General features: G+C 32.8%; 47 protein-coding genes (1 of these 47 running past the window's edge). 41 read left to right on the top strand and 6 right to left on the bottom strand.

The genetic code is table 11. From position 1 onward, the window contains the following. The 31 genes from ACODH8_RS00235 to ACODH8_RS00085 all read left to right on the top strand — a co-directional run. On the top strand, window positions 1-2,044 hold the 3' portion of the coding sequence (locus ACODH8_RS00235; protein ID WP_332464861.1) for a hypothetical protein. Its footprint begins 455 nt before the window's first position; the window shows 2,044 of its 2,499 coding nt (coding positions 456-2,499); the start codon falls outside the window, past its left edge; it ends in the stop codon at window positions 2,042-2,044. Beyond that, entirely contained in the window at window positions 2,041-4,137 is a 2,097-nt protein-coding gene (locus ACODH8_RS00230; RefSeq protein ID WP_332464860.1) for a DUF5054 domain-containing protein, read from the top strand. The genes ACODH8_RS00235 and ACODH8_RS00230 overlap by 4 nt, the downstream gene beginning before the upstream one ends. A gap of 160 nt (window positions 4,138-4,297) precedes the next feature. Beyond that, the gene (locus ACODH8_RS00225) at window positions 4,298-5,191 is read left to right on the top strand and encodes a DMT family transporter (protein WP_332464859.1); all 894 of its coding nucleotides are present in this window, start codon (window positions 4,298-4,300) and stop codon (window positions 5,189-5,191) included. 110 nt (window positions 5,192-5,301) lie between these two features. After that, entirely contained in the window at window positions 5,302-6,729 is a 1,428-nt protein-coding gene (gndA, locus tag ACODH8_RS00220; RefSeq protein WP_332464858.1) for an NADP-dependent phosphogluconate dehydrogenase, read from the top strand. A 225-nt stretch (window positions 6,730-6,954) separates the two neighbouring features. Then, entirely contained in the window at window positions 6,955-8,673 is a 1,719-nt protein-coding gene (locus ACODH8_RS00215) for an ABC transporter ATP-binding protein (RefSeq protein WP_332464857.1), read from the top strand. 2 nt (window positions 8,674-8,675) lie between these two features. Further along, window positions 8,676-10,460 carry an ABC transporter ATP-binding protein gene (locus ACODH8_RS00210; protein WP_332464856.1) on the top strand — a complete coding sequence of 595 codons (1,785 nt, stop codon included), beginning with the start codon at window positions 8,676-8,678 and terminating at the stop codon, window positions 10,458-10,460. 242 nt (window positions 10,461-10,702) lie between these two features. Continuing rightward, window positions 10,703-11,392, top strand: coding sequence for a response regulator transcription factor (locus ACODH8_RS00205; protein ID WP_332464855.1), 690 nt, complete (start codon window positions 10,703-10,705; stop codon window positions 11,390-11,392). Between the two features lies 1 nt (window position 11,393). Next, on the top strand, window positions 11,394-12,926 hold the full coding sequence (locus ACODH8_RS00200; RefSeq protein ID WP_332464854.1) for a HAMP domain-containing histidine kinase: 1,533 nt from the start codon (window positions 11,394-11,396) through the stop codon (window positions 12,924-12,926). A gap of 149 nt (window positions 12,927-13,075) precedes the next feature. Then, window positions 13,076-13,393: a putative DNA-binding protein gene (locus ACODH8_RS00195; protein ID WP_420503752.1), complete on the top strand. Its 318-nt coding sequence runs from the start codon at window positions 13,076-13,078 to the stop codon at window positions 13,391-13,393. Window positions 13,394-13,405: 12 nt separating this feature from the next. After that, on the top strand, window positions 13,406-14,842 hold the full coding sequence (ffh, locus tag ACODH8_RS00190) for a signal recognition particle protein (RefSeq protein WP_332464852.1): 1,437 nt from the start codon (window positions 13,406-13,408) through the stop codon (window positions 14,840-14,842). A 149-nt stretch (window positions 14,843-14,991) separates the two neighbouring features. Further along, the gene (locus tag ACODH8_RS00185; protein ID WP_420517457.1) at window positions 14,992-16,446 is read left to right on the top strand and encodes an amidase; all 1,455 of its coding nucleotides are present in this window, start codon (window positions 14,992-14,994) and stop codon (window positions 16,444-16,446) included. A 20-nt stretch (window positions 16,447-16,466) separates the two neighbouring features. Continuing rightward, complete coding sequence (locus tag ACODH8_RS00180; RefSeq protein ID WP_420517377.1) at window positions 16,467-17,744, top strand: polysaccharide deacetylase family protein; 1,278 nt, start codon at window positions 16,467-16,469, stop codon at window positions 17,742-17,744. Between the two features lie 208 nt (window positions 17,745-17,952). Then, window positions 17,953-19,638, top strand: a complete 1,686-nt coding sequence (gene kdpA / locus ACODH8_RS00175; protein ID WP_420517375.1) for a potassium-transporting ATPase subunit KdpA — start codon at window positions 17,953-17,955, stop codon at window positions 19,636-19,638. 12 nt (window positions 19,639-19,650) lie between these two features. Beyond that, a complete protein-coding gene (gene kdpB / locus ACODH8_RS00170; RefSeq protein WP_332464849.1) occupies window positions 19,651-21,693 on the top strand; it encodes a potassium-transporting ATPase subunit KdpB in 2,043 nt (680 codons plus the stop codon). A 14-nt stretch (window positions 21,694-21,707) separates the two neighbouring features. Beyond that, on the top strand, window positions 21,708-22,244 hold the full coding sequence (locus ACODH8_RS00165; protein ID WP_332464848.1) for a potassium-transporting ATPase subunit C: 537 nt from the start codon (window positions 21,708-21,710) through the stop codon (window positions 22,242-22,244). A 13-nt stretch (window positions 22,245-22,257) separates the two neighbouring features. Beyond that, on the top strand, window positions 22,258-24,918 hold the full coding sequence (locus tag ACODH8_RS00160; RefSeq protein ID WP_332464847.1) for a DUF4118 domain-containing protein: 2,661 nt from the start codon (window positions 22,258-22,260) through the stop codon (window positions 24,916-24,918). Window positions 24,919-24,923: 5 nt separating this feature from the next. Next, entirely contained in the window at window positions 24,924-25,607 is a 684-nt protein-coding gene (locus ACODH8_RS00155) for a response regulator transcription factor (RefSeq protein ID WP_332464846.1), read from the top strand. A gap of 173 nt (window positions 25,608-25,780) precedes the next feature. Beyond that, window positions 25,781-26,818, top strand: coding sequence for a hypothetical protein (locus tag ACODH8_RS00150; RefSeq protein WP_332464845.1), 1,038 nt, complete (start codon window positions 25,781-25,783; stop codon window positions 26,816-26,818). Beyond that, the gene (locus ACODH8_RS00145; protein WP_420517372.1) at window positions 26,818-27,993 is read left to right on the top strand and encodes a hypothetical protein; all 1,176 of its coding nucleotides are present in this window, start codon (window positions 26,818-26,820) and stop codon (window positions 27,991-27,993) included. The genes ACODH8_RS00150 and ACODH8_RS00145 overlap by 1 nt, the downstream gene beginning before the upstream one ends. Window positions 27,994-28,008: 15 nt before the next feature. After that, window positions 28,009-28,890, top strand: a complete 882-nt coding sequence (locus tag ACODH8_RS00140; protein WP_332464843.1) for an ABC transporter ATP-binding protein — start codon at window positions 28,009-28,011, stop codon at window positions 28,888-28,890. Window positions 28,891-28,977: 87 nt separating this feature from the next. After that, window positions 28,978-29,253: a 30S ribosomal protein S16 gene (gene rpsP / locus ACODH8_RS00135; RefSeq protein ID WP_332464842.1), complete on the top strand. Its 276-nt coding sequence runs from the start codon at window positions 28,978-28,980 to the stop codon at window positions 29,251-29,253. Between the two features lie 13 nt (window positions 29,254-29,266). After that, on the top strand, window positions 29,267-29,521 hold the full coding sequence (locus ACODH8_RS00130) for a KH domain-containing protein (protein ID WP_332464841.1): 255 nt from the start codon (window positions 29,267-29,269) through the stop codon (window positions 29,519-29,521). Window positions 29,522-29,626: 105 nt separating this feature from the next. Then, entirely contained in the window at window positions 29,627-30,079 is a 453-nt protein-coding gene (locus ACODH8_RS00125) for a hypothetical protein (protein WP_332464840.1), read from the top strand. Between the two features lie 113 nt (window positions 30,080-30,192). Then, entirely contained in the window at window positions 30,193-31,050 is an 858-nt protein-coding gene (locus tag ACODH8_RS00120; RefSeq protein WP_332464839.1) for an S-adenosyl-l-methionine hydroxide adenosyltransferase family protein, read from the top strand. Window positions 31,051-31,062: 12 nt separating this feature from the next. Beyond that, complete coding sequence (locus tag ACODH8_RS00115; RefSeq protein ID WP_332464838.1) at window positions 31,063-31,614, top strand: ECF-type riboflavin transporter substrate-binding protein; 552 nt, start codon at window positions 31,063-31,065, stop codon at window positions 31,612-31,614. Window positions 31,615-31,670: 56 nt separating this feature from the next. Continuing rightward, window positions 31,671-33,377 carry an ABC transporter ATP-binding protein gene (locus tag ACODH8_RS00110; protein ID WP_332464837.1) on the top strand — a complete coding sequence of 569 codons (1,707 nt, stop codon included), beginning with the start codon at window positions 31,671-31,673 and terminating at the stop codon, window positions 33,375-33,377. After that, window positions 33,374-34,207: an energy-coupling factor transporter transmembrane component T gene (locus ACODH8_RS00105; RefSeq protein ID WP_332464836.1), complete on the top strand. Its 834-nt coding sequence runs from the start codon at window positions 33,374-33,376 to the stop codon at window positions 34,205-34,207. Before ACODH8_RS00110 ends, ACODH8_RS00105 begins: the two co-directional genes overlap by 4 nt. Before the next feature lie 76 nt (window positions 34,208-34,283). Beyond that, window positions 34,284-34,805: a ribosome maturation factor RimM gene (rimM, locus tag ACODH8_RS00100; protein ID WP_332464835.1), complete on the top strand. Its 522-nt coding sequence runs from the start codon at window positions 34,284-34,286 to the stop codon at window positions 34,803-34,805. Continuing rightward, window positions 34,805-35,545, top strand: coding sequence for a tRNA (guanosine(37)-N1)-methyltransferase TrmD (gene trmD, locus ACODH8_RS00095; RefSeq protein WP_332464834.1), 741 nt, complete (start codon window positions 34,805-34,807; stop codon window positions 35,543-35,545). Before rimM ends, trmD begins: the two co-directional genes overlap by 1 nt. A gap of 126 nt (window positions 35,546-35,671) precedes the next feature. After that, complete coding sequence (rplS, locus tag ACODH8_RS00090) at window positions 35,672-36,019, top strand: 50S ribosomal protein L19 (RefSeq protein ID WP_086342970.1); 348 nt, start codon at window positions 35,672-35,674, stop codon at window positions 36,017-36,019. A 129-nt stretch (window positions 36,020-36,148) separates the two neighbouring features. Then, a complete protein-coding gene (locus tag ACODH8_RS00085) occupies window positions 36,149-38,929 on the top strand; it encodes a DUF4062 domain-containing protein (protein WP_332464833.1) in 2,781 nt (926 codons plus the stop codon). A gap of 3 nt (window positions 38,930-38,932) precedes the next feature. Here the strand turns inward: ACODH8_RS00085 and ACODH8_RS00080 are convergent, their stop codons facing one another. Next, a complete protein-coding gene (locus ACODH8_RS00080; protein WP_332464832.1) occupies window positions 38,933-40,303 on the bottom strand; it encodes a PLP-dependent aminotransferase family protein in 1,371 nt (456 codons plus the stop codon). A gap of 165 nt (window positions 40,304-40,468) precedes the next feature. On the opposite strand from ACODH8_RS00080, the gene ACODH8_RS00075 reads away from it, so the two are divergent. Both ACODH8_RS00075 and ACODH8_RS00070 read left to right on the top strand, forming a co-directional pair. Next, complete coding sequence (locus ACODH8_RS00075) at window positions 40,469-40,972, top strand: Lrp/AsnC family transcriptional regulator (protein ID WP_332464831.1); 504 nt, start codon at window positions 40,469-40,471, stop codon at window positions 40,970-40,972. Then, window positions 40,969-42,120 carry an aminotransferase class I/II-fold pyridoxal phosphate-dependent enzyme gene (locus tag ACODH8_RS00070; protein ID WP_332464830.1) on the top strand — a complete coding sequence of 384 codons (1,152 nt, stop codon included), beginning with the start codon at window positions 40,969-40,971 and terminating at the stop codon, window positions 42,118-42,120. Before ACODH8_RS00075 ends, ACODH8_RS00070 begins: the two co-directional genes overlap by 4 nt. 317 nt (window positions 42,121-42,437) lie before the next feature. Here ACODH8_RS00070 and ACODH8_RS00065 read toward each other — a convergent pair whose 3' ends face one another. Continuing rightward, complete coding sequence (locus ACODH8_RS00065; protein WP_332464829.1) at window positions 42,438-43,988, bottom strand: ABC-F family ATP-binding cassette domain-containing protein; 1,551 nt, start codon at window positions 43,986-43,988, stop codon at window positions 42,438-42,440. 510 nt (window positions 43,989-44,498) lie between these two features. On the opposite strand from ACODH8_RS00065, the gene ACODH8_RS00060 reads away from it, so the two are divergent. The 3 genes from ACODH8_RS00060 to nagE all read left to right on the top strand — a co-directional run bounded on the left by ACODH8_RS00060 (window position 44,499) and on the right by nagE (window position 48,735). Beyond that, entirely contained in the window at window positions 44,499-45,731 is a 1,233-nt protein-coding gene (locus ACODH8_RS00060; protein WP_332464828.1) for an RtcB family protein, read from the top strand. A gap of 215 nt (window positions 45,732-45,946) precedes the next feature. After that, entirely contained in the window at window positions 45,947-46,804 is an 858-nt protein-coding gene (locus tag ACODH8_RS00055) for a PRD domain-containing protein (RefSeq protein WP_332464827.1), read from the top strand. Then, on the top strand, window positions 46,804-48,735 hold the full coding sequence (nagE, locus tag ACODH8_RS00050) for an N-acetylglucosamine-specific PTS transporter subunit IIBC (protein WP_420517371.1): 1,932 nt from the start codon (window positions 46,804-46,806) through the stop codon (window positions 48,733-48,735). Before ACODH8_RS00055 ends, nagE begins: the two co-directional genes overlap by 1 nt. A gap of 46 nt (window positions 48,736-48,781) precedes the next feature. On the opposite strand, the gene fabI is transcribed toward nagE, so the two are convergent. The 4 genes from fabI to ACODH8_RS00030 form a co-directional block, all read right to left on the bottom strand. Further along, a complete protein-coding gene (fabI, locus tag ACODH8_RS00045; protein ID WP_332464825.1) occupies window positions 48,782-49,540 on the bottom strand; it encodes an enoyl-ACP reductase FabI in 759 nt (252 codons plus the stop codon). Between the two features lie 158 nt (window positions 49,541-49,698). Further along, window positions 49,699-50,655 carry a LacI family DNA-binding transcriptional regulator gene (locus ACODH8_RS00040; RefSeq protein WP_420517369.1) on the bottom strand — a complete coding sequence of 319 codons (957 nt, stop codon included), beginning with the start codon at window positions 50,653-50,655 and terminating at the stop codon, window positions 49,699-49,701. Between the two features lie 17 nt (window positions 50,656-50,672). After that, a complete protein-coding gene (locus ACODH8_RS00035) occupies window positions 50,673-50,975 on the bottom strand; it encodes a hypothetical protein (RefSeq protein WP_420517368.1) in 303 nt (100 codons plus the stop codon). A 151-nt stretch (window positions 50,976-51,126) separates the two neighbouring features. Then, window positions 51,127-52,305 (bottom strand): FtsW/RodA/SpoVE family cell cycle protein, encoded by a 1,179-nt coding sequence (locus ACODH8_RS00030; RefSeq protein ID WP_332464822.1) that lies wholly within the window; start codon window positions 52,303-52,305, stop codon window positions 51,127-51,129. 213 nt (window positions 52,306-52,518) lie between these two features. On the opposite strand from ACODH8_RS00030, the gene ACODH8_RS00025 reads away from it, so the two are divergent. From ACODH8_RS00025 to ACODH8_RS00005, 5 genes are all read left to right on the top strand, one after another. Continuing rightward, window positions 52,519-53,367, top strand: a complete 849-nt coding sequence (locus ACODH8_RS00025) for a bifunctional 5,10-methylenetetrahydrofolate dehydrogenase/5,10-methenyltetrahydrofolate cyclohydrolase (protein WP_420517367.1) — start codon at window positions 52,519-52,521, stop codon at window positions 53,365-53,367. 21 nt (window positions 53,368-53,388) lie between these two features. Beyond that, complete coding sequence (locus ACODH8_RS00020; RefSeq protein ID WP_420517365.1) at window positions 53,389-54,552, top strand: MFS transporter; 1,164 nt, start codon at window positions 53,389-53,391, stop codon at window positions 54,550-54,552. Between the two features lie 153 nt (window positions 54,553-54,705). Beyond that, window positions 54,706-55,803, top strand: coding sequence for a Glu/Leu/Phe/Val dehydrogenase dimerization domain-containing protein (locus ACODH8_RS00015; RefSeq protein ID WP_420517364.1), 1,098 nt, complete (start codon window positions 54,706-54,708; stop codon window positions 55,801-55,803). 355 nt (window positions 55,804-56,158) lie between these two features. After that, complete coding sequence (locus tag ACODH8_RS00010; RefSeq protein WP_332464818.1) at window positions 56,159-56,377, top strand: hypothetical protein; 219 nt, start codon at window positions 56,159-56,161, stop codon at window positions 56,375-56,377. Window positions 56,378-56,481: 104 nt separating this feature from the next. Continuing rightward, complete coding sequence (locus tag ACODH8_RS00005; RefSeq protein ID WP_332464817.1) at window positions 56,482-57,489, top strand: S41 family peptidase; 1,008 nt, start codon at window positions 56,482-56,484, stop codon at window positions 57,487-57,489. The last annotated feature ends 182 nt before the right edge of the window (window positions 57,490-57,671 follow it).

Below are 57,671 nucleotides of genomic sequence, written 5' to 3'. Positions count from 1 at the left end.
CTCTTGTTTACATACACATCACGGAATGTTCCCATTATTCAAAAAACAAATGCCGTTTTACTGGGAAGGGCAAACTGGAGAGAAAGTTTTAGTTTGGAATGGCGATCATTATCAAATTGGAAATGACTTTTTATTCTCACCAAATACGGACCAAAGTAAACAATACGGTATAGAAGGGTTTACAGAAAAAGATTGGGAAGCCCAATTTGAAGTGACAAAAGAAAAAGTATTTGGATTCTTCGATTTATTAGAAGAAGAAAATTATGAGTTTGATTTTTGCCCAGTGATGATTAGTGGGCTTGTTACTGATAACTCACCAACAAGTCCAAGAATGATGGAAGGGATTCATCGTTTTAATGAAAAATTTGGAGATGAGATTAAAGTTGAGTTAATCACTTTAAACGATTTCTTTAAAGAATTACGAGGAAAAGATTTAGATATTCCAACCTATAAAGGCGACTGGGCTGATTGGTGGGCTGACGGGGTTTCTTCAACACCAGCTGGAGTGAAACTTTACCGTGATGCTCAAAGAAAATACCGTTTAGTTAATAAATTAGATGAAAATGGCACTTTAGCAGATACCCAACAATTAAAAGAAGCTGAAGATCAATTAGCAATGTACGCAGAACACACATGGGGCTTCCACTCATCTGTTTCTGAACCTTGGGATTCATTTGTTAACTTACTGGATTCAAGAAAATTCTCTTATGCCGTTAATGGCAATCGTTTAGTGTCTAATCATTTAGATGATATTTTAGAAACTTACGGAGAAGAAGCTAACCAATTAGACCGTGAGAGTTACTATAAGATTATTAACCCTCATAACGAAGCTGTAAACATGTTATCAAGTGTTTATATTCAGCACTGGCAAACAGTAGATGATTCTTATTTTTACTTGTCACTAAATGATTTTGTAGAAGTGGTTGATAGCCAAACTGGTAAAGTTTTAGAGACTCAAGTATCAAATAGTTCACGTGGTAAAAAAGTGTCATTTATGATGAACTTGTCTGCTAAGGAAGAAAGAATTGTTAGATTAAGACGCAAAAAAAATGAGCCTAAGATGGATACGAAGTACTATAATCATGCTCACATTGGGACAGAAAGAGTTGCAGATATTGCGCCATATAAAGGCTTTACTCATGATATTTCAATTTACCGTTTAAAAACTGACTTTTTAGATGTCAGAATAGATCCAGCAAAAGGCGTGTCATCTATTATCGATGTAACAACTGGTGCTCAGTTAATTCATCCTGATTCTTTAAGAGCAGCCTTTTCAGGAGTTTATGAAGTTACTTCTGCAGCTAAAACCAATCCTTATTCGGTTAGAAGTTTAATGGGAAGAAATAGGAAATCACCAGCTACTAATCGTTTTGAATCTAAATTAGTAGATTTAAAATTAATCGAAGATGGTCCGTTATACGCTACTTTAGAATTATGTTATGAATTAGAAGGAACGAAGATGTATGATGTTCGTCTAATGATTTATAAAGAATTAAGTCAAATTGATGTGTCGATTAGACTACAAAAAATTGGTTCATGGGACCCTGAGAACCTTTATATTTCTTTACCATTTACCTATAACAATCCAGATGAAACAACAACTTATTTTGAAAAATCAGGAACTATTTTTAGACCAGGAATTGATCAATTACCAGGAAGCAATACGAATTTCTATTCACTAGATAACGGAGCTTTGTTTAAAAATGAAGCAAATGGTTTATTTGTGGCAATGAAAGACACGCCTTTAGTGACTTTAGGTGCTTTAGAAAGTCAATTGATAGAGTTGTGTGACGAGCGAAGCGAAGAAAAAAATAAAGAAGTTCTTTATTCTTGGGCAATGAATAACTTCTGGGAAACTAACTTTAAAGTTGATTTATCAGGCTTCTACGAATTAGATTATAGTGTCTATGTCTTTAACGAATCTAATCAAGACGTGAAAGAACTTGTTAATGAAACAAGAAATAAAATTGAAGGACTGATAGCAATTCCTTACAATCCAAGTGAAGAGGAACGTCAAAACTTTAAAGAGGATGAAAAACGATGAAAAAGAAACTACATGTTGTTTACAAAACACATTTAGATATCGGTTTTACTGATTTAGCTGAAAATGTTATTACCCAGTATTTAGAAGATTTTATTCCAAGAGCTATGGATTTAGGTGAGCAATTACCGGATAAATTTACATGGACAACAGGTTCTTGGTTAATTGATTTTTATTTGAATCACGAGTCTGTTTCTGAAGCAAATAAAAGCAGAATGAGAGCTTGTATTGAGCAAGGAACCATTCGTTGGCATGGATTACCATATACTATTCATACAGAATTAATGGATGGGGAGCTAACAAGACACGCTTTATCTGTCTCTAAAAAGTTAGATCAAGAATTTAATAAAGAAACCATTGCGTCTAAAATGACAGATATTCCGGGACACACGATCAGCTTAGTTCCATACTTACAAGAAGCAGGAATTGAGTATTTGCATATTGGAGTGAATGCTAGTTCGGCAATTCCTAAAGTACCTAAAATATTCTTGTGGAAGGCAAAAGATGGTTCAGAAGTAATCGTTCATTATGCTATGGATTATGGAGAAGTTTTTGATAATAAGGACTGGCCAGATGCTCTTTATTTTGCTCATAGTCATGACAATATGGGACCACCAGCTGATGCTGAAGAAGTGGAAGAACTGTTTGAAACCTTAGCGCTAGAATATCCAGATTATGAGATTATTCCTTCATCTTTAGATGCTTTTGCTAGAGGAATCTTACCATTTAAAGAAACTCTTCCAGTCATTGAAGAAGAAATTGCAGATACTTGGATTCATGGAATTGCAGCGGATCCTAAGAAAATATCAGAATTTAAAACGTTGTTACGACTTAGAAATAAGTGGTTAAAAGATAATCGTATTAGTCGTGATTCTAAAGAATATCGTCAGTTTTCAGATAACTTATTATTAGTGGCAGAACATACATGGGGAGCTAATGGTAATGTGTATTTACCAGAATACCGTCATTTTGCTTTAGAGGACTTTGAAACTGCTAGAAAACGTGATTTAGTAACGTTTAATCATGATCGTGGTACGATGGATTTTGCCGATTTAATGTCTTATATTAGTACAGACATTGATTGGAAAGGGATGGAAGATAAAAGAAGATACAGTGTATACGAAGCCTCTTGGCAAGAACAAAGAGAGTATGTCAATGATGCAATCGATAGTTTACCAGAAGATTTAAAACAGGAAGCTAGAGAAGCCTTAATAAAAGAGGCTATTAAAGAAATAGCGACTAATGAAACAAAAGTGATTCCAGGGAGACGATACGACTTTAAAGATATCACGTTATCTTTTAGCCAAACAGGCGGAATTGATTACTTAAGCATAGGGGATCAACAAGTCATTATTCCTGGTAGAGAGTTTGGTGGACTAAGTTACGAACGATTTGACTTTAATGATTACAGTAAGTTCTTTAGTCAATATAGTCGTTTAACAAGATGGACAACAGGTTGGGCAATGGGAGATTTTGGAAGACGTGGTATTGAAGCGTGTCCTGAGATTAGATACGAAAAAATCAAACCATTCATGGAAAATTCTCAAATCGACGTAACAGATACGCAAGTGATTTTCACACTCGATGTTACTTATCAGCCTCACGAAATTCGTCAGTGGGGTTTACCTAAGAAAAATCGTCTCGTTTATGTTCTTGATTTGATAGAAGGAAAACTTGATTTAACTTATGATTGGGAAGGGAAACAAGCCAATCGTATGCCTGAAAGCTACTGGTTAGAAACAAGTATCCAAGTGGCTAATCCAAGTCGTTGGCAGATGGAGAAATTAGATTTATTAGTGGATCCACTTGATGTGATTCAAAATGGCAATCGTAATCTCCATGCTCTAACTGAGGGTGGGATGGTTTATCGAGGATATGAAGGACAGTATCAGTTACAGTCATTTGATGCACCGTTAATGTCATTAGGAAGACGTTCTTTATTAAAATTTGATAATCAGCTACCAGATTTAGGTAAAGGATTGTTCGTCAATTTATTTAACAATGTTTGGGGAACAAACTTTGCAGCGTGGTATGAAGGGGATATGTCGTATCATGTTCGTTTCAATTGGAAAATGAATCCATTTAAAACAAATTAATAGTGTAAGAAGCCGTAAAACAATTGTTAAGGTAAGAAATTGTTTAAGGCTTCTTTTTTTATAGGTAAGTAATTTAGTTTTTCTGATTTATTTGATTAAATTTTGTGGAATTTTAGACGGTAGCTCGCTATAATAAATGCTATTAGTTAGGGGGATGTAAATGGAAAAGATGGAGAACAAAGGAAAAGGCATCATGCTTGCTATTACTGGTGCAATCTTTTGGGGTGGCTCAGGAGTGGCTGCTGAATATATCATGCAAACAAAACATATTTCAACAAGTTGGTTAGTAAGTGTCAGGATGTTATTTGCTGGCCTTATTATTTTGAGTTATTTAACCTTTAAAGATGGTAAAAAAGTCTTTGATTTACTTCAAGAAAGAAAAAATCGCTTAGGTATTTTAATTTTTAGTTTATTTGGAGTTATTTTATTACAATTTTCTTTTTTTAATGCAATTCAATATAGTAATGCAGCAACAGCTACTATCTTACAATATTTGTCACCTATTTTTATTGTGATTTATTTTATTTTTGAATCTAAAAAAATACCTAGTAAGTTGAGTGTTTTTAGTATCTTACTTTCATTAGTGGGAACAGCTTTACTTGTTACTAAAGGAGACATATCTTCTTTATCAATATCACCAAAAGGTTTATTCTGGGGATTATCAGCTGGTATTGTAGGTGCCGTTTATATTATTCAACCTAGAAAAATGATGGCTGAGTTTGGTACCATGGCAGTTACTGGTTGGGGTATGTTTTTAGGTGGGTTATTATTTCAATTGTATAATCCTATTTGGAAAAATGTTCCCGAATTAGATGGCGTAAGTTTTGCTCTCATTGGTTACATTGTTTTCTTTGGAACAGTATGTTCTTATCTATGTTTGCTTCATAGTACGAAATTTATACCAGCTCAATTTTCGAGTTTACTTACTTCATTTGAACCATTAAGTTCAGCGCTGTTTTCTAGTCTGTTCTTAGGGTCAGTTATCCTACCAATAGAAATATTAAGTATGTGTATCATTATTTTTGCGGTATTTTTATTGTCTAGAAACGACTAAAACTGAATAAAGGTAAAATTTATTTTAATTTTTTACTAAATAGGCTATAATGGAGAAGATTAAAAACTGTCAGTCATTTAATGGTAGTTTGATTATTAGGAGGTATTTTCATGTCAAAACAACAAATTGGTGTTGTCGGAATGGCCGTAATGGGTAAAAACTTAGCATTAAATATTGAAAGTCGAGGGTATTCAGTTTCTATCTTTAATAGAACTGCCTCTAAAACAGAAGAAGTAGCCAAAGAACATGCTGATAAAAAGCTAGTTCCTACTTATACAATTGAAGAATTTGTCGACTCATTAGAAAAGCCTCGTCGTATTATGTTAATGGTACAAGCAGGTAAAGCAACAGATTTAACAATCCAAAGCTTATTACCACATTTAGATAAAGGTGATATTTTAATTGATGGCGGTAACACATTCTTCCAAGATACAATTCGTCGTAATGAAGAATTAGCTAACTCAGGCATTAACTTCATTGGTACAGGTGTTTCTGGCGGAGAAGAAGGAGCGCTTAAAGGGCCTTCAATGATGCCTGGTGGTCAAGAAGAAGCTTACGAGTTAGTAAGACCTATTTTTGAGCAAATTGCAGCAAAAGCCAAAGACGGTGAACCATGTGTGACTTACATCGGACCAAATGGTGCAGGACATTACGTGAAAATGGTGCATAACGGAATTGAATACGGTGATATGCAGTTAATCGCTGAAAGTTATGATATCTTAACTCGTGTATTAGGATTATCAGTGGCAGAAGTTGCTGAAATCTTTACGGAATGGAACCAAGGAGAATTAGATAGCTACTTAATGGAAATTACTGCTGATTTATTAACAAGAAAAGATGACTTAGGAACTGGTAAACCAATTGTTGACGTTATCTTAGATGCAGCAGGAAACAAAGGAACTGGTAAATGGACAAGCCAAAATGCCTTAGATTTAGGGACACCATTACCACTTATTACAGAATCAGTATTTGCTCGTTATATCTCAGCGCTTAAAGAAGAACGTGTTGAAGCAAGTAAAATTATTCCATCACCTCAAACAGCTCCATTTACAGGAGATAAACAAGAAGTGATTGAAAAAATTCGTCAAGCGTTATACTTCAGTAAAATCATGAGTTACGCACAAGGATTTGCTCAGTACAGAATGGCAAGTGAAGAGTACGGTTGGGATCTTCAATACGGAGAAATTGCCAAAATTTTCCGTGAAGGTTGTATTATCAGAGCTCGTTTCTTACAAGAGATTACAGATGCTTATGATCGTAACCCAGAACTTAAAAATTTATTATTAGATGAGTATTTCTTAGATATTACAGCGAAATACCAACAATCAGTAAGAGATATTGTATCATTAGCAGTTCAATCAGGTGTACCATCACCAACATTCTCATCAGCAATTGCTTATTTTGACTCATATCGTACAGCTGATTTACCAGCAAATATTATTCAAGGACAACGTGATTACTTTGGTGCTCACACTTACTTACGTAAAGACCGTGAAGGAGTATTCCATTACGACTGGTACGGAGAAGAAAATAAATAAGAATTAAAGCAGGCCTTTTGGGTCTGTTTTTTTTGTTATTTCAACTGTTAGTTGATTGTATATCATTTTTTATCTTGTTAGAATGTGATAAGAGTCATTTGATTCATTTTTGAATGAAAGACAATATGTCACTTTTTTATGGAAAATGGGGTTTTATTAGTTGCAAAAGAACATCTATTCGTATAAAATTAAATTCTGACTTATTTTTAGAAAGAGGGGTAATGTATGGCATTATTAATACAAAAAGTTAAAGGACACGCATCATTAGTATTTGTCTCGTTTTTAATGACTTGTTTGATGGTTGTCTCTCAATTGTGGCAACCCAAATTACTGCAGAAAGTAATGACAGCTATTATGAATGAAGACAATCAAGAATTGAAGAACGTGGGGATTTTACTGATTGCTGTTGCTGTTGTAGGACTGATAGCAGGTATTTTAAATACAATTTTAGCAGCAAAAGTCTCACAGGAAGTGGCGTCTGAAATTCGTGCAGATGGTTTTAAAAAGATTCAAACCTTCTCTTTTGCGGACATTGAAAAATTTTCAAGCAGTAATTTAGTGGTTCGTTTGACGAATGACGTAAACCAAATTCAGATGATTGTCATGATGACACTTCAAACAATCTTAAGAATACCTATTCTATTTATTGGAAGTTTTATTTTAGCGATGCTAACACTTCCTAAATTATGGTGGGTTATTATTCTTTTAGTTGTTTTAGTTTTATTAACAGTTATGTCTTTATTTGGCCTTATGGGTAAACATTTTACTAAAATTCAAGGATATATTGAAAAAGTAAATACGATTGCCAAAGAGAACTTAACAGGTATTCGAGTAGTAAAATCTTTCGTTCAAGAAGAAAATGAAACGAAAAAATTTACTAATATTTCTGACAAATTAGCTAAGCACACTATTACAGTTGGGAATCTGTTTTCAATTATGATTCCAACATTTATGCTGATTTCTAGTTTAGCGATTGTAGCTTCTATTTACTTTGCAGCTGATTTAGCGACAACTGATTTAGAAGTTATTGGTGCGATTGTGTCATTTATGAACTACTTAATGCAAATTATGATGAGTATTATTATCGGTGGAATGATGATGATGATGGCTTCTCGTGGTATGGTTTCTCTACAAAGATTAAATGAGGTGTTAGAAACTGAGCCAACTTTAACTTATTTAGACAAAGATGTTAAACCAATCACGTCTGGTGAAGTGGTATTTGACCATGTAAGTTTTACTTATAATGGAGATGATCATCCAACTTTAAAAGATATCACTTTTAAAGCTGAAGAAGGTGAAGTAGTGGGGGTTGTTGGAGCAACTGGAGCTGGTAAGTCAACCTTAGCTCAAATGATTGCTAGAATGTATGACCCAACTGAAGGAAATATCTACGTAGGAGAGGCTAACTTAAAAGAGGTTGGCAAAGAAGATCTACGTGAGAATATTGCTTTAGTTTTACAAAAAGCCATTTTATTCTCAGGAACGATTGCGGATAACTTACGTCAAGGTGATAAAAAAGCAGATGAAGCTAAGATGGAAAAAGCTTCTCGTATTGCTCAAGCCAAAGAATTTATTGAAAAAGAAGCTGATGGCTTTATGAGTCCAGTAGAAGAGCGTGGTGCTAACTTCTCTGGTGGACAGAAACAAAGGTTGTCTATTTCTCGTGGGGTTATTGGGGATCCTAAAATCCTTGTGTTAGATGATAGTACAAGTGCTCTTGATGCTCGTTCTGAAAAATTAGTAAAAGAAGCTTTAGCTAATGAATTAACTGGAACAACAACTTTTATCATTGCTCAAAAAATATCTTCTGTGGTTCAAGCTGATACTATTTTAGTATTAGACGAGGGACATTTAGTAGCTCAAGGAACTCATAAAGAATTATTACAAACAAGTGATGTGTATCGTGAAATTTATGAAACTCAAAAAGCAAAGGAGGTTGAATAAACATGGCCAAACAAACGAAACAAAAAAATAGTGTCACAAGTTTCTTTTGGTATTATCTAAAAGGATATAAATGGCAACTATCAATTATCACGATTGCGATTGTTTTTTCAACTTACTTACAAGTAAAAGCACCTGAATATACAGGTAAAGCAATTGAAGAATTAGCTACCTATGCAGGAACTTATTTTGCTATGGGAGAAGCTGATAAGGGTCCTTTTGTCAGCATTATCAAGCTTTTAGTTGGTCTGTATTTACTGAACTTCATCGCTATGTTTATTCAAAATATTTTAATGTCATTAGTGACAGGTAAATCAACGAATCACATGCGAATTAACTTGTTTAAAAAGTTAGAACGCATGACAATCTCTTATTTTGATACCCATAAAGATGGTGAAATTTTAAGTCGCTTCACAAGTGATTTAGATAATATTTCTAATACGATGAATCAAGCGTTGATTCAAGTATTAACCAATATCTCAATGATGATTGGCGTGTTAATCATGATGTTTAGAGCAAACGTTCAAATGACATGGGCAACACTTGCAGCAGCTCCTTTTGCGATTTTAATAGCAGCTTATATTATTAAAAAAGCTGAAAAAAGTGTGGCCGTTCAACAAGAAAATGTTGGTAAATTAAATGGCTATATTAATGAAAAGATTTCTGGTCAGAAAGTTATTATCACAAATGGGTTAGAAGATGAAACCATTGAAGCGTTTGAAGTTCTTAACCAAGAAGTGAAACAAGCGACGTTTAAAGGTCAAGTGTATTCAGGCCTATTGTTCCCAACTATGCAAGGAATCTCACTACTAAATACAGCAATCGTTATTTTCTTTGGTGGTTGGTTAGTGCTTGACGGTAATATGGATAAAGCAGCAGGGTTAGGTTTAATTGTTATGTTTATCCAATATTCACAACAATTCTACATGCCTTTAACTCAGATTTCGTCACAATTTAGTATGCTTCAATTAGCCTTTACTGGGGCAAGAAGATTAAATGAAATTTTTGATGTAGATGATGAATTTGAACGTGAAAACACGATTGATATTGACGGCATTCATAAAGAAGTTGCTTTAGAGAATGTTGATTTTTCTTATGAAGAAGGCACACCAATTCTTAAAAAAGTTAACTTGAAAGCCAAAAAAGGTGAGATGGTAGCCTTAGTTGGACCAACTGGTTCAGGTAAAACAACGGTTATGAACTTATTGAATCGTTTTTACAACGTAGATGGCGGTAGTATTTCAATTGATGGCGTAGATATTCGTGATATTTCATTGCCAAGTTTACGTTCTAATATTGGGATTGTACTACAAGAATCAGTACTATTTTCAGGAACGATTAGAGAAAACATTTTATTTGGAAATGAAGAAGCAACTGAAGAAGAAATGATTTCAGCAGCAAAACAAGCTAACATTCACGAGTTTATTATGTCTCTTGAAAAAGGATATGATACTGAAATTAATGATGAAAATAGTGTCTTTAGTGTGGGACAAAAACAATTAATGAGTATCGCTAGAACGATTTTAACAGAGCCTTCATTACTGATTTTAGATGAAGCAACAAGTAATGTGGATACTGTAACAGAAAGTAGAATTCAAAAAGCAATGGAAAATATCATTGCAGGACGAACTAGTTTTGTTATTGCTCACCGCTTAAAAACAATCTTAAATGCCGATTATATTGTGGTTCTTAATCAAGGTGAAGTCATTGAAGAAGGAACTCATGAAGAATTATTAGAAGCTCGTGGCTTTTATGCAGAGCTTTATGAGAATCAATTTGTTTTTGAATAGTATGAAGAAAGAGAAGGGCTAAATGAGTCCTTCTTCTTTTTTTATTTGAAAACAGATAGGTTCACAAAGGATAACAGTAGTTATGAAGCTTGAAAACAGTAAAATTTAGCTATTTTAAGTTTTATTAAAGAGACATTATTAGAAAAAAAAGATAACACAATAGATTTTTTAGTGAAACACCGTTATAATAGTTATGATATAAGAAAAAGATTATAGGTCGCTTAGAAAGGCATGTGTTAATTATGTCAAATAAAATATTAATTGTTGAAGATGAAAAAAACTTAGCTCGCTTTGTGGAGTTAGAGTTAAAACATGAAGGTTATGAAACAGAAGTTCATTACAATGGTCGTACAGGTTTAGAAGCAGCTTTATCAGGTGAGTGGGATGCTATTCTTTTAGATTTAATGTTGCCAGAATTAAATGGATTAGAAGTTTGTCGTCGTATCCGTCAAACTAAAAACACACCTATTATTATGATGACAGCAAGAGATTCTGTTATCGACCGTGTTTCTGGTTTAGACCACGGGGCAGATGATTACATTGTTAAGCCATTTGCAATTGAAGAGTTATTAGCTAGATTACGCGCATTACTTCGCCGAATTGATATTGAAGGCGACAAAAACATTACGAAACAAACAACGATTAACTACCGTGACTTAACGATTGAAAAAGAAAATCGTATTGTTCGTCGTGGTGAAGAAATTATCGAGTTAACGAAAAGAGAATATGAATTACTTCTTATTCTAATGGAAAACATTAACGTTGTTTTATCTCGTGATGTGTTGTTAAACAAAGTTTGGGGATATGAAATCGAAGTCGAAACAAATGTTGTAGATGTTTATATTCGTTATTTAAGAAATAAAATTGATGTATCTGGTGATGACAGTTATATTCAAACTGTTCGTGGAACTGGATACGTTATGAGATCGTAAAATGAAATCTTTAAAACAAATAGAGCTGCCATCTAAGTTTTCATGGCGCTCTATTACTTTTAAATGGACAATTTTAACGGCGTTAGCCATTTCGATTTTATTTTCAATTTTTGCCTTTATCACTTACCAAACAAGTACTCAAATAATGATTGAGCAAGAAAAAGAGCAATTTAACCAAACCATGGATGAGGTTGTCAATCGATTGTCTCGTTCAGAATATCCACTTTCTTTAAATAGTACAGTCTTTTACCTAAAAGAGTCAGCAGGGGATTTTGACCGCAATCAGTACTACGACAGAGAGACATTAGAAGCTAGTTTAATGCAGTTAAACAGTTTCATATCAGAATTATCACAACCAGAATTGAATGCTAAAGTTTATGGCGTTGATCATCGTTTATTATTTGAAACGAAAAACGCTTATTTACCTTTTGATGAAGAAGATCAAAAAGTAACAAATATTCAAACTGTAGATAGAATCGCAGGGTTGATTTCACTTCAGCCTGTCTATTCGAAAGTTACAGGTGAACTTGTCGGCTATGCCCAAGGTTTTTTTGAACTGAATAGTTATTATGATGTTAGTCAAAAACTATTAGAAACATTCGTGATGCTCGCAATTGTAGGTGTTCTGTTTAGTTTAATAATCGGCTATTTTTTATCTATTTACTTTACAAGCCCATTAAGAAAAATGTCTAAGGTTTTAAATAGTATTGAGGAAGCTCACAAAACAGGAGAAAGAATGCCTGTTCCAAAAGGAAATAATGAGATTTCGGATTTAGCAAATGCTTTTAATGATATGTTAGAGCGTATGCAAAAATTTATTTTACAGCAACAACAATTTGTAGAAGATGTCTCTCATGAATTAAGAACACCTGTGGCTGTTATTGAAGGTCATATCAGCTTACTTAATCGTTGGGGGAAAGATGATCCAGAAGTCTTAGAGGAATCATTAGAAGCATCTTTACAAGAGATAACGCGTATGAAGAGTTTAGTGCAAGAGATGTTAGATTTATCTCGTGCAGAACAATCAGATTTCCATTATTTTGACAAAACAACTATGGCGAAAGAAGTTATTCATACCAATGTTGGAAACTTTAGAATGTTGTATCCAGAGTTTACTTTTAATTTGGATGATGATTTAATGAAAGATGTTGAAGTTAAAATTTACCGAAATCATTTGGAACAAATTATGATTATTCTGTTAGACAATGCTGTTAAGTATTCGACTGAACGAAAAGAGATTTTAATTTCTGCTAGTGTTTCGTACCAATCTATTGAGATTATGGTTCAAGACTTTGGAGAAGGCATTTCTAAAGATAATTTAGATAAAATTTTTGACCGTTTTTACCGAGTAGATAAAGCAAGAGCGAGAAATACAGGTGGTAATGGATTAGGTTTATCTATTGCTTGTCAATTAGTAGAAAACTATAATGGGAAAATCAGTGTTAAGAGTGTTGAAAATCAAGGCTCAGCGTTCACATTTTCATTACCATTAGTCATTTCAGAAGAAACAACTGAAGATAAAGAAGTTAAATAAACTAGCAAGAGAGGTTGATGAGAGAATCAGCCTCTTTTTCCTTATTTTTAACTAAAAAAAAATAAATGATTATGTTATACTATTGGGGTGTATAATCTTGATTACAATAAAAAGGAGGGACTATTGTGGAAATTGAAAAAACCAATCGAATGAATGCGTTGTTTGAGTTTTATTCAACCCTCTTGACTGAAAAACAAATGAATTACATTGAACTGTATTATGCTGATGACTTGTCATTAGGAGAGATTGCTGAAGAGTATGAGGTCAGTCGTCAAGCTGTTTATGACAATATTAAACGGACTGAAAAATCCTTAGAAGCCTATGAAAAAAAATTACATTTATATTCAAATTATATTGTTCGAGAAGAAATCATTAATGAAATAAAAGAATCTTTAGCGACATCTAAAAATGATACGCAAGAAGTATTAGCGTTACTAGATAAAATTCAAGAAATTGAAGAAGAGTAGGAGAGAATTAATTTGGCATTTGAAAGCTTAACAGATCGCTTACAGGTAGCGATGAGTAAATTAAAGAAAAAAGGTACGGTGAAAGAAGAAGACGTAAAAGAAATGATGCGAGAGATACGTCTAGCTTTACTTGAAGCCGATGTTAACTTGCAAGTTGTACGTGGCTTTACTAAAAAAGTTGGGGAACGTGCTGTAGGAATTGAAATTCTTGAGTCATTAAACCCAACACAACAAATCGTAAAAATTGTAGATGAAGAATTAACAAAAGTTTTAGGTTCTGAAGCCGTAGAATTAAATAAATCACCAAAAATCCCAACAATTGTGATGATGGTTGGTTTACAAGGTGCGGGTAAAACAACTTTTGTTGGTAAATTATCTAACTTTTTAAAGAAAAATGAAAATGCAAGACCTTTATTAATTGCAGGAGATGTCTATCGTCCAGCTGCCATTGATCAGTTAAAAGTGATTGGTCAACAATTAGATATTCCTGTTTTTGATATGGGAACAGACACAGATCCTGTTGAGATTGTTCGTCGTGGTTTAGAGCAAGCTAAAGAAAATAAAAATGATTATGTGTTTATTGATACGGCAGGTCGTTTACATATTGACGAGCATTTAATGGATGAGTTAAAACGTATAAAAGAATTTGCACAACCAAATGAAATTCTTTTAACTGTTGATGCGATGACTGGTCAAGATGCAGTAACTGTAGCTCAAAGCTTTAACGAACAATTAGACGTTACTGGGGTTGTTTTAACAAAACTTGACGGTGACACTCGTGGTGGGGCGGCACTTTCAATCCGTGCCATTACTGGAAAACCAATTAAATTCATTGGTACTGGTGAGAAATTAACAGATGTTGAAGTATTCCATCCAGATAGAATGTCTTCTCGTATTTTAGGTATGGGAGATATGCTGACTTTAATTGAAAAAGCACAGCGAGAATATGATGACGAAAAAGCAGAAGAATTAGCGAAGAAAATGCGTGAAAATTCTTTTGACTTTAATGATTTTATTGAGCAATTAGATCAAGTTATGGGTATGGGACCATTAGAAGACTTATTAAAAATGATTCCAGGAATGAACAATGTACCAGGAATCGATCAATTAAACATTGATCCAAAAGAAGTCGCTCGTAAAAAAGCAATTGTCTTTTCAATGACTCCCGCTGAAAGAGAAAATCCTGATTTGTTAAACCCAAGTCGTCGTAGACGTATTGCAGCAGGTTCCGGTAACTCAGTTGTAGAAGTGAATCGTATGATTAAACAATTTAACGAATCACGTAAAATGATGCAACAAATGAGTAAAGGTAACATGCCAGCTGGTATGGAAAACCTAATGGGTAACGGTGTTCAAGGTAAGTTAGGTAAAATGGCTATGAACAAGATGATGAAAAAGAATAAGAAAAAAATAGCTAAGAAAAATAAAAAGAACAAAAAGAAAAAATAATTAAATAACGAACATTTTAGAAGAGACTGGCGTTTAAGTTAGTCTCTTTTTCTTTTTTATGGGAGGATAATTATAAAAACGAGTAGAATGGCTTGTCATTTGAATGAAAAATTGTTTAGATAGAGGAATGAGGAGGTATTTTTTTTATGATAAAAGATGCAACTTATCTAGCTAATTTAATTAAGACCAAGGTGATGTCTCCCTTTGAGGCATTAGAAGAAATGGAAAAAAAAGCAAAGGCTCAAGAATCTTTAAATGCCTTTGTTGAACTTGATTTAGAAAAAGCAAAAGAAATTCTCACAAACAAATCAAAAAAAGATGAAGAATCACCTTTTTTTGGCGTTCCGTATCCTTTAAAAGATGTTGGTCAAAGTCGAGCAGGAATGGCTCAAACGTTTGGTTCAAGATTGTTTAAAGGAAACATTGCACAACAAACAACCAATTACACAAAAAAAATTGAAGCAGCTGGTTTTATACCTTTTGGAGTCACCACTTCACCAGAGTTTGCTTTTAAAAATGTAACAGACCCAGTTATTTATGGCCCAACACGTAACCCTGTTGATCCTGAAAGATTTTCAGGAGGTAGTAGTGGTGGAGCAGCTTCTGTTGTGGCAGGTGGGATATCACCTATTGCAGGAGCAAGTGATGGTGGCGGTTCTATTCGAATACCTGCTAGTTTTAGTGGTTTAATCGGATTGAAACCAAGTCGAGGTATGATTGTAACAGGTCCAGATGATTATCGCAGTTGGCAAGGGGCTTCAGTTAACTTTGCATTAACGATCTCTATTAGAGACACGCAGCGCATGCTGAATGTCTTAAAACCTGATAACCAATATTCGCCTTATAATCGTCCTAATGCTATGTTGCCTGTTGTGAATCGTCCATTAAAAGTTGCAGTGTGTTTTACTTCACCTATTGGGAATCCAGTTTCAGATGAAGCGATTGAAGCAACAATGGAAGCAGCTAAGTTTATTGAAAAATTAGGCCATCAAGTTGAAATGGTAGATTATCCTGTTAATGGGGATGAACTGATTAGGAGTTATTATCAAATGAATGGTGGCGAAACAGCAGCCATGTTTGAAGAGATGAGTTCAGCTTATGGTCGTGATATGACGTTAAATGACATGGAATTAATGACTTGGACTATTTATCAGTATGGTAAAAGGTTATCTGCAGCTGATTATTCAACTTCTTTTTCAAGTTGGGATCAAGCGGGAGTAACTATGGAGAAATTATTTGAATCATATGATTTATTTTTATCACCAACTGCAACAACTGTAGCGCCTAAAATAACTGATGACTTACAAAGTGATGATATAAGAGCTCGTATGGCTAATGCTGATGAGTTGAATAAAGCAGAACTAAGAGAGTTAGTTTATGAGATGTTTGAAAAGAGTTTACAAATAACACCTTATACTCAGCTAGCTAATTTAACTGGGCAACCTGCTATAAGTTTACCAACTTATGTGACAAAAGATGAAGGGCTGCCAATTGGTATCCAATTAATGGCAAGTAGGGGAAATGATCGTTTGTTACTAGAAGTCGGACAATGGTTTGAAGATTTAAAAAAATTAATGATACCGGCTGGTTATAAAGTATTTTAATTTAGAAAGGAAGAACATTAATGACACAAAAAGAAAAGCAAACTTTATATATCCTTTTAGCAACTTTACTTTTGGTAGTTGTTAGTGTGTCTTCTGTTACAGCTGTTCAGCTTTTAAAGAATAAACAACAAAAGCTTAGTGATGAAGCAGCTCGAATAGAAAAACAAGATAGAAATTTCAAACAAGCTGAACAACTTGTAAAAGGTTATTATTATGATGAAGCGTTAGCTTTACTGCGTGAAGATGAGTCTGAAAAAAGTTTAGCTTTACAAAAAGAAATAACTGATACGTTAAATACAAGTGTTTTATGGGATGATCCTGGTAAAATCTCTCATTTGTTTTATCACAGTCTCGTAAAGGATAGTCAAAAGGCTTTCAAAGAGTCTGCTAATCCACAAGGCTATAAAGATTACATGGTAACAATTCCTGAATTTAATGCTTCGATTGAACAACTTTATCAAAATGGTTATGTTCTGATTAACTTGGAAAAATTAATTAAAAAGACTGATAAGGGTGAGCTTGAATTTGTAGGTGTTACTTTACCGCAAGGAAAGAAACCACTAGTCTTGTCCCAGGATGATGTGAGCTACTATGAGTATATGAAGGGGGAAGGATTTCCCACTAAATTACTTTTAGATGAAAACAAGCAAGTTAAAACGCTATATCAAGATGGCGGAAAAAAAGATATTGGTGATTACGACATGGTTCCTTTGATTGATACCTTTGTGTCAAAACATCCCGATTTTTCTTATCAAGGAGCAAAAGGTATTATTGCCTTAACTGGTTACAATGGGGTTTTAGGTTACCGAACGTCAGAATCTGTTTATGGAAAAAGTGATAACACATCAAAAGAAATAGCAGAAGCTAAAAAAGTAGCAACACAAATGAAACAAGATGGGTGGACTTTTGCTTCTCATGCTTGGGGTCATATTGACATGGGGAAATCTTCTCTTGCTGATATCAAAAAAGACAATGAGTTATGGCAAAAAGAAGTTGCTCCGATTGTTGGGAAAACAACAGTCTTTATATATCCTTTTGGAGCTGATATTAGTGATTGGCAAACTTACTCAAGTGATAATGGCAAGTTCGATTATTTAAAAGAACAAGGATTTGATATCTATTGTAATGTGGATGCGACTCAAAGTTCGTGGGGTCAATTTGATAAAGAATTTTATCGTAATGCTAGAATTAATATTGATGGTATTCGCTTTGAATCAGAATTAAAAGGTGAAAATCATGTATTAGAAAGCTTTTTTGATACGAAAACTGTGTATGATAAAGAAGCAAGAAGCAATTAAAGACAAAAATATAAAAGACGATGATTTAGGGTTACTCTTAAATCATCGTCTTTTTTAATGTTTATTTCTTAACACTATCTTTATACCTATTTTGCTATACTTCATTTACTCAATTAAAGGGAGGAATTAGTGTGGTTCTAGTTGTCGGTTTTATTGCCGTAATGACACTTATTTATTTATTTTATGAATTGTTTTGGGGGGATAAAAAATGATGTCCTTTACATGGATTATGTTGTTATTTTTTAGTTTTTTATTATTAACGTCAGTTCCAATTGGGCTTTATATTAAAAAAGTGATGTCAAATGAGCCTGTTTTTTTAGATAAATTATTAGGGAAAATAGAGCAAAGTTTATACAAATTTTTCGGTAAGTCATTTGTTTCAAGAGAGATGAGTGCTAAACAATATGCTAAAAGTGTGATTGGCGTGTCTGCCATTTCGTTTATCCTTTTGTTTTTAATGTTAATTACTCAGGGCTTTTTACCTGGAAATCCTAATAATGTTTCTAATATGTCAATCCCATTAGCCTTTAATACGGCTGCGAGTTATGTTACTAACACGAACTGGCAAGCATATGCTGGAGAAACACAAACCTCTTACTTAGTTCAAATGTTAGGTTTAACCGTTCAAAATTTTGTTTCTGCTGCAGTTGGTGTTTCAGTTCTTTTTGCATTACTTAGAGGGTTTAAACGAAAAAATAGTCAAACTCTTGGTAATTTTTGGCAAGATATGACACGTATCCTTTTATATGTGTTATTGCCTTTATCGATTATTGTTACTATTTTGTTAATGTCACAAGGCGTTGTACAAAACTTTGCAGCTAACTTAACAGTTAATTCTTTAGATCAAGGTGTCGAGCAATTAATTCCGTTAGGACCTGGTGCTAGTCAAATAGCAATCAAACAATTAGGAACTAATGGGGGAGGATTCTTTGGGGTAAACTCAGCGCACCCATTTGAAAATCCGACTGTTTTTAGTAACTTAATTGAAAACTATGCGATTTTAATTGTTCCATCAGCTCTTATTATGGCTTTTGGTTTCTTCATGAAAGATTTAAAACAAGGTCGAACAGTTATGATTATTTCAGTTTTAGTCCTAGTTTTAGCAACAACTGGTATTTTCTTAAGTGAAATGGCTCCAGTTTTCTCAGATCAATTAACAGCAATGGGGAATATGGAAGGAAAAGAAACTCGTTTTGGTATTCTGTTGTCCAGTCTTTGGGCTTCAAGTACAACGGCTGTCTCTAATGGATCAATTAATGCTATGTTAGATAGCTTTACTCCATTAGGTGGTTTGATTCCTATGTTTTTAATGCAATTAGGTGAGATTATTTTTGGTGGTGCTGGAAGTGGTTTATACGGCATGATTATTTTTATTATCTTAACTGTGTTTATTGCAGGATTACTAGTAGGTAGAACTCCTGAGTATTTACGTAAGAAAATTGATCCATATGACATGAAAATGGCTTGTATCGTTATACTAACACCCTTGTTATTTGTTCTAATTGGAAGTTTCTTATTTATCTTATTTGGAGATGCAATGGGTGCTATTCATAACAGTGGGCCACATGGTTTCTCTGAAATCTTATATGCTTTCACTTCATTAGCTAATAATAATGGTAGTGCTTTTGCAGGATTAACCAGTGATACGGCCTTTTTAAATCTAATTGGCGGTAGTATCATGCTGATTACTCGTTTTATTCCAATGATGGCAGTTATTTTCTTAGCAGGTAATCTAGCTAATAAAAAACAAACGTCTATCAGTAGTGGTACTTTATCTACAACTAATGGCACGTTTATGGTGATGTTAATGATTGTTATTTTAGTCATCGGTGCTTTAAGTTTCTTCCCTAGCTTGGCATTAGGGCCAATTGCTGAATTTTTTGTAACAAAATAAGGAGTTTTGAAAATGGAAAATAAATGGAGTATTTTTAACCGAGCATTAAAAGATTCTTTTGTTAAAATGAATCCTAAAGTTCAAATTGAAAATCCTGTCATGATGATTGTGTATTTAGGAGCGATTATTACAACAGTATTAATCTTTATCCAAGAGCCAGGTAGTAGTAATCAAATGTGGTTTACGTTTAGTATTGCGATTATTTTATGGTTAACGTTACTCTTTGCCAACTTCTCAGAAGCCATTGCTGAAGGACGTGGAAAAGCTCAAGCTGATAGCTTAAAACAAGCTAGAGAAGATGTGAACGCTAAACGAATTAAAAGTTTACAACAAACAGATAAAAAAGAAGAAGTATTATCATCAGAGCTTAAAAAAGGTGATTTGATTTACGTCAAAGCAGGTGAACAAATACCAATGGACGGCGAAGTCATTGAAGGAGCCGCTTCTGTTGATGAGAGTGCTATTACAGGGGAATCAGCTCCTGTTATTCGTGAATCAGGTGGAGATAGAAGTGCTGTAACAGGTGGAACTATGCTTGTTTCAGATTATCTTATTATTGAAGTCACAGCAGAAAGTGGTAATTCCTTCTTAGATAAAATGATATCTATGGTTGAAGGAACAGATCGCAAGAAAACTCCTAATGAAATAGGCTTACAGATTTTCTTAATAACGTTAACGATTATCTTTTTAGTTGTTTCAGTTACTCTGTATACCTTCACAGATTTTTCAAGTCAATTAGTAGGTAAAGGTGGAGCTATTTCAATTGCAACACTAACGGCTCTCCTAGTGTGTTTAGCTCCAACAACCATTGGTGCTTTAGTCTCATCAATTGGAATTGCTGGTATGAGTCGTTTGAACAAAGAAAACGTGGTGGCAATGAGTGGTCGTGCGATTGAAGCGGCAGGAGATGTGGATATTCTTTTATTGGATAAAACAGGAACCATAACTCTTGGAAATCGTCGTGCTAGCGAATTTAGAGCTGTGACTGGTGTTCAAGAAGAAGAATTAGCAGATGCGGCTCAATTTTCTTCTATCTCAGACGAAACAGCAGAAGGACGTAGCATTATTGAATTAGCTAAGGAAAGATTTGGTATTAAAGAACGAACAATCGATATGAATGTGATTAACTTTATTGAATTTTCAGCTAAAACAAGAATGAGTGGTATTGATTATGAAGGTGACGAAATTAGAAAAGGTGCCGCTGATACCATGAAACAATACGTTGAATCTAATGGTGGTGTGTATCCAAAAGAATGCGATGATATTGTGTCTAGCATTGCTAAAGTAGGTGGCACACCTTTAGTGGTTGTTAAGAATAATTTAGTTTTAGGTGTAGTCTATCTTAAAGATATTGTTAAACCAGGTGTTAAAGAAAAGTTTGAAGATATGCGTAAAATGGGAATTAAAACCATTATGATTACAGGGGACAACCCAATGACTGCAGCAGCTATTGCCGCTGAAGCAGGAGTCGATGATTTCTTAGCAGAAGCAACTCCAGAAAATAAAATGGATTTAATTAAAAAATACCAAGAAAAAGGTCACTTAGTAGCGATGACTGGAGACGGAACAAATGATGCGCCAGCTTTAGCTCAAGCAGATGTGGCAGTTGCTATGAATACGGGAACGCAAGCAGCGAAAGAAGCAGGGAATATGATTGATTTAGATTCAAGTCCTACTAAATTGATTAGTATCGTTCAAATAGGTAAGCAATTACTTATGACCCGTGGTGCTTTAACTACATTTAGTATTGCTAATGATATCGCCAAATATTTTGCGATTATTCCTGTTTTATTCTTTAGTATTTACCCAGAGCTAAATGCGTTAAATATTATGAGTCTAACTAATCCGACAACCGCAATATTATCAGCAGTTTTATACAATGCGTTAATTATTATTGCTTTGATTCCTCTAGCTCTCAAAGGGGTTAAATACAAAGAAATGCCAGCTAATAAAATCTTGTCGCATAACTTATTAGTGTATGGCTTAGGTGGGATTGTGGCACCATTTATCGCGATTAAAGTGTTTGACGTGTTGCTGACACTACTATTTTTCTAAAAGGATGAGAAAAAATGAAACAAACAATCAAAATTTCTTTTAAATTTATCTTATTAATGACTCTGTTATTAGGTGTGATTTATCCTGTAACGATGACAGGTGTTGGGCAAGTTTTGTTTAAAGATAAAGTTAATGGGCAGTTAATCACACAAGATAATGAAGTGATTGGCTCTAAATTAATTGGGCAAACCTTTGAAGACGAAAGTTATCTTCATGGGCGTCCACAAGCTATTAGCCAATTATCGCCCGTTTCAAAAGAACAAGAACAATTAGTGACCGAAAGAGTAGCAGAAAGACAAAAAATCGAAGGAACACAAGAAAAAGTACCAAGTGATTTAGTATTAGCATCTGGTAGTGGAATGGATCCAGAAATATCTTTAGAAGCGGCTTTTTATCAAGTTCCTAGAATTGCAGAAAAACGCCATGTGACAGAAAAAATCGTTAATGATATAATTAATGAACAAACTGTTGGTCAAGACAATTTTTTAATGTCAAACAAGCGCGTTAACGTGTTAGAAGTTAACCTGGCTCTTGATAAATTAAATGAGTAGTAGGTGAAAAGAGTTGGAAACGAAAAAATTAACCCCAGAAGATTGGTTAAAACAAGTTAGAACAACTAATAAATATCCTGGCAAGTTAAAAGTGTTTTTTGGGTATGCTGCAGGCGTTGGAAAAACTTATGCCATGCTAGAAGAAGCACATGAGCAAGTAAAATTAGGTAGAAACGTTTTAGTTGGCTATGTTGAACCTCATACGCGTCCAGAAACAATGGAGCTGTTGGAAGGGTTAAAACAATTACCAACTAAAGTCTATGAACATAAAGGAATTAAACTAAATGATTTTGATTTGGATGGGGCGCTTTCGCTCCATCCTGATTTGGTTTTAGTCGATGAATTAGCCCATACGAACCCTAAAGAAGCTAGAAATACGAAACGTTATCAAGATATTGAAGAACTTTTAACAGCAGGAATTGATGTGTATACAACTGTTAACGTGCAACACATTGAAAGCTTAAATGATGTAGTTGAAGAGATGACAGGAATCGAAGTGAAAGAAACGGTGCCTGATATATTTTTTGAAGAGAGCTCCTTAAAAGTTATTGATATTGAAACAACAGAGTTACTTGAGCGCCTTCGTTTAGGAAAAATTTATCAAGAAAGAGCTACAAGTCGAGCGCTGGAGAATTTTTTTGTCCCCGAAAAGCTAAACTTATTAAGAGGACTAGCAATTCAAAAAGCAGCGGACCATATTATTATTAACGAAAATAAAGAAGTATCAAAGCTGCCAACAATGGATGTGAATTTTTTATCCTTAATAAATGATAATGAAGTGGCTTTAACGAAACGAACCCTTAGATGGACAGCTAGATTATCTCAGATACTACGGGCTAAGTGGTTTGCTTTGCGGATTGTTACAGAAGATGTAGAGGAAGAGAATCAAGAATTAATTAAACTAGCTGAAAAACTAGGAGCAGAAGTTGTCACTATTGAAAGTTATGATGTGATTGAGACAATTACATCATTTGTTAAGCTCCAAGGGATTACAGACTTAGTAATTGGTAAAAATGTGACACTTCCTTGGTGGAAAAAAATCTTCCGACAACCAATTGAAGACAGATTATTTGAAGAATTAAAACAAACAGAAATTCATTTGCTGCCTTATGACAAAAAAGAAATCAAAAAGAAAAGAAGCCTTTGGAAATCAGTTGAACATTTCTTTAGTGGAGCAGGATTTAAAGATTTTGGTGTGACACTCTTATTGTTATGTTTTACCACTTTTGTTTCTTCTGCCTTAATTGGTAGTGGTTTTGGCGACCAAAATATTATTATTTTATATCTATTAACCATTATACTAGTGGCAAGATTTACGACAGGTTATTTTTGGAGTAGTTTGTCTTCCTTTTTAAGTGTTATTTTCTTTAATTGGTTTTTTGTGGAACCGTTGTATTCCTTAACAATGTATAAAGAAGGCTACCCATTTACTCTTTTAGTGATGTTTGCAGTCGGTTTAATTGTAAGTAACTTAATGGTTCGGATGAAAGCTTCTTCTTTATCAGCAACTAAAAAAGAGCATCAAATTCAAATTTTATACGATTTAAATAGACGTTACTTACAAACTGGCCAACTTTATGATGTCTTACAAATTACAGCTAGTTATCTATCTAATAGTTTAAATAGAGATGTTTACATCTACGAAGCGTCTTCTGATAGAATTGCTAAAAGCTTAGCTGAATCTAGTGAGGGAACTTCCTTGTTAAGTAACCGTGAGGAACAAGCAATTGCACAGTGGACGGCTCTTAATCAAAAGGAAGCAGGAAGTGGAACAGACACCTTAATTGGAGCTAATGGACGATATTTCCCAGTATTTCTTCAAGGAGAGACTGTAGCTATTATTGGTGTTTCAGCGGTTGAAAACCATGAGAAAAAGGCGTTGTCTGAAGAAAATTTGGCATTTGTCCGATTAGTGACGGTTCAAATGGCAATAGCGATTGAACAAAAATTATTACAAGAAGAAAAAGAGAGTATTCTAGTAGATAATGAAAAAGAGCGAACAAAAGGGAACTTGTTACGAGCGATTTCTCACGATTTAAGAACACCATTAACCAGTATTTCGGGTTCAGTTGAAATGGTTTTATCAGATGAAGAGGAACAAGAGTTATCTAAAAAACAACGAACTGGCTTTTTAGTAGGTATCAAAAAAGATGCGGAGTGGTTACTTCGTATGGTTGAAAATTTATTGTCAATTACACGAATTGATACTCAAAAGATGGAAGTAAAGAAATCAGATGAAGTGTTAGACGATATTTTATCTGCCGCCATTCAACGTGTTAAAAAGTATTATCCAGATACTAAGTTAGAGGTTCATTTACCAGAAGAACTAGTTTTAGTCTCAGTGGACGCTATTTTAATGGAACAAGTCATTTTTAACTTGCTTGAAAATAGTATTCGTTATGGCGATAAAGAAGCACCCATTCAATTATTAGTAGAACAACATAATCAAGTCACTCGCATTCATGTGATGAATCAAGGACAACCAGAAGATGTGAAGCGACTAAATGACCTACTAGATAACAAAGAAACAGAAGAAGTAGTGGATTCGAAAAAAGGATTAGGAATTGGTTTATCCATTGTTAAAACCATTATTCGTGCTCATAACGGGGTTATTTATGTATCCGATCATGGTGATGAATTAATTGATGTGATTATTGAGTTAAGGAGGGGATAGGTAAGATGTTAATTTTATTAGTAGAAGATGATGAAAGAATACTTGCTTTTTTAGAGCCATTACTAAAAAAAGAAGGCTATGATTTGCTTCATGCTGGAACAATAGAACAGGCTGATATCTATTTAAGAACCTATCCCATTGACTTGATATTATTGGACTTAGGTTTACCAGATAAAGACGGCTTAGAGTTTTTAGCTGATTTTAGAAGTGAAAGTGATACACCTTTAATTGTCATTTCAGCTCGCTCAGATGAAGAAACTAAAGTTAGAGCCTTGGATTTAAATGCTGATGATTATTTAACCAAACCTTTTGGTAGTCAAGAATTACTAGCAAGAATTAGAACAACGACTAGACATTATCGAAAAGCAACCAAACAGACAGAAGAAAATATGTTGAGAAACGGTGATTTAGTTCTCGATACTGAAAAACATCAAGTTATATTAGAAAATGAACAGATTCATTTAACCAAAAATGAGTACCTTTTATTAAAAGTTTTAATGGAGAATAAAGGGAAAGTTTTAACCCATGATTTTTTATCAAAAGCCGTTTGGGGAATGGGTAGTATGAATCCTTTAACGTTAAGGGTTAACCTATCTAATGTACGGAAAAAAATAGAGAAAAACCCATTAGAAGCTACCTATATTCAAACTGAAATAGGGGTTGGTTATCGAATGGTAGATTTAGACTAAAATAAGGACGTTAAGTGCTTATTTTTTTTATTCTTCTTTAAAGAATTATTAATATTTGATAAGATAAAAAGGAGATTGTTCAAAGAATTGGGGGAAGTTTAATGAAAGAGGAGTTACGAAGAGCCATAAAAAGACCTATTAATATCCTTTTTATGTTGCTAGGAGTAATAACTATGTCTGCCTTATTTTTTTATGTACACACAGATAAGTACCAAACATTTGAAATAAAAAATAAAAGTGAAGCCATGCAAATTAACGCAAGTTTATTACCTTTTCAAATTGTTAATAGTGATGAAGGAGGAGCCGTTTATCAAAATTTGTTAATGCAAAAGTCAGTTTTGGCTAAACAATTAAATAGTGTGCTATTTGATCAGCCTAAAAAATACATTGAAACCAGTCAAGAATTAACTCAATTAAGACTTGAACTAAGGGATGAAGACGAATTTAACGAATCCATTAGTATGTTACAGCCGGAGATAACAACAACGCTTAAAGAAAATGCTTATTATAGTTATCTGATAAAAAATCAAGAAGAGGTTGTATTAAAGCCTGAAAGTTTTAGTAGTTTAACCTTACTGTTTTTAATGATACTTGGTATTTGCTGGTTCCCAATTTGTGCGTTTTTAACGGCTAATGTATTGGAAGATGAATATGAACATAGCTCTTTAGTAAAAGGACAACCTAGACCTTTTATGAAACGCATGCTTACTAAAATCAGTGTCTTGTATTCATTTTTTGTGATTAGTTTTACAGGAGCGTTAGTTACAGCTCTTCTATGGACACAAACTTTAGGTAACCCATTATTTGATGTAAATAAAGTAAATGCAGTTCAGTTAATTGATTTTGTGATACTACAAAACTGGCAAATTATTGGTTTGTATTTCATTTATTTATCACTGCTATTTGTATTTGTTTTTATGTTATCTGTTTTTCTAAATGTCTTAGTGAAGAATTTTTATTTAACACTCATTATCGAATTGATATTTTACGGTATAACGATCTTAATGCCAGCATTTATTAGCCAATCACCCTGGTATATAGGTTCTTTTATTATTCCAAGTTACTTATTTAATGGTGACTATTTATCCGGACAAACAACAACGCTTTTAAATCCTATCGTTGGTATGATTTATTTGATTATCGCTAGTGGGATACTAGGGTTCTTTACTTCAATTTTAAGTAAACGTGGTTTGAAAGGAGTGAGAAGCTAATGTGGTCTTATTTTAAATGGGAATTGCGTGCGTTTTTTACGAATCGTAAAAACATGGCTATCTACTTACTAGTTTTATTTTTCTCTCTTTTTTATTGGTTACAAATTGAAGCTAATTTTTCGATTATCGAAACTGTATCAAAAGATAAACTAGAGGCTAGTGTTGCTACAAAAGATGATTTTTTAGCGAATGTGAACTTAAAAGGAGAAACGCATCCTTCAACCTTAGAGGCTGTTGCTTTATTCGAGCCTTTAGTAAAAATTGAAAAAGCTCAATTAAAAGCGTTAGAAGATAAAGATTACCGAGAGTTAGCCAAAGTGAGAAGTGAATGGTATTGGTACGGTGCCGATAACAACCCTTTATATTACAAAGGAGGCAACATTTACGCTCAGGAAGAAGCAAATTACGCTCAAACAGCGACTCACTTTAAGTTGTTAGGTTATGCAGAAGGAAAAGAAGACGTGACGTTAAAGGTGATGAATGAACAAACTGCTTCTCATGCGTTAGTTAGAGCGTTAAATCACTTGTTACCAATGATTTTTATTTTGTTAGGACTTGTTTTTTCAATGGATTTAATTGCTAAAGACCGACAACATAAAAGTTTGATCAAAGGACTTCCTTTAAGTGATGGTAAAAAAATCACTGTGAAGTTTGCTACAGCCTTTATTGGTGTGCTTATTAGTGTGATTCCTTTAAGTGTTGGATTTATTGGTATTGGGTTGCAAAATGGATTTGGCTATCTGAATTTACCGATTCCCGTGAGTTTCTATAAGGATGGGATGCCGCTGCTTTCAGATTTAATGTTTGAGAATATCACTTTTGGTAACTATCTTCTACAATGTGTGACGTTAATAAGTTTATTAGTTGCATTAGTGATTGTTATTAATTTAATACTTGGTATGTGGATAAAAAATGCTTATTTCTTATTAATCATCACGTTAAGCTTACCTTTTATTGAACTATTATATAATCGTTTTGGGTACGGTGATATTCATACTATTACTTATTTACCAACAAGTTATGTGTGTGTCGGAGATGTGTTAACTGGTCACAGAAGTTTCTTCTGGGCTGATGTTAATTTAAACTTTCAATCAGGTGTTTTAACTGTGGGAGTTTGTTTATTGGTGATGCTTGTTATTTTGGGCTTACATAGTCGATTTAAAAAGTTACTGTAGAAAAGGGGAAGTTCTATGATTGAATTAAAAAATATAAATGTCAATTTTGGCGAGCATCATGTTTTAAAAAACTTAAGTATGACGTTTGAATCTGGTGAAGTAATTGGGCTAGTAGCTCCAAATGGAACTGGTAAGAGTACCTTATTAAATGTGATGATGAATTATTTAAAACCGAACTCGGGTGAAGTGGTTATTGATCATACTAAAAGATATAAAGGGCCTAAAGAAAATAGTATTATTTATCAAAATATTTCGATGATGCCTGACCAAAATGATTTATATCCTCATTTATCAGGGTATGATCATTTGAAGATGTTTCAAGATATGTATAAACGAAAAGATTTATCTATTGATGCAGTCGTTAAGCAATTAGAAATGGGGCATTATGTAAAGAAAAAAGTGTCGAACTATTCTTTAGGGATGAAACAACGTTTATGTTTTGCGATGCAAATGGTAAGTGATACACGTATCATGTTAATGGATGAAGTAATGAACGGACTAGATCCTAATAATGTGGAATTAATTTCGAAAGTGATTACTAAAAAAAGAGACGAAGGAAAAATAATCGTCATTGCCTCACATTTACTTGAAAATTTAGAAAAATATTCAAATCGGATTTTCTTTTTATTTGGTGGAGAGCTTGAATTATTTTTAGATAAAAATGAAGGTTACGCAGATGAATCAACCTATGTGAGATTGACAGGGATTACAGTAGAGGAAGCTCAATCCGTATTCCCTAATCACTATATTGTTTCTTTAAATGATCAAGGATTAGTTGTTCGAGTAGCTGAAAAAGAACATTTAATAGAAGTACTAAATCAGTTAGTAGAGGCTGATATACTTGAGTTTTCAGTAGGCCATTTAAGTTTATCAGATAGTTATCAATTAAAATTTTAAGCTGTAAAGAAAAAACACTTTACAACCTTTAAAAAAACTGTTATGATATCTCTTGTGATTAAGAAATATATCTGGAGGTGCCAATAAATGGCAGTTAAAATTCGTTTAAAACGCATGGGTTCTAAAAAGAAACCTTTTTACAGAATGGTAGTAGCAGATTCTCGTTCACCACGTGATGGACGTTATATCGAAGTTGTGGGAACATACAACCCATTAACTAACCCTGCTCAAGTTACAGTAAAAGAAGAAGAAATCTTAGGATGGTTATCTAAAGGTGCACAACCTTCTGATACAGTTCGTAACCTTTTATCTCGTGAAGGAATTATGCAAAAACATCACGAAGCTAAATACACTAAAAAGTAAGGTGGGACATTGAATGACTGATGTTAAAGATTTGGTTTTAACCATTGTCCGTCCGTTAGTTAGTCAACCTGAAAATGTCCATTTAGAGGTTGCTGAAGGCGATCAATATATGGAATACAACTTAACAGTTGCCCCGGAAGATATTGGACGTATTATTGGTAAACAAGGTAGAGTAGCAAAATCTATTCGCACTATTGTTTATAGTGTACGAACTAATGAGCCTAAAAAGGTTCGCTTAAACATATTAGATGGGAATCAAAACACATAGTCTTAGGGCTATGTGTTTTTTTATTAAATTACTTTAGTTTTCATTTACGTATTACTTAAATTCGTTTAGAATTGAATTATAATAAAAAGAAATTAGGTGAATGTTATGAAGAAAAGGTTATTGATTACTGGCGTTGTGTTATTTAGTCTAGCTTTAACAGCTTGTGGAAACAAAGATAAAGATAACACAAAGGATTCAACGATAGAATCATCTAAAACAGTTGAAACAGAAGCTTCGATAACATCTAGTGAAACGCAAGGAGAAACAGCAACATTTAAAGGAACTATTTCAGAGCTTCCAATTTTAGATGAAAAAGTTGTTCCTCTAATGTTTGATAAAGTTGAAGCTGTTGAAGATCCAGACAAGTTAATTGATATGTTTAATGCAAGTGGTGTTATGTTAATGGTTGATTTAGAGTCTTTAGATGGCTTTAAACCAGAAGATTTAGAAGTTGGAGATGAAATTGAATTTACAATTGATACTCCAGCAGCTATGACCCATTCAATTCCGCCACAAATTTCAGGAAGTGCTATTAAAAGTATTAAACCTTTAAATTAAAACGACTTTTTTAAGTCGTTTTTTTATATTTATTTTTAAGCTTGATTATCCGAATGATTTATTATAGAATGATTAAAATGTTCGGAAATATAAAAATGAAAAGGAGTTGTACAATGGGGAATTATTTAGTATTACAGACAGATTTTGGCTTAGTTGATGGGGCTGTTAGTGCCATGTATGGGGTAGCTTATACAGTTAATCCTGATATCACAATTGAAAATTTAACACATGATATTCCGCCTTATGATATTTGGGTTGCTTCTTATCGTTTGTATCAAACCGTTAAATATTGGCCTGTTGGCACGGTTTTTGTATCAGTAGTCGATCCTGGAGTAGGTAGTGAAAGAAAAAGTGTTGTCGCTAAGACAAAATCCGGACATTACATCATTACACCAGACAATGGTTCTCTAACGCATATTGCTCATTACGATGGATTAGAGGAAGTGAGATTGATTGATGAAGTTAAATCACGTTTACCTCACTCAGAAGAAAGTCATACCTTTCATGGACGTGATATCTATGCCTATAATGGAGCACGTTTAGCTTCTAAAGAAATTACATTTGAAGAGTTAGGCCATGTAATAGATGCTTCTAGTATTGAAGCCTTAGAGATAACTGATTCCACATTAGAAGGAAGTATCATGAAAGGGAGTATAGATGTTCTCGATGTTCGTTTTGGTTCATTATGGACAAGTATTCCGTCAACATTTATGAAAGAGCTTGATGTGAGTCATGGTAATCATTTACAAGTAACTATTTTTCATCAAAATAAAAAAGTGTATCAAAATATTATGAAGTTTGCAAAGTCCTTTGCAGATGTTAATATAGGAGAGCCGCTTGTTTATGTCAATTCTTTAGTCAATCTTGGTGTAGCCGTTAACCAAGATTCCTTTTCAGATTTATATAATATTGGAACAGGTGACGATTGGAAAATTGAAATAAGAAAAGCACCAAGAATTATATTTGATTAAGGGGAGAGTAAAATGAAAAAGGATTTATCAATTAAAGACATTGTTGCTATAGGTATTGGGGCAGCAGTTTTTGTTATATTATTTAGATTTATTGCTATACCATCAGGATTTCCTAATACTGAAATTCAAGTAGCTTATGGCTTTTTAGCTTTAATGGGAGCTTTATTTGGACCGATACCAGCTGCTTTAATTGGGTTTATCGGACACACGATAAAAGATTTCACTATGTATGGAATGGCTTGGTGGACATGGATTGTTTGTTCAGGTTTAATTGGTTTAGCTTTCGGGTTTGTTGGGAAGAAATTTAAACTAGAAGAAGGCATTTTCACTAAAAAAGACATTATTTATTTTAATATTTTCCAAGTGATTGCAAATGGTGTCATTTGGGGATTGGTTGCACCGACATTAGATGTTATAATTTACGCAGAGCCTGCGAATAAAGTGTATATTCAAGGTGTTATTAGTATAATCAACAACAGTGTTGCAACTGGAGTTGTAGGAACATTGTTAATGATTGCTTATGCTGCTTCAAGAACGAAAAAAGGCAGTTTATCAAAAGATTAAATACATGAAAACCGGATAATTTTATTCGGTTTTCTTTCGATTAAAGGAGTCAAATTATGGCAGAAGATATTATTTCATTTAAAGATGCCTCGTTTCAATATGATAGTCAATCTAGCCCAACGTTAAAAGATATTAACGTTACTATCAAAAAAGGTGAAAAAGTTTTAGTAGCCGGATCAAGTGGCAGTGGTAAATCAACTTTTGGGAATTGTTTAAATGGGTTAATTCCATCTATTTATAAGGGGAAGTTGTCAGGTGAGGTGTTAGTTAACGGACAATCAATTTCTAAGACAAGCTTATTTGACATGTCATTTCACGTTAGTACTGTATTACAGGATACAGATGGTCAATTCATTGGTTTAACGGTTGGAGAAGATATTGCTTTTTCTTTAGAAAATGATCAAGTAGCAACTAAAGAGATGCATGAAAAAGTCAATCATTGGCTACAGGAAGTTGATTTAGTTGGTTTTGAATCCCATAAACCTCAAGATTTATCAGGAGGGCAAAAACAACGGGTTTCAATGGCAGGTGTGTTAGTAGATGAATCACCTATTTTATTATTTGATGAACCTTTAGCAAATCTTGATCCTCATGCTGGACTTGAAGCGATGAAGTTAATCGACGCGATTCATCAAAAAACAAATTGTACGATTATTATCATTGAACATCGCTTAGAGGATGTCTTATGTATTGATATTGATCGTATCTTGTTATTTGAAGAAGGAGAAATTGTTGCTGACCAAACACCAGACGCTTTGTTAAGAACTGATTTACTTCAAACGTATGGCATAAGAGAACCTCTTTACTTAACAAGTATGAAATATGCGAATGTGCCTTTAGATGAAGTGGAACGTTTAGATAGTATCTCACAAATTGATGTAACCACAGTAAAACCATTTGTTGAAGAGTGGGTAACGGCTCATCAAGAGACTGAGTTAGTTGAAAAGAAAGAAGCTTTATTATCTATTGAAAATATTAATTTTAGCTATGGTCAATCTTCTAAAAAAGTATTGGATCATGTTAGTTTGACTATTTTTAAAGGTGAAATGATTAGTTTAGTTGGGAAAAACGGTGCAGGTAAATCAACATTAGCTAAAGCTATTTGTGGATTTGTTAAAGCTGAAGGCACTATGAAATGGAAAGAAAAAGATTTTTCTGATTTTTCGATAAAAGAACGGGCAGATAAAATTGGCTACGTGATGCAAAACCCGAATCAAATGATTTCAAAAAAAATGATTAGAGAAGAAGTCGCGTTAGGTCTTGAATTGAGAGGTTATGATGCAGAAACGATTACTCAAAAAACAGATGATGTGTTAAAAGTATGTGGTCTATATCCATTTAGAAATTGGCCAATTTCTGCTCTAAGTTATGGTCAGAAAAAACGAGTAACCATTGCGGCAATTCTTGTTCTTGAACCAGAAGTTATTATCTTGGATGAACCAACTGCTGGACAAGATTATAAACACTATACAGAAATCATGAACTTTTTAGAAACAATTAATCAAACCGGTGTCACAGTTATTATGATTACTCATGATATGCATCTGATGTTAGAGTATACAGATCGTTGTTTAGTTTTAGGTGAGGGTAAATTAAAAGCTGATACAACACCATCTGCTTTATTAACGAATGAAGAATTAGTACAAGAGTCATCACTAAAAGAAACGAGTCTTTTTACTTTTGGTAAACACTTAAATTTAGCTGAACCAAAGGCTTTTGTTAGAAAATTTACAGCATTTGAAAAGGAGGTTAGAGTCCAGTGAGTCAACATCAAATGATTGGGTATATCCCTGGTGAAACATTTATTCATCGTTTAAGTGGGACAACAAAACTATTAACTCTAATCTTGGTTTCAGTTGCTTGTATGACAACTTATGATACACGATTTTTAATTGGGACAAGTTTGTTTTCTATTATTCTCTTTAAGGTATCAGGCATTAAATGGTCGGATATCTCTTTTATCGTTAAATTTATATCTGTTTTTTCGGTATTGAATTTAGTAGCAGTCTACTTATTCTCTCCTCAATATGGCACAGTTATTTACGGAAGTGAACATATTATATGGGAAGGATTCGGTCGTTTTAACTTAACTCAGGAACAACTGTTTTATGAGTTTAATCTACTATTAAAATATATTAGTTCGATTCCTTTCGTCCTATTGTTTTTATTAACGACTAATCCAAGTGAGTTTGCTTCAAGTTTGAATAAAATAGGAGTGAGCTATAAAGTATCTTATTCAGTGGCTTTAGCCATTCGTTATATCCCAGATATTCAAGTAGCTTATTACGATATTTCAGCTTCTCAACAAGCACGAGGTTTTGAAATGAGTAAAAAAGCATCACTTCCTAAGCGAGTAAAAGGGGCGATGCAAATTGTTTTCCCTTTGATTTTATCAAGTTTAGAGAGAATTGAAGTAATTAGTACAGCGATGGAATTAAGACGATTTGGCAAAAATAAAAAAAGAACGTGGTATTCAAGTAAACCATTTACAGCCAGTGATTTTTTAGTCATTCTGTTGTCGATTGTTATTGTCATCGTAAGTTTTGCTTTAATTTATTTGAACGGAAGTCGCTTCTATAATCCTTTTCTTTAATGGGATTTTAAATGACAGTTAAAAGGTTCAGTGATACAATGATTAAGATATTTTAGATGAAAAGAGGAATAGACAAGTGACAGATTTTTTAAATGTAGGAAAAATTGTTAATACACAGGGGATTCGTGGTGAGGTACGTGTCATTTCAAAAACGGACTTCTCTGAAGAACGTTACAAAGTAGGAAATGAATTATTTTTATTCCAAGAAAATAAACAACCCTTATCATTAATTATTAAAAGTCATCGTAAACATAAAAACTTTGATATTGTAAGCTTTGAAAATCATCCTAATATCAATGATGTTGAAAAGTACCGTGATGGTATCTTGAAAATCTCAAAAGATGTTATTGGTGAGTTAGAAGAAAATGCTTTTTATTACCATGAAATCGTGGGATTAGAAGTATATGACGAAGAGGGAGAGTTATTAGGAACTATTAAAGAAATTCTATCTCCTGGCGCAAATGACGTTTGGGTAATTGGCCAAAATAAAAAAGGAGCTAAAGATATTTTAATTCCTTATATTGAATCAGTAGTTAAATCAGTTGATGTAGCAGGTAATCGAGTAGATGTTGAAATTCCTGAAGGGTTGTTAGACTAATGAGAATTGATGTATTAACACTTTTCCCAAGAATGTTTGAAGGTCCTTTAACTGAGTCGATTTTAGGTAAGGCAATTGATAAAGGGTTATTAGAAGTTAAAGTAAGTAATTTTAGAGACTTTTCAACTAATAAGCATAAACAAGTTGATGATTATCCTTACGGTGGTGGAGCGGGAATGCTTTTAAAAGTGCAACCGATTCATGACGGTTTAAAAGCGATTCAAGAAGAAGTATCTCATAGTAAACAACGAGTTATTTTATTAGACCCAGCTGGTAAACCTTTTAATCAAACAATGGCAGAAGAGTTTTCTAAAGAAGAACATTTAGTCTTTATTTGTGGTCATTATGAAGGGTACGACGAGCGTATTCGTAGTCTTGTAACCGATGAAGTCTCATTAGGTGATTACGTACTAACAGGTGGCGAATTAGGCGCTATGACGATGATTGATGCAACTGTTAGATTATTACCAGAAGTTTTAGGAAATGACGAATCAGCTATTGGTGACTCACATTCAACAGGGCTTTTAGAACATCCTCAATACACACGTCCTGCTAATTATGAAGGCATGGAAGTACCACATGTTTTAACCAATGGTAACCACAAGTTAATTGAAGAATGGCAATTAAAAGAGTCTTTAAGAAGAACGTTGATCAGACGACCTGATATGTTAGAAAAGCTTGATATGACAGACGAGATGATCGCTTTATTAGATGAAGTGAAAAAAGAAGAAGGATTGTAAAGAAAAAGAACTTTACACCTGATTTGTTATATGTTACTATAATTCAGTGAGTGAGAAATCACTTAACTATTACGATACTCCGCTATGAAGAATCATATGAGTGTTTTGGAAATAAGGAGAATATTAATGAATCCATTAATCGAATCAATCACAAACGAACAATTACGTTCTGACATCCCAGCTTTCAGACCTGGTGACACAGTACGTGTTCACGCTAAAGTTGTAGAGGGTACTCGTGAACGTATCCAGTTATTTGAAGGTGTTGTAATCAAACGCCGTGGAGCTGGAATCAGCGAAACTTATACAGTACGTAAAATCTCTGGTGGAGTTGGAGTAGAAAGAACTTTCCCAATCCATACACCACGTGTTGCTCAAATCGAAGTATTACGCTTTGGTAAAGTACGTCGTGCTAAACTTTACTACTTACGCGCATTACAAGGTAAAAAAGCAAGAATTAAAGAAATCCGTCGTTAATAATTCGTTATTAATAGGTGAAGCCCCCTTGAGAAATCAAGGGGGCTTTTTTGTGCATTATCAAATTGATTAGATGGGAATACTCTAATATAATAGATTTAGAAATACTAACGATAACAGGTGAAAATAATGAAAATTAATAGTAAGGATAGTCAATTACAAATTTTTGTAAGTTCAAGGTGTAGTAATTTAGATTCAAATTTAGATGAAATTAATCAATATAATATTATTAGAAGAGCAATTAAATCGATCTTAGAAAATACTGGATTGTTTAATGTATATATATTTGAAGAGGCAATGGCATCTTCATCTACCTCTTCAGATAGCTATCTAAATAAAATTGATAGAAGTGATATAATTTTATTCTTAATAGATAGTAGAGATGGTATGGTAACAGATGCTGTAATGAAAGAGCATAATAGAGCAAAAGAAACCAAAAAACCACGACTGTATATTATATATGAAAATGGTAAAGTAACAAGCATTCAAAAAGAGTTGCAAGGACCAGATGGTGTACGATATAAATCTACAGATAAATTATCAGAAATTGTAGATTTAGCTGTTGAATCTGTGATATGCGAAGTTTTAGAGAATTACGCGATGACCAACAATAGAGTTGTAATGGAAAAGATGGCAGCTAGTACAGAAGAAAATTTAAATAAACTAGAAAAATTAGTGAATGACAACTTGTTTTTAGATAAAAATAGTTATGGCAAAGTTGAACGAATTTTTAGTGAACTTTCTAAAAATAGAAAATCAAGTATTACAGATGAAGATAACACACAATGGAATCAGTATGATTTACTTTACACAGATTATTTTTTATATAAAAATAATAAAAAAAGAGTATTGGATTTAAATTGGAAGCAGTTGGTTAGAGGAGACTTGTTCGAGGAACAGTTTCGACCTTATTTAGAAAAAAGGTCAAAAGCTTTTTGCGCATATCATGAGGGAGAATATGAAAGCGCATATGAGATTCTGCTGAATTTACACGAAGACTTGAAAGAAACCTCTATACCTTCATGGTATAAAAAAGATATATTGATTGATTTGCGTCATTTAGAGAGTAAGAATAATATGCCATTAAATATCTTTTATCAACTTGAAGGGGTTCAGAAGATGATAACGGATAACAAGTATCCTTTATATTATCCAATGGTTGATAGATACAGAGAAAATTCATTTCAAACAATTCTAAAGGAAAAAAATAAGGATAAATTGAAATCAGAATTTAGTGTTACTTACGGAAATTCATTAGAATATGTTTTAACAAATTTTATTTCTAAACAATTTATTACAGCTATGAGTTATTGCTCAATTGTTCATGTTGAAATGGTGTTTAATGACCTATCTGAAATATTTTTACATTACTATTTTCAAACAGGATACTATTACTATGGGGAATTAGCCTTAGATTTTTCGATTATATCTGGAAAATTGGATGTTTTTTCAAAAATAATTACTGAGCAAAGTAACTTGTTGAAATCTTGTAGTTTTGAAAAAATTTATAGTTATTTTGATTTATTGCAAGAAAATCACAAAGATTGGAGAGAGTTGTTAAGAGCAAGGTTATTTAGTGATTTGGGTAAGTTTATGGACGATCAAAGATTTGAAGAGTTATTTGAAGAAAATATCGATTTATTGATTCGAGAGTTATCAACTGAAAAAACTCAAACGTTCAAAGTTGAAAGTATTTTAAAAGGAATAAAAAATAATGTAAGCAGATATAAAAATGGCGAAAAAATTACTATAGCATTTGATTGTGCTTTAGAGAAAAAATCAACAAGATTTTATGAATCCTTTATAGAAATTTATCAAAAAATACTTTTTGTGAACAGCAATTATTTTGATTTAGATTTTATTCATTCATTTTTAGAAAAAATTAAACAATCTTTTGAAAATGGTTATGGGAGTAACAAAGAATTTATCAATAATTTTTTATTAGATTTTTCTTTAAAAGTAGAAGGTTCTGCTGAAATTATTGAGAAATTTCTAATTGAATATTCTAAAGAATTTTATGAAATAAACTTTTTGCGTTCTCACGATTTAGTTCAAAAGAAAAATAATTTGATTTGGATAACTGAAAGTATAAAAAAAATAAACAGGAGTATTGATAACCAGCAAAGTAGCCCTGGAGTATTCGGTTATGGGGGGAATCTTTTTGAAGATTTGATTACAACTGTAATTGATGTTAATGAATCATTAGGTATAAAAGATCTTGAAATGGTTATAAATTGTATTGAAGAATTATTGAAAGCCTCTTCAATACAAATAAATTCAAAAGATGAGGCTTTAGATTCGTTATTCTTTTTACTTATGAACGAAAAAAACGAAGAGAAGTATAACTATATACTTCAGAGAACTAAAGTTTTAATTAATTCAGAAAATTTAAAACAAGTAAAAAATCGAACGTTTGATGCTCCAACATTAGAGACCAGCTACTATTCGTATTTAGTTAATCTTGAAATGTTATATTGTTTCTTAAATAATACTGAAGAGTGTAGTTTTCTTTTAACTTTAAATAGTAAAACTTATTTAGAAAAAATACACGCTACTAGATTTATGAAAATAATTTTACATTGCTACACAATGAATAAAGTTGAAGTTAATAATAATCTTCTTTTATTGATTAAATTTATTGCGTTTAATTTTATTGAAGAAGAGAGTGATAGGTTAAGAGGAAATAGTGCTGAAATTTTATTCTTACTCCATTCTATAGACTTTAAAAATGAAGCTATGTATTATCAAAGAATTCTAACCTTATCTCAAGATAATAATCAAAATGTTAGAGCGACAATTGCAAGTATAATTATGAATAATTCAGATTATAGAAAAAAATTTGAAGGTATTAAAAATTCACTCTCTCAAGATAATTATTATTTTGTGAGAAGTCTTGTATTGGATAAATAAATTCTAAATATAAAACTCCCAATTTTTAAAGACTGATTTCTTCTGATTAGTTAATGCATTAATTTCGGTTGCGATAATGGTTGTTCCATCATAAATGTCTTTTTCATCAATTTTAGCGATACATAATCGAATCATCTCTTTAGGTGATTCATGTGACAGATACATATTTGAAACGTCCTCAACGAGGACGTTTTTTAATTTTAAAGTGGTTTTTAAATCAGTTGCTGAAATGTAATCAGGTAATTCAATAACAAAATAAAATCCTGATTTAGGTGTAGTGAATTTGATTTCCTTAGGTAGTAAATCGTGACAGCATATTAGTGTATAGGTCATTTTTTTCGCATAATATTCTTTCAGTTGTTTAACATGATTATAAAACATGCCATTTGTTATGAAAGTTGCTAGTATTTCTTGAGAAAAGATAGGTGTTGCAATGTCTCTAGCGAATTTATAGGATAAAAAGGTTTGTCTAAGAGAGTTAGGTAAGCAAACAGCTCCAATTCTTAATCCAGGTAAAAAAATCTTTGAAAAACTCTTCAAATAGATGATTTTATCAGACGTGTCATAAGCAAATAAAGGGTCAGCTTTTGAATCTAAATCAAGCTCTCCTAGATAATCATCTTCCAAAATAAAAACATCGTATTTGTGAGCTAACTCAACGATTTTCTTCTTAGTCTGGGTAGAGTAAGAGGTCCCCATCGGATTATGAAATCTTGGGATCGTGTAAAAAAGTTTGATATCGTTGTTTTTGAAAATATACTCAAGTTGATTCAAATCAAGCTCACCTTTATTCATTGAGATACCGATTACTTTTTCCTTAGATAGATTAGCAGAGGTTAAGGCACCAGAATAAGTGGGTTGTTCTAACAAAATTTTTTCTTTTTTATTTGGAAATGGCATATTAAAAAGAATATCAATTGCTTGTTGAGACCCAGTAGTGATAACGATATTTTCTTTTTTTGTAAATACCTGATTACTTTGTAAATAATTGACTAACTCAGTTCTTAATTTTTCAAGGCCTAATTGAGGACCGTAAGGAAGTAAAGAGTACTCAAGATTTCCGATAATTTGTTCGCTACAAGACAATAAATTTTTAATATTAAAAGAATCTGGATTAGGTTCGGCAGAAAGAAAATCAAATACTAAAGGTCTTTCAGTTGTTTGTTCCTGCGCGATAGCAACAAAATAGCCTTGTTTAGGTAAAGCGTAAATTAGATGCTCTTGTTCAAGTTCAGAGAGAGCTTTAATAATTGTGTTTTTACTGCAATCAAAATCAGTTGAAAGAGTTCTAATTGACGGTAGTTTATCTCCAGACTGAAGTGTTTGATTTGAAATATCATGTTTAATGTGTTCAGCAATTTTTTTATATAACATTGTTATTCTCTCTTTCTTGTATGGGTACAGATGGTGAAAAATGCAATTTACAATTAGTCATATTATAGCTATTATCATCTTATCTGTACAGTGGATATGTTTTTTTTGAAGGTTACAGATTAAAACTGTACCTATTTTCGGATAAATAACGAGAGGAAGAAATAGATGAAATTAACAACTTTAGAATTAGAAATTTTAAACTTATTAGAATCAAATTATGGTATCTCGGTGGAAGCTATTTCAAAAATTACAAATAAATCAGTTGAAACGATTATGGAAATGATGAATGGCTTGATTGAAAAGAAAATATTATTTAAAGGTAGTTTTACCATTGATTGGGACAAAATCAGTGGAGAAGAGCGTGTAATGGCGCGTATTGATTTAAAAGTAACACCTAAAAATGGTTTAGGATTTGATGAGTTAGCTTATCGAATAAGTGAATATGAAGAGGTAGACTCAGTTTATTTAATTTCAGGAGCCTACGATTTATCTCTTGTTGTTAAAGGTAAATCGATGAATGATATTTCTAAATTTGTTTCTGGACAATTAGCAAGCTTAGAATCAATTCAAGAAACAGCAACTAACTTCATCATGAAAAAATACAAACATGATGGTAACGTGTTAAACGACGGTGATAAAGATCAACGTTTGGTGAAGGTGACTCTATGAGAGACCAGTTATCTGACATAGCAAAAAATATAGAATCTTCAGGAATTAGACGTTTTTTTTCATTAGCTAATGAAATGGAAGATGTGGTGTCTCTTGGTGTTGGTGAGCCAGATTTTAAAACAGCCCAAAGTGTGAGAGATGAAGCGATTATGAAACTTAGAGTGGGAGCAACCTCTTACACACCAAATGCTGGTTTACTGGAATTAAGAGAGTTATTATCTGATTATTTAGCTGAAAAAAATCAAGTACGTTATTCAGCAGAGTCAGAAATGATTATCACAGCTGGATCTAGTCATGCGCTGGATATCGCTTTAAGAAGCATTGTAAACTTTGGTGATGAAATAATCATTATTGAACCAACCTACGTGGCTTACAAACCCTTAATTGAATTAGCAGGAGGCAAAGCTGTTACGGTGTCAGTCAATCCTGACAATTTAAGAATCGATTTAAAAGCAATTGAAGCTAACATAACGGAGAAAACAAAAGGCATTTTGATCTGTTCACCTAATAATCCAACAGGTGTCACATTGAACAAACACGAATTACAAGCTTTAGCTAATTTAATTGAAAAACATGATTTAGTAGCTATTCTAGATGAAATATATTCTGAACTTGTTTATGAAGGAGACTTTGTTTCTTTAGCAAGCCTAGATAACATGAAAAACAGGAGCATTGTTATTTCAGGATTTTCTAAAGGTTTTTCTATGACAGGATGGCGACTTGGGTATGTATGCGCCCCACCTGAATTTTTAGAAGTTATGTTAAAAATTCAACAATATACGATGATGAGTGCCCCAACGATTGCTCAATATGCAGCTATTGAGGCTTTAAAAAATACACTATCGTATGTAGAATTTATGAAAGAGAAGTACCAACAACGTCGTGACTATCTAGTGAAATCACTAAACGAATTAGGTTTACCTTGTCAAAAACCAGAAGGAGCCTTTTACGTCTTTCCATCTATTAAAAAAACTGGAAAAAACTCAGAATATTTTTGTGAAGAATTACTAATGAAAAATCGATTAGCAGTTGTGCCAGGGAGTGCTTTTGGCGCTAGTGGAGAAGGTTATATTCGTTGTTCTTACGCTTATTCAATTAACGATTTAGAAAAAGCCTTAGATAGATTGGAAGCTTTCTTAACAGAATAAAGGAGTAGAAGTGATGCTTAAACCTAAAAGATTAAAAGTGGGAATTGAAAAATCTGTCGCTAATAATCCATTATTAATAGATGAAGAATCCTTAAAAAATTAAGGGTTCTTTTTTATTAAATTTTGAAAGCTGGAGAGTAGTATGAAGGTTGTATGATAACTTTATGTAGTATTTTAATTTAAACAGAATCTTTTAAAATATCAACGATTCTAAAGGGAGAAGGTAGAATCAAAATAATTGAGTAATGGAATATAATCACGTAATAATTTTGAAAAAAACACCTAAAAGAATGTAGTGTCTTTTAGGTGTCTCATAATTAAATTGGTTTGACTAACTTTCTATTTACAATTTTTAAAGTGACATCGGCGATATCTTTTCTAAACTGTTGGTCAGAACTAACAACGATTACGGTTCCTTGGAATGATCTTATCGCTTTTTTGAGGGAAGAAATACTCTGCTTGTCAAGGTATTTTGTTGGCTCATCAAAAATTAATAAGTTGAATGATTTTAGTGTTAGATTACAAATCTTAAGTTTTGATTGTTCACCACCACTTAATGAAAAAATTGGCCTTTCAGCTAATGTTTTATCTATACCACATCTAGATAAAGCTTGACGAATATCCTCATAAGAAAGTTCGCTATGCAAATTTGCTAGATAATCGATTGAGGAGTTACTTGGATTCTCCCAAAATAAATCTTGGGTAAAGTATCCAATAGACTCTTCAGGATGTCTCTTGATTGTTCCCTGAATAACAGGTATGTCACCTAATATTGACTTTAAAAGTGCTGTTTTTCCTGATAATTCGTTTCCATAAATAACAATTTTGTTTTTTTCTCCTAAATTTAAATGTATATTCTGTATGAGAGGTTCATTATACCCGATAGAAACATTTTCAAGTGATAAAATAGATTTTAAATTTCCGAACCTTGATTTAAAATGAATGATTGGAGGTGTGTTAGATTCTGGTTTGGATAATTTATTCATTTTTTCCAATTGTTTTCTCCTACCTTGTGCCATCTTTGTTTTAATTCCTGCAATATTTTTATTAATAAAATCCTGGGTTTCTTTGATATGTTTTTGTTGATTTTGATATTCTTTCAACTGAGTTTTATCGTGAATATATTTTAATTTCAAAAATTGATTATATCCAGTGTGATATTTTTTTATTTCTTGTGAAGAAATATCACAGATGCAGGAAGCTATTTTTTCTATAAATGAATTATCATGAGAAACAACTACAAATGCACGTTTATAATTTTGTAAATAGGTAGTTAACCACTCCATATTATCTGAGTCTAAATAATTTGTTGGTTCATCCAGTATTAAAATTGACGGGTTTTCTAAAAGTATTTTGGCCAATAAAGTTTTCATTTTTTGACTTAAGCTTAAATCTTTAAATTTAGTATTAAGAGGGATTTTATCTAAACCTAATCCGATTAAAGTGTACTCAATTTTGTTTTCTATTGAGTAGAACTCCTCTAAGTCTAGTTTTTCTTGAAGAATTGATGCTTGTTTTAATGTCAAATCATTGAAAGTATTACTGTAATCATCGTATAAAGAAATCATTTCTTTTTCCATTTGATATAAATTTAAAAAAGAGCTTTTGAGATAATTGATTATACAGATATCATTATCGATACTGATGTATTGATCAATATATCCAATAGTAGTGTTTGGATGGATTATTATGTCACCTGTATCAGGTATTAATTTTCCGATTAATAGTTTTAACAACGTACTTTTACCAGAACCATTCAAGCCGGTAATAGCCATGTGGTCATCACTCATTATTTTGAATGAACTATTTCCATATAGTAAATTCTCATCAAATCTATAACTTAAATTTTGTATATTAACTAATTCCATATTAATTCCTCCTATATGTTATGCTGAAAGAAACACAAAAAAGCCTATGAACAGAAATGTTCATAGGCTTTTATCTTATGTATCCGTCAGCAAATAACAGGGTAAAAAAACGTATCAAGTTAGTTTTTTTACTCAAAATTTGCTGATGAAATAATAAAAGGCTTTTTTATTAGAATACCTTTTATTTTATAAGCTCCATACAACACTTCATCAAATTAAGTTGTAGGGAGCTAATACTCGAAATGAATAATGGATACATAATTTACACCGACTTTCATTAAATTAGACTCATGTTAACATATAAAATCATTATTCTCAAATAAAAACTTATTAATATGTAAAGCCGTAAAATATAGATATATTAACTTTTATTAAGTTGTAGATAAAAAGCGGATTGAAAAGGCAATATATCATCTCATTAAGAAAATCATCTTTTTTAAATTTTAGCTTTTTCATTTTTTGTAGGTATAATAAAGAAAGTATAGATTAAATATGAGAGGAGTCTAAAAAGTGTTTACAATATTTGATAAAGAGCAACAACAAGTCCCAATTAAGGTTTGGTTAAAAAAAGAGGAACTGGAAAACAATGTATTAGAGCAAGCGCGTGTGTTAACTAATTTACCTTTTGTTTATAAATGGATTTCACTAATGCCGGATTGTCACTATGGATATGGTATGCCAATCGGTGGTGTGATGGCATCAAAAGAAGCGATTGTCCCTTATGCAGTAGGACAAGATATTGGTTGTGGGATGTGTTACATCCAGACGGATATTTCATATGAAGAACTTAGTACGATAACTCATGACAATCAATCCTTTTTCAAATTAATTGTTAATCAAATTATGCGAGATGTACCAGTGGGGCATTCTCTACACAAAACCAAACAAAAGTCAGTGGTAATAGATAAGTTTTTAGAAGAAGGGTTATATGATAGTACTCTGCCAGAAGCAGATGATATTTTAGAAAAAGCATATTATCAAGTGGGAACGCTTGGTGGAGGAAATCACTTTATTGAATTTCAACAAGATGAGCAAGGAAAAATAGGCATTATGATTCATTCTGGAAGTCGTCATTTAGGTGCTAAAATTTGCCAATATTTTAATGGCTTAGCTAAAGAGCTAAATCAGAAATGGTATAGTGCGGTTCCAGAGAATAATCCACTCCCTTTTTTACCAGTTAATTCAACAGAAGGACAAGCCTATATTAAATGGATGACAATAGCTTTAGATTTTGCTTATGAAAATAGAGAAACCATGCTAACAAAAAGTATGGAAGTTTTCTCAAAACAAGTAAACAAGCATTTGGGTAAAGAAGTAACTTACAGTTTGAAAGTAAATTGCCACCATAATTATGCAGCTTTGGAAAAACATTACGGCGAAAAAGTCTGGGTTCACAGAAAAGGAGCTACGAGAGCTAGAGATGGTGAGTTGGGAATTATTCCTGGTGCTATGGGTTCATATAGTTACATTGTGTCTGGTTTAGGAAATGAAGAAAGCTTTCATTCTTCTTCTCATGGAGCAGGCCGAGTTTATTCTAGAAAAAGAGCAAAAGAAGAGATTTCAGTAGAATCTGTTATATTAGATTTAAGAAATCAAGAGGTTGTTCTTGGTAAACAAAAGAAAAATGATGTGGCAGAGGAAAGTCGATTTGCCTATAAAAACATTGATGAAGTGATGGCAAATCAACAAGATTTAGTGCTACCAATTAAAAAATTAAAAACAGTTGCCGTGATTAAAGGTTGATTTTAAAAGGTAGGATTATTATAGTTTTTTGTAGCAATTGATTGACTTTTAATCCATTGGTAGCTAGAATGAGTTCATTATTAATAATCGTTTCATGTGACTAGATAATACTAGGCATGGAAGAATTTTGATGGGATAAGTGTATCCTATTAAGATTGTTCCATGCTTTTTTGTTGTTTTAAAGCATGAAACCCTTCTTAAGAAGAGGAGTAGCTATGAAAATTATAAAAGTGTTGAACCAAAATGCAGTTCTTGTTCTTGACGAAGAACAAGAAAAAGTAGCAGTTGGAAAAGGTGTGGGTTTTAATAAAAAGAAAAATGATTTAATTTTTCACAGAGAAGTTGAACGTTTGTTTGTCATGGAAGCTGAAGGGCAACAAAAATTACAGACGTTACTAAGTCAAATCGATGAAAAATTCTTTTTTGCCGCCGAAGAAATTATTGATTATGCAGAAACAGTTTTAATGGAGAAGTTAAATGATCATTTATTGATTGCTTTATCAGACCATTTATCTTTTTCAGCAGAAAACATTTCAAATGGTATTTTAATTAGAAATAAATTATTAAGAGAAATTGAAGTCTTGTATAACGAAGAATTTGCGATCGCTCAATGGGCAGTTGAGTACCTCAATAATTCATTAGGCATTCCTTATACATACGACGAAGCAGGTTATATTGCTATTCATATTCACAGTTCGAGAAGTGGTCACTCGAATAATAATAAAAGTATTCGCGAAGTCACAATTGTTTCAGCTATTATTCAATTGATTGAAAATGAATTAGGGGTAAATATTCATTCGAAAGAGATGTTACTTAACTACTCAAGATTAGCAAACCATTTACGTTTGTTACTTCATCGTTTTGAAAGCAATCAATATGCTGTTTTAGATGAGGAGATTCTTGATATGGTTAAAGGCAAGTATCCTGAAAGTTATAACATCGCGAAAAAAATTAGAGTTTTGCTAATGAAGACTTATCAATTATCGATTACAGGTGAAGAGTTAGGTTATTTGGCGATTCACATTGAACGATTAAGATTAGCTTCTGAGCATATGGAAAAGGGAGAAAAATAATGAAAGCATATATGCAAAGAATGGGACGTTCATTGATGTTGCCAGTAGCAACATTACCAGTAGCGGCTTTGTTTATGGGAATTGGTTACTGGATTGATCCAAGTGGCTGGGGTGGAAATAACATTTTAGCAGCATTTTTAATTAAAGCTGGAGCAACTATTTTAGATAATTTAGGTATTTTATTTGCTGTTGGATTAGCATTAGGGATGTCTAAAGACAAAGATGGTTCATCAGCTTTAGCAGGATTAATTGCCTTTTTAGTACCAATGCAATTATTAGCACCAGCTACTGTAGCAATGTTTACAAAAGTTGATGTTGAGCAAGTCAATGTGGCTTTCTCAGCGATTAATAATAAAAATGTTTTCATCGGAATTTTAGCAGGGCTAATTGCAGCTGAAATCTATAACCGTTTTAACAATGTTAAATTGCCAATGGCGTTATCATTCTTTAGTGGTAAACGTTCAGTACCGATTGTAACAGCAGCAGTCATGTTAGTAGTATCTGCAGGTTTAATTTTTGTTTGGCCTCCAGTTTATAATGCTTTAGTATCATTTGGTGAAGCTATTTCAGGTTTAGGAGCAGTTGGTGCAGGTCTATATGGATTCTTTAACCGTTTATTGATTCCAACTGGTTTACACCATGCTTTAAACAATGTATTTTGGTTTAATATTGCAGGAATTGATGATATTGGTAAATTCTGGGCAAGTGAAGGTGTTAAAGGTGTAACTGGTATGTATCAAGCTGGATTCTTCCCAGTTATGATGTTTGGTTTACCAGCAGGAGCATTGGCGATTTACCAATGTGCACGTCCTGAAAATAAAAAAGCAACAGCTTCATTAATGATGGCAGCAGCTTTCGCTTCATTCTTTACAGGTGTAACTGAACCTTTAGAATTTTCATTTATGTTTGTGGCTTGGCCATTATACGTTGTTCATGCCGCTTTAACAGGAATTTCAATGTTTGTAGCAGCAACTTTCCAATGGACAGCAGGATTTAACTTTAGTGCAGGATTTATTGATTTTATTTTAAGTTTAAGAGTGCCAATCGCTAATAAACCATATATGTTATTATTATTTGGTTTAGTTATGGCAGTTGTTTACTATGTAACATTTATGTTTGTTATTAAGAAATTTAACTTAATGACTCCAGGCCGTGAAGAAATTAGTTTAGAAGAAGTAGGTAGTGAAACAACAGGTGGTTCGGATAAATTTGCTGCATTAGCTGCTAAATTATACGACAACTTAGGTGGGGTAGCGAACCTTCAAACAGTTGATAACTGTACAACACGCTTACGTCTGTCAGTTAATGATACAAGTCGTATTGATACGGATAAGATTAAAGCAACAGGTGTTCCTGGTGTGAAAGTTATTGATGGTAAAAACATTCAAATTATCGTAGGGACTGAAGTTCAATTTGTAGCCGACGAATTAAGTAAAATTCATCAAGCAGGTGGTTTAACAGTAAGTGATAGTAAAGAAAACACTATTTATGCTGTGGCTACAGGGAAAATTATTCCAATAACCGAAGTATCAGACGATGTGTTTTCAGCTAAAATGATGGGAGACGGATTTGCTATCTTACCTGAGAATGGTGATATCTACTCACCAGTTGATGGCGTTATCACAAGTGTCTTCCCAACAAAACATGCTTACGGAATTAAAACCGTTCATGGATTAGAAGTATTAGTTCATGTTGGAATTGATACAGTTAACTTAAAAGGAGCTCCTTTTGATGTATTTGTTAAAGAAGGAGATAAAGTAAGTAAAGGAACAAAACTTTGTCATGTAGACTTAAAAGCTTTAGAAGAAGCTAACAAACAAAATGATGTTATTGTTGTCTTTACGAACCAAGATAAAGTAGAAGAATTATCTTTAAACTTACAATCAAATGTGAAAGCAAATGATTTAATTGGACAAGTTAAAACAAAATAATCAAAAAAGAAGGATGACTTTTGAGAGTCGTCCTTCTTTTGCTTTTTTATGAAATGTGTGTTCCTTTGTCAACATAGATTAAGTCACCAGTGATACCAGTAGACAAATCACTCATTAAGAAGGCAACTGTGTTACCAACTTCTTCAATAGTTACTTGTTTACCAGCTGGTGTACGTGTTGCAGCATCATCTAATAACTCGCGGAAACCTTTAATGCCTGATGAAGCAAGAGTTTTAATAGCTCCAGAAGAAACAGCATTGACACGAATATCTTGCTCAGCTAAGTCTAGTGCTAAATAACGAACTGAAGCTTCTAATGAAGCTTTAGCTAATCCCATAATATTATAATTGCTGACAGCACGACTTGAACCAATATAAGTTAATGTTGTAATACTACTTCCTGGGTTTAAAATTTTACGAGCTTCACGAGCTACAGCCACTAAAGAGAATGAGCTGATTTCATGAGCGATTTTGAAGCTATCACGAGAAGCATCAGTTAGTTCTCCTTCAAGTGCTTCTTTTGGTGCAAAAGCGATAGAGTGGATTACGCCATCGATGTTGCCAAATCTTTCTTTAATTTCATTGAAGGCTTGCTCAATATTATCATCAGTTGCTACGTCACATTCAACCGTTGCATCTGTTTCATCGATTAAACGATCTAATTGTTTTTTGACACGGTCATTTTGGTAAGTAAAGATGACTTCAGCACCACATTTTTTTAATGCTAAAGCACAACCCCAAGCAATACTTGATTTATTGACTACTCCCATTAAGACGATTTTTTTTCCTTTTAATAATGTATTCATTGAATCACTCTCCTAAATTTTTAACTAAATCTATTATATATTTTTTTTGTGAAAATTAATAGAAAAATAGTTTGATTATCAAAATATTTTTTTAGAAAAGACAAGAAGCACCTTATAACAGCGCCTCTTGTCAGAAAAGTTTTTAAGAAAATATACAATTAGTTGTTGTTTCGTTCGATAAATTCACAAGCAACTTTTTCTCTAGTTGAAGAATTGGTGATGAGGTGAGTCACAGCTTTTGCTCCAATATATTTCAAATTGAAATCAACGGAATCAATACCTAGAGTTAAACTGAGTAACTGATTATCTTCACCAATTAAATAGAAATCTTGATTCATTACTAGATTATACTCTTTAGCTGCTTGGAAAATACCAGCTGCAATTTCATCTCCGTTACAATAGATAACCGTTTGGGAAGTATCAGCAGTAAATAACTCTTTCCCAAGACGATAGCCATCTTCGTAATTAAAAATATTAGGAATTAAAGCCTTTGAAATTGAAACATCAGGAAAATAGTCTTTAAACATATTTGTCTTTATACGAGTACTTAGACTTGATTTAGCAGTTCGATTGACTGTCATAAAAATATGTTTAACATCTGTAAGTTTTTTTATATGAGAGAAAACAGTGTGATACATCTCTTCCCGGTCAGGGTAGACAGCAGGGATAGAGTCAATTGTCGTTTTTTCAGTTGTTACGATAGGGCCGTAACGGCTTAAATCTTTTAAAAATTGATCGTCATGAGTTTTAGAAGTCACAATAATCCCATCAACGGTCTTATCTCTCAGTAGCGTGTAGTACTCATTTTCTAACTCTTTGTTGAAGTAGGTAGGAAGCATTAAAACTTTTTTCTGTTGTTTGGTTGCTTCTTCTAGGATGCCTTCCACTAATTGGTCATAACAAGAATTACGCGTGTAAGGGACAACTAAACCGATCATATCACTTTCACCATTACTTAAATTAATGGCATTTCTATTGGGAATATAGTCAATCTCTTTCATGATTGTTAAGACTTTATCTCTTAACTCATCTGACACATAAGGATGATTATTAATGACTCTTGATACTGTCGTAGTTGATGTACCAGATAGTTTGGCAATTTTTCTAATACTCATGACATAAGCTCCTTTAATTAGTTAACTAATTCTAACATTTTTCTTTCTAATAGTTGACTAAAAAGACTAATCGTTTTATTGCCGTATTCAACAAATTTGTAATCTGCTCCTTCAAAAGTAAAGGTAATTTCTTCAGTTAAAAAGCGATTAAGAGTTCTAAAGTTTTCGATATCGTTTAGTGGGATGGTCATGTTTAGTGGTTTTTTACCATTTGTTCTGTCTTTTAAAATAAGTGTGTTTTCTTCTAATTCAATCGTGACAAAATAAAAAGTTAAATACAATCCTTGACTCACTTCTACTAATCCGTAAATTTCTGGCATTTAAATCTCTCCTTCAAATGATTTATTTAATGTAACTGCATCATAAAGTATGAAACGCGTACCATAGCAAGAGAAAAGATTTATTATTTTTTTATTCTGTCTATTTTGATTGGAAAACCTAAAAAAAGAGACTTCCTAAAAGGAAATCTCTTTAACTCATTGTAAGAGCTAGACTGTATATTTTCTTTCGTTTCTCATCAGCACTAATGTTTAACACAAAACCAATCAAGATAGATAGTGTTAACAAGTTTGACCCTCCGTAACTCATAAATGGGAAAGGAACACCAGTCATAGGAATTAAACCTAAAATCCCTCCAAGGTTAACGAAAACTTGAATTAGGATAGCAGAACCGACACCAATTGATACAAGAGAGTTAAAACTAGATGTCGCTTGAATTCCAACGGCAAAAATTCTGAGAATCAAAAATAACAGTAAACCTAAGATAATGAAGGCTCGTAACAAACCTAATTCTTCGATAGTAACTGAAAAAATAAAGTCAGTTTCTGCAACAGGTAAAAAGCCTTTTTTCTGAATACTTTGACCAAGGCCTAAACCTAACCAGCCACCGTTGTAGATAGCATAATAGGAGTTAACTAATTGGAATCCGTTACCTAATTGATCTGAAAAAGGATCACGAACAACTGAAAAGCGGTCGTACACATGGGCGAATTTACCAGGTAACAACCAACCATCTTTAAACATAACCAGTTGGGTCATAATAAAAGCGAAAACTCCTGTTATCAGTCCACCAACTACCATATAAAGGTAAGGAATACCGCTTGAGAACAGAATAACTAAGAAAATCATGGTTAAAATAGCAGCACCACCTACGTTTGGTTGAATAAAAACGAGTAAAATCAAAATACCGACGATAATGCTAGGTGCTAAAATCGTATCTTTAAAATGAGAAATTATTCGATTTTGCCGTAGTGAGAAAATATAAGAAGAATACAAAATAATTGTAATCATTATAAATTCAGATGGTTGAATACTAATCGGGCCAATGTCAATCCACCGCTGGGCTCCACCGATTGTTTGACCTAAGCCTAAAACGGAAGTGGCAATTAGAATAGCCGCTGAAAGTCCAATAAGTAGTTTATTGAAAAAAGAGGTTTGGTAAATCTTTAAGTTGGTTCGGTAGATAACAGTAATCATAATGACCGAAACAACAAAAAAGAACAATTGCTTAGAAGCAATGGAAACAGAACTTAAACCTTTTTGATCAAGATTGTATGAACTCGCACTAAAAATCATAATAATGCCAGTGATATTGAGAATTATATAGGGAATTAAAATTTTAAAGTCAATTAATTTAAATTTATTTATCATGAAAGTAAGAACACTCCTTTTAATCAATTTTCAGTTTAACATAACAATCAGAAAGAGACGAGTCTTTCATTAAGATACTTTTCTAAAAAGGTATATTTAAAAGAAAATTTAATAATTTGTTAATCAGTTTCTAAAAAAAACGCAATAATCAAATTTAAGGAATGCAAAAGAAAGTTGACTATGGTAAAGTTTAGTTAAGTAAGGGGTGTTGAAATGGCGAATGTTATTAAAGGGAAAGAAGTTGTTAAGAATTTCCTTGTTATAAATAGAAAAAACGATTATAAAGCATACAATAAAGTTCCGAAGCTTTCAATCATTCGGGTTGGAGAGAGTGGAAGTGAGAAAGCTTATGAGCGTTCTGTAATGAATAAATTGGTTCCTTTGGGAATAGAATGTGTCTCAACTGTTTTAGAGGAGTCAGTCAATCAAGATGTATTTGATCAAACATTTAATGAAATCAATCAAGATGAAGAAATTCATGGTATATTATTATTAAAGCCCGTACCTAAACATATATCTTTAGCACATGTCATTGAAACCATTAATCCTAAAAAGGATGTGGATTGTATTGGGGCAACTAACATGGCTAGGATTTATCAAGAAGGTAAGAAAGGGTTTATTCCTTGTACAGCAGAAGCTGTTATGCAGATTATTAATTTTGAAGAAATTGATTTAAAAGGAAAATCAGTTGTCATGGTTGGTTTTGGTATGGTGATTGGCCGTCCTTTAACATTGCTTTTGGTAGAAGCAGGGAGCACAGTAACAGTTTGTAATGAATTTACCAAGGATTTAAAACAAGAATCTTCAAGAGCAGATGTGTTGATTGTAGCAACTGGAGTTAAGCATCTGATAGAGGAAAATCATGTAAAACAGGATGCTGTTGTGATTGATGTAGGTATAAATGTAGATGAAGATGGTCGGATTGTAGGAGATGTTGATTTTGATGCTGTTTCTAAAAAAGCAGGCAGTATTACACCAGTGCCAGGGGGCGTTGGGACAGTAACGACTTACGTTTTAGCAGATCATGTCTTTAAGGCATTTGAATTACAACAAAATTCCTAGATTTAGGAAAGTTGGAGAAGTATGCAATCTAAAATCAATAAAGTGACGCCTTATGCAGTTTTATCAATCTCTTTGATTTTGACAAGTGGGATGGCAATTAACGGGACACTTCCATTAATCAAAGACCAGTTATCACTGACTCAAACTCAAAGTGAGCTACTAGGAACCATCCCCAGTTTAACGGTCTTTATTTTTGTGTTATTATCTAATCTTTTAATTAAAAAAATGGGAATGAAACGACTTGTACTATTTGGTTTACTTTTAGTCGCATTAGGTGGTGCGTTACCAGTCTTATTTCCAAATAGCTATTATTTAATTTTGATAAGTAGGTTAATATTAGGTGCTGGTTTAGGCTGTTATAATTCCTCATCGGTTAACTACATTAACGAATTGTTTGAAGGTAAGCAGCGAATGCAATTATTGGGTATGCGAAATTCCATGGAGAGCATCGGTCAAATGCTTCTGACATTTGTTTCAGGCTTTTTATTGTTATTAGGTTGGCGTTATTCTTATTTAATTTATTTAACAGCTATTCCGATTGCTATTTTATTTTATTTATTTGTTCCAGACGTTAAAAAAGACAATATGACTGAGAAAGAAGAATTTAGGCCAACATGGTTACCAATAGTATCAGTCTTATTTGCTTCTATTATGGTCATGAATAGTATTGCGATTGCAGTGAGATTTCCAGGATTAGCGGTTGATATTATGGGATCTACGTACAATACGAGTTTCTTTTTAGGGTTAATGCCTGTTTTGGGTATCTTATCAGGCTTTTTATTCCAGAGTATTACTTCTAAAATTGGTCATCGTATTCTTTATTTAGCGGTGTTTATTAATATGATTGCTAATTTATTAGTAGCTATCGGAGATAAATCTTTTATTTTACTTGTCATAGGATTGTTAATATCGAGTATTCCAGTAGCTTGGGTCTTACCATTTCTATTTAATCATATTGAGGTAATTGCTAAAGGGATCAGTACTAGATTGTTAACTTCTTTTATCTTTTTAGGGTGTAACATTGGTGTTTTAATAGCTCCGATGTTAATGAGTTTATTTGCTTTCATAGGGCAAACAGATGATTTATACTTTCCATTTTACGTCTTTACAGTGATGTTCCTACTTTTATTAGGTGTCCTTTTTGGGGTATTAAATCATTTAAGTAAAGAAAATAAATCCATATAAACTATAAACTGCTGAAGCCTTTGGTTTTCAGCAGTTTTTTTATTAGAGTACTGTTAGAAATTCACAAAGATAGTTTGTTCAAAAATAGTCCCGTGATAAAATTAAATTAGAAAGCGTTTTCTTTATTAAGCGTTTCTATAAGGAGGAATTTTCATGGAACTATTTAACGAAATGGAATTATACGATTATGAGCAAGTGGTGTTTTGCCAAGACAAAGCATCGGGGTTAAAAGGAATTATTGCCATTCATGATACGACGCTTGGACCAGCTTTAGGTGGTTGCCGTATGTGGCCTTATGAAACAGAAGAAGAAGCACTACAAGATGTATTAAGATTATCAAAAGGAATGACCTATAAAAATGCTGCTGCTGGATTAAACATTGGTGGCGGGAAATCAGTTATTATTGGAGATCCAAAAAAAGATAAAAGCGAAGCCTTATTTAGAGCGATGGGTCGCTATGTTGAGAGCTTAAATGGTCGATATATTATTGCTGAGGACGTTGGTACAACAGAAGAAGACATGAATTTCATGTACTTAGAAACTAATTATGTGACAGGAAGTACAGTAAGTGCAGGCGCTTCTGGTAACCCTAGTCCTAAGACAGCACTTGGTATTTATTATTCAATGAAGAGAACAGCTAAAGAAGTATTTGGTTCAGACTCATTAGAGAATTTAACGATTAGTGTTCAAGGCGTTGGAAATGTTGCTTATGAATTATGCCGCTTAATTCATGAAGAAGGCGGTAAGTTAGTTGTTACTGATATTAATGAAGAAGCAGTTGCTCGTGTAGTGGCTGATTTTGGTGCTACAAGTGTTGGCGTTAATGACATCTATGAAGTAGAAGCAGATATCTTCTCACCATGTGCATTAGGAGCTATCTTAAATGATGAGACAATTCCAAAACTTAAAGTTAAAGCTGTTTGTGGTTCTGCTAATAACCAGTTAGCAGAAGGTAAAAAACATGGTAAAATGCTTGCTGAATACGGTATTTTATATGCACCAGACTTTATCGTGAACAGTGGTGGAGTTATTAACGTAGCTGATGAGTTAGGTGGCTATAATGAAGAGCGTGCCATTAAAAATGTTAAAAATATTTACGAACAAATGGGTAAAGTTTTTAACATTGCTAAAGAACAAGGGATTACAACTATGGAAGCTGCTAACCATTTAGCTGAAGATAGAATCGCGCAAATGTTAAATGTTAGAAGTACGTTTTTAAATTCAGAAAAATCATCTATTTCAAAAAGATAGTAGAAACTGATAAAAAGTAGTATGCTATTTAATAAAAAAACAAAATACCTTTGAAGTGATTTTTACATTTCACTATCTCAACAAGAAAAGAAGCCTTAGAAATAAGGCTTCTTGTCTTGTTTTTTAGGTATAGCTGTTCAGATTCACAGTGTCAGTTGCTGAAGACTTTGGTAAGTCTACAACTCGGTATAACATTTGATAATGTTAAGCAGAGAGTTGAATAACTTTTTATTAAATAAATAGATATTTATCACTCAAGATACTTTTTAACGGTATTCAAGATACTTTTAACCACACATATTGAATACTGCTAAAATTATTATGTAGAAAAAAATATAAGATAGGAGATAGGAAAATGAAAAAAGTAATAGAGTTAAACGTACAAGAAATGAAAACAATTAATGGTGGAGGTCGAACCCCTACCACATTTTCCCCTGTTGTAGGGGTTCCGTTCAATAAATATGATCTTGCCCTTGGAGAGAGATATACTTTTCCTAGTCAGGGACAATGTCCATCAGGATCCATCTCTGTAGGGTACATTGGTGGAGGCTCACACCTTTGTAGAAAAGGTTAGATACTGATTTTAAAACATCTCTCCTAGAATTAAAAAAATCAACTAGCACCACAGGTATGACTATTTAATTTTACTGTCCACGCATTTAAAAAGGAAAAGAAATTATGAAAAAAATAATAAGCATAGTAATTGTCAATATAATTGTAATCTTTATTGCATTATCATTCTTTTCACTTCCTTCAGAAGTTGAATCTCGCGGATTTGAAGCGTTTGGTTTAATAGAAAAAAATGGGATTATTAATAATCAACAAGAATGGGATAAAGTTATAGAATTAACACAAAATGGGAAGAACATAACAAATGTAGAAGATTTAAATGTACTCCTCCGTGCATCTAACAAACATAACTCTGTAATGTTATCTAATAATTTGATTGGTATGGAAAAAATTAACTTTCCTACTAGTTCTGAACTTGGTGAATTTACAATCATCAACATTCCAAGTACATATAGTAATAATATTAATGATCTCAAAATTTATACCAAAGTGTTAGCTACATTAATTCATAGCGCTTCCAGAAAAATTATTCTAAACTTATCTAATAATCTTGGAGGAGTTCGTGAGCCAATGATTATTGGTTCAGCAGCTTTGATTCCTGATGGTATTCTTTTTAATGAAATTGATAACAAGCAAAATCGTTATCCTTTAACTTTAAAAGAAGGAAAGTTATCTGGAGGAATACCTGGAACTCTTATGAGAGAGCAATCACTATTAACTTTCCCACCACCGTCGAAAAAAAAATTAACCAAAGTAGCTATTGTAACTAATGAGTGCACTGCTAGTGCAGCAGAAGCATTAGTTTTGGCATTAAAAAATAATCCTAATACTAAAGTTTTTGGTATGTCTTCGGCTGGTCTAACTTCGATAAATACAAGTTATGAATTAATAGCTAAGGATGATAAAGAGAGTTGGTTCTTAAACTATACTATTGGTTATTATGAAATGGTATCTTCGGAAAAAACTCATGCAGTATTTAATTCCAATCCTATAATTCCTGATAAAGTAGTTTCCTTTTCAATTCAGAATCCAGAAAGTCAAGATATTATAAACTCTTCAAACAATCAGAGTTTATTTCAAGCAATTGAATTATGGTTCAACCAAAAGGAAGAATAATAAGTTCTGTTGCAAAGTTTTAGGTTAAAGAGGAAATTTATAAAAAATAAGTTAACCTGAATAATTCATAGCTTTAATTCTTTGGTACATTTTATTGAAATATGTATCACTAATATCCCTATCAACTGATTTTGACTAAAAAGTTACTTCAAACATTCACTGTTCAAAAATATTGAGGAATA

The sequence above is a fragment of the Vagococcus fluvialis genome, assembly GCF_048815235.1.
Classification (GTDB): Bacteria; Bacillota; Bacilli; order Lactobacillales; family Vagococcaceae; genus Vagococcus.
The sequence above is the reverse complement of the archived record's forward strand: the minus strand, read 5'-3'. Positions and strand labels throughout refer to the sequence as shown.

Coding starts and splice junctions, on each gene's coding strand:
- ACODH8_RS00035 (WP_420517368.1), bottom strand. CDS start 50,975: ATGCCAGAAATTTACGGATTAGTAGAAGTGAGTCAAGGATTGTATTTA.
- nagE (WP_420517371.1), top strand. CDS start 46,804: ATGAAAGCATATATGCAAAGAATGGGACGTTCATTGATGTTGCCAGTA.
- trmD (WP_332464834.1), top strand. CDS start 34,805: ATGAGAATTGATGTATTAACACTTTTCCCAAGAATGTTTGAAGGTCCT.
- kdpB (WP_332464849.1), top strand. CDS start 19,651: ATGGAAAATAAATGGAGTATTTTTAACCGAGCATTAAAAGATTCTTTT.
- ACODH8_RS00230 (WP_332464860.1), top strand. CDS start 2,041: ATGAAAAAGAAACTACATGTTGTTTACAAAACACATTTAGATATCGGT.
- ACODH8_RS00040 (WP_420517369.1), bottom strand. CDS start 50,655: ATGAGTATTAGAAAAATTGCCAAACTATCTGGTACATCAACTACGACA.
- ACODH8_RS00215 (WP_332464857.1), top strand. CDS start 6,955: ATGGCATTATTAATACAAAAAGTTAAAGGACACGCATCATTAGTATTT.
- ACODH8_RS00210 (WP_332464856.1), top strand. CDS start 8,676: ATGGCCAAACAAACGAAACAAAAAAATAGTGTCACAAGTTTCTTTTGG.
- ACODH8_RS00165 (WP_332464848.1), top strand. CDS start 21,708: ATGAAACAAACAATCAAAATTTCTTTTAAATTTATCTTATTAATGACT.
- ACODH8_RS00200 (WP_332464854.1), top strand. CDS start 11,394: ATGAAATCTTTAAAACAAATAGAGCTGCCATCTAAGTTTTCATGGCGC.
- ACODH8_RS00140 (WP_332464843.1), top strand. CDS start 28,009: ATGATTGAATTAAAAAATATAAATGTCAATTTTGGCGAGCATCATGTT.
- ACODH8_RS00110 (WP_332464837.1), top strand. CDS start 31,671: ATGGCAGAAGATATTATTTCATTTAAAGATGCCTCGTTTCAATATGAT.
- rplS (WP_086342970.1), top strand. CDS start 35,672: ATGAATCCATTAATCGAATCAATCACAAACGAACAATTACGTTCTGAC.
- ACODH8_RS00085 (WP_332464833.1), top strand. CDS start 36,149: ATGAAAATTAATAGTAAGGATAGTCAATTACAAATTTTTGTAAGTTCA.
- ACODH8_RS00225 (WP_332464859.1), top strand. CDS start 4,298: ATGGAAAAGATGGAGAACAAAGGAAAAGGCATCATGCTTGCTATTACT.
- ACODH8_RS00150 (WP_332464845.1), top strand. CDS start 25,781: ATGTCTGCCTTATTTTTTTATGTACACACAGATAAGTACCAAACATTT.
- ACODH8_RS00065 (WP_332464829.1), bottom strand. CDS start 43,988: ATGGAATTAGTTAATATACAAAATTTAAGTTATAGATTTGATGAGAAT.
- ACODH8_RS00180 (WP_420517377.1), top strand. CDS start 16,467: ATGACACAAAAAGAAAAGCAAACTTTATATATCCTTTTAGCAACTTTA.
- fabI (WP_332464825.1), bottom strand. CDS start 49,540: ATGAATACATTATTAAAAGGAAAAAAAATCGTCTTAATGGGAGTAGTC.
- gndA (WP_332464858.1), top strand. CDS start 5,302: ATGTCAAAACAACAAATTGGTGTTGTCGGAATGGCCGTAATGGGTAAA.
- ACODH8_RS00070 (WP_332464830.1), top strand. CDS start 40,969: ATGAGAGACCAGTTATCTGACATAGCAAAAAATATAGAATCTTCAGGA.
- ACODH8_RS00130 (WP_332464841.1), top strand. CDS start 29,267: ATGACTGATGTTAAAGATTTGGTTTTAACCATTGTCCGTCCGTTAGTT.
- ACODH8_RS00145 (WP_420517372.1), top strand. CDS start 26,818: ATGTGGTCTTATTTTAAATGGGAATTGCGTGCGTTTTTTACGAATCGT.
- ACODH8_RS00025 (WP_420517367.1), top strand. CDS start 52,519: ATGGCGAATGTTATTAAAGGGAAAGAAGTTGTTAAGAATTTCCTTGTT.
- ACODH8_RS00115 (WP_332464838.1), top strand. CDS start 31,063: ATGAAAAAGGATTTATCAATTAAAGACATTGTTGCTATAGGTATTGGG.
- ACODH8_RS00080 (WP_332464832.1), bottom strand. CDS start 40,303: ATGTTATATAAAAAAATTGCTGAACACATTAAACATGATATTTCAAAT.
- ACODH8_RS00020 (WP_420517365.1), top strand. CDS start 53,389: ATGCAATCTAAAATCAATAAAGTGACGCCTTATGCAGTTTTATCAATC.
- ACODH8_RS00205 (WP_332464855.1), top strand. CDS start 10,703: ATGTCAAATAAAATATTAATTGTTGAAGATGAAAAAAACTTAGCTCGC.
- ACODH8_RS00125 (WP_332464840.1), top strand. CDS start 29,627: ATGAAGAAAAGGTTATTGATTACTGGCGTTGTGTTATTTAGTCTAGCT.
- ACODH8_RS00195 (WP_420503752.1), top strand. CDS start 13,076: ATGAATGCGTTGTTTGAGTTTTATTCAACCCTCTTGACTGAAAAACAA.
- ACODH8_RS00010 (WP_332464818.1), top strand. CDS start 56,159: ATGAAAAAAGTAATAGAGTTAAACGTACAAGAAATGAAAACAATTAAT.
- ACODH8_RS00120 (WP_332464839.1), top strand. CDS start 30,193: ATGGGGAATTATTTAGTATTACAGACAGATTTTGGCTTAGTTGATGGG.
- ACODH8_RS00015 (WP_420517364.1), top strand. CDS start 54,706: ATGGAACTATTTAACGAAATGGAATTATACGATTATGAGCAAGTGGTG.
- ACODH8_RS00005 (WP_332464817.1), top strand. CDS start 56,482: ATGAAAAAAATAATAAGCATAGTAATTGTCAATATAATTGTAATCTTT.
- kdpA (WP_420517375.1), top strand. CDS start 17,953: ATGATGTCCTTTACATGGATTATGTTGTTATTTTTTAGTTTTTTATTA.
- rpsP (WP_332464842.1), top strand. CDS start 28,978: ATGGCAGTTAAAATTCGTTTAAAACGCATGGGTTCTAAAAAGAAACCT.
- ACODH8_RS00155 (WP_332464846.1), top strand. CDS start 24,924: ATGTTAATTTTATTAGTAGAAGATGATGAAAGAATACTTGCTTTTTTA.
- ACODH8_RS00030 (WP_332464822.1), bottom strand. CDS start 52,305: ATGATAAATAAATTTAAATTAATTGACTTTAAAATTTTAATTCCCTAT.
- ACODH8_RS00075 (WP_332464831.1), top strand. CDS start 40,469: ATGAAATTAACAACTTTAGAATTAGAAATTTTAAACTTATTAGAATCA.
- ACODH8_RS00055 (WP_332464827.1), top strand. CDS start 45,947: ATGAAAATTATAAAAGTGTTGAACCAAAATGCAGTTCTTGTTCTTGAC.